The sequence below is a fragment of the Rhizobium sp. 05N430 genome, from assembly GCF_056396985.1.
Genome location: NZ_JBFTMO010000015.1, coordinates 57,672 through 114,523 on the forward strand (window position 1 = coordinate 57,672; position 56,852 = coordinate 114,523).

At 58.5% G+C, this 56,852-nt stretch carries 53 protein-coding genes and 3 pseudogenes (1 of these 56 only partly in view); 29 read left to right on the plus strand and 27 right to left on the minus strand.

Annotated features, from left to right (window positions below):
- Positions 1 to 1,200: the 3' portion of a mandelate racemase/muconate lactonizing enzyme family protein gene (locus AC1DJO_RS24125; protein WP_112446056.1), read on the plus strand. 162 nt of this gene lie to the left of the window's left edge; only the last 1,200 of its 1,362 coding nucleotides appear in the window; its start codon lies beyond the left edge, outside the window; it ends in the stop codon at positions 1,198 to 1,200.
- Positions 1,201 to 1,217: 17 nt separating this feature from the next.
- On the plus strand, positions 1,218 to 2,417 hold the full coding sequence (locus AC1DJO_RS24130; RefSeq protein WP_112386826.1) for a mandelate racemase/muconate lactonizing enzyme family protein: 1,200 nt from the start codon (positions 1,218 to 1,220) through the stop codon (positions 2,415 to 2,417).
- A 694-nt stretch (positions 2,418 to 3,111) separates the two neighbouring features.
- Here the strand turns inward: AC1DJO_RS24130 and AC1DJO_RS24135 are convergent.
- The 5 genes from AC1DJO_RS24135 to AC1DJO_RS24155 all read right to left on the minus strand — a co-directional run bounded on the left by AC1DJO_RS24135 (position 3,112) and on the right by AC1DJO_RS24155 (position 7,646).
- Positions 3,112 to 4,296, minus strand: coding sequence for a low temperature requirement protein A (locus tag AC1DJO_RS24135; RefSeq protein ID WP_310300502.1), 1,185 nt, complete (start codon positions 4,294 to 4,296; stop codon positions 3,112 to 3,114).
- A gap of 120 nt (positions 4,297 to 4,416) precedes the next feature.
- Positions 4,417 to 5,721: a PQQ-dependent sugar dehydrogenase gene (locus tag AC1DJO_RS24140; protein WP_442208358.1), complete on the minus strand. Its 1,305-nt coding sequence runs from the start codon at positions 5,719 to 5,721 to the stop codon at positions 4,417 to 4,419.
- A gap of 34 nt (positions 5,722 to 5,755) precedes the next feature.
- A complete protein-coding gene (locus AC1DJO_RS24145) occupies positions 5,756 to 6,193 on the minus strand; it encodes a DUF2231 domain-containing protein (protein WP_112386829.1) in 438 nt (145 codons plus the stop codon).
- A 421-nt stretch (positions 6,194 to 6,614) separates the two neighbouring features.
- Positions 6,615 to 6,842: a DUF6894 family protein gene (locus AC1DJO_RS24150; RefSeq protein ID WP_112386830.1), complete on the minus strand. Its 228-nt coding sequence runs from the start codon at positions 6,840 to 6,842 to the stop codon at positions 6,615 to 6,617.
- 78 nt (positions 6,843 to 6,920) lie between these two features.
- Entirely contained in the window at positions 6,921 to 7,646 is a 726-nt protein-coding gene (locus AC1DJO_RS24155; protein WP_442208316.1) for a Crp/Fnr family transcriptional regulator, read from the minus strand.
- A gap of 1,181 nt (positions 7,647 to 8,827) precedes the next feature.
- On the opposite strand from AC1DJO_RS24155, the gene AC1DJO_RS24160 reads away from it, so the two are divergent.
- On the plus strand, positions 8,828 to 9,121 hold the full coding sequence (locus AC1DJO_RS24160) for a DUF982 domain-containing protein (protein ID WP_112386831.1): 294 nt from the start codon (positions 8,828 to 8,830) through the stop codon (positions 9,119 to 9,121).
- Between the two features lie 197 nt (positions 9,122 to 9,318).
- Here the strand turns inward: AC1DJO_RS24160 and AC1DJO_RS24165 are convergent, their stop codons facing one another.
- From AC1DJO_RS24165 to AC1DJO_RS24180, 4 genes are all read right to left on the minus strand, one after another.
- Positions 9,319 to 9,651 (minus strand): sunset domain-containing protein, encoded by a 333-nt coding sequence (locus AC1DJO_RS24165; protein WP_442208315.1) that lies wholly within the window; start codon positions 9,649 to 9,651, stop codon positions 9,319 to 9,321.
- A gap of 959 nt (positions 9,652 to 10,610) precedes the next feature.
- Positions 10,611 to 10,967 carry a hypothetical protein gene (locus AC1DJO_RS24170; RefSeq protein ID WP_112386834.1) on the minus strand — a complete coding sequence of 119 codons (357 nt, stop codon included), beginning with the start codon at positions 10,965 to 10,967 and terminating at the stop codon, positions 10,611 to 10,613.
- A 727-nt stretch (positions 10,968 to 11,694) separates the two neighbouring features.
- A complete protein-coding gene (locus AC1DJO_RS24175) occupies positions 11,695 to 11,883 on the minus strand; it encodes a hypothetical protein (RefSeq protein ID WP_112386836.1) in 189 nt (62 codons plus the stop codon).
- Between the two features lie 175 nt (positions 11,884 to 12,058).
- Positions 12,059 to 12,241: a hypothetical protein gene (locus AC1DJO_RS24180; protein WP_112446054.1), complete on the minus strand. Its 183-nt coding sequence runs from the start codon at positions 12,239 to 12,241 to the stop codon at positions 12,059 to 12,061.
- Between the two features lie 846 nt (positions 12,242 to 13,087).
- Between AC1DJO_RS24180 and AC1DJO_RS24185 the strand changes: the two genes are divergently transcribed.
- The 8 genes and pseudogenes from AC1DJO_RS24185 (at position 13,088) to AC1DJO_RS24220 (ending at position 20,504) form a co-directional block, all read left to right on the plus strand.
- The gene (locus AC1DJO_RS24185) at positions 13,088 to 13,621 is read left to right on the plus strand and encodes a 2Fe-2S iron-sulfur cluster-binding protein (protein ID WP_112540862.1); all 534 of its coding nucleotides are present in this window, start codon (positions 13,088 to 13,090) and stop codon (positions 13,619 to 13,621) included.
- Complete coding sequence (locus AC1DJO_RS24190) at positions 13,618 to 14,607, plus strand: FAD binding domain-containing protein (RefSeq protein ID WP_112386838.1); 990 nt, start codon at positions 13,618 to 13,620, stop codon at positions 14,605 to 14,607. Before AC1DJO_RS24185 ends, AC1DJO_RS24190 begins: the two co-directional genes overlap by 4 nt.
- On the plus strand, positions 14,604 to 16,889 hold the full coding sequence (locus AC1DJO_RS24195) for a xanthine dehydrogenase family protein molybdopterin-binding subunit (RefSeq protein ID WP_112386839.1): 2,286 nt from the start codon (positions 14,604 to 14,606) through the stop codon (positions 16,887 to 16,889). Before AC1DJO_RS24190 ends, AC1DJO_RS24195 begins: the two co-directional genes overlap by 4 nt.
- Positions 16,890 to 17,450: 561 nt before the next feature.
- Positions 17,451 to 17,786, plus strand: a complete 336-nt coding sequence (locus AC1DJO_RS24200) for a hypothetical protein (RefSeq protein WP_112386840.1) — start codon at positions 17,451 to 17,453, stop codon at positions 17,784 to 17,786.
- A 747-nt stretch (positions 17,787 to 18,533) separates the two neighbouring features.
- A complete protein-coding gene (locus AC1DJO_RS24205; RefSeq protein WP_112386841.1) occupies positions 18,534 to 18,716 on the plus strand; it encodes a hypothetical protein in 183 nt (60 codons plus the stop codon).
- A complete protein-coding gene (locus AC1DJO_RS24210; RefSeq protein WP_112386842.1) occupies positions 18,713 to 18,940 on the plus strand; it encodes a hypothetical protein in 228 nt (75 codons plus the stop codon). Before AC1DJO_RS24205 ends, AC1DJO_RS24210 begins: the two co-directional genes overlap by 4 nt.
- A gap of 80 nt (positions 18,941 to 19,020) precedes the next feature.
- Positions 19,021 to 19,659, plus strand: a complete 639-nt coding sequence (locus AC1DJO_RS24215) for a glutathione S-transferase family protein (protein WP_112540863.1) — start codon at positions 19,021 to 19,023, stop codon at positions 19,657 to 19,659.
- A 147-nt stretch (positions 19,660 to 19,806) separates the two neighbouring features.
- Positions 19,807 to 20,504 (plus strand): annotated as a pseudogene (locus AC1DJO_RS24220) (SDR family NAD(P)-dependent oxidoreductase).
- A 31-nt stretch (positions 20,505 to 20,535) separates the two neighbouring features.
- Here the strand turns inward: AC1DJO_RS24220 and AC1DJO_RS24225 are convergent.
- Entirely contained in the window at positions 20,536 to 20,985 is a 450-nt protein-coding gene (locus AC1DJO_RS24225) for a hypothetical protein (RefSeq protein ID WP_112386844.1), read from the minus strand.
- Positions 20,986 to 21,175: 190 nt separating this feature from the next.
- Positions 21,176 to 21,379, minus strand: a complete 204-nt coding sequence (locus tag AC1DJO_RS24230; protein WP_112386845.1) for a cold-shock protein — start codon at positions 21,377 to 21,379, stop codon at positions 21,176 to 21,178.
- Between the two features lie 352 nt (positions 21,380 to 21,731).
- Between AC1DJO_RS24230 and AC1DJO_RS24235 the strand changes: the two genes are divergently transcribed.
- Positions 21,732 to 21,995, plus strand: coding sequence for a hypothetical protein (locus AC1DJO_RS24235; RefSeq protein WP_112446052.1), 264 nt, complete (start codon positions 21,732 to 21,734; stop codon positions 21,993 to 21,995).
- Positions 21,996 to 22,462: 467 nt separating this feature from the next.
- A complete protein-coding gene (locus AC1DJO_RS24240; protein WP_112386847.1) occupies positions 22,463 to 23,215 on the plus strand; it encodes a sulfite exporter TauE/SafE family protein in 753 nt (250 codons plus the stop codon).
- Between the two features lie 20 nt (positions 23,216 to 23,235).
- Here AC1DJO_RS24240 and AC1DJO_RS24245 read toward each other — a convergent pair whose 3' ends face one another.
- From AC1DJO_RS24245 to AC1DJO_RS24255, 3 genes are all read right to left on the minus strand, one after another.
- Positions 23,236 to 23,859, minus strand: coding sequence for a hypothetical protein (locus AC1DJO_RS24245; RefSeq protein WP_112386894.1), 624 nt, complete (start codon positions 23,857 to 23,859; stop codon positions 23,236 to 23,238).
- A gap of 550 nt (positions 23,860 to 24,409) precedes the next feature.
- Positions 24,410 to 24,637, minus strand: coding sequence for a DUF6894 family protein (locus AC1DJO_RS24250; RefSeq protein ID WP_112386848.1), 228 nt, complete (start codon positions 24,635 to 24,637; stop codon positions 24,410 to 24,412).
- Between the two features lie 532 nt (positions 24,638 to 25,169).
- Positions 25,170 to 25,523: a response regulator gene (locus tag AC1DJO_RS24255; RefSeq protein WP_477831657.1), complete on the minus strand. Its 354-nt coding sequence runs from the start codon at positions 25,521 to 25,523 to the stop codon at positions 25,170 to 25,172.
- A gap of 527 nt (positions 25,524 to 26,050) precedes the next feature.
- Between AC1DJO_RS24255 and AC1DJO_RS24260 the strand changes: the two genes are divergently transcribed.
- On the plus strand, positions 26,051 to 26,218 hold the full coding sequence (locus AC1DJO_RS24260; protein ID WP_310300447.1) for a hypothetical protein: 168 nt from the start codon (positions 26,051 to 26,053) through the stop codon (positions 26,216 to 26,218).
- Positions 26,219 to 26,277: 59 nt separating this feature from the next.
- On the opposite strand, the gene katE is transcribed toward AC1DJO_RS24260, so the two are convergent.
- From katE to AC1DJO_RS24290, 6 genes are all read right to left on the minus strand, one after another.
- Positions 26,278 to 28,428: a catalase gene (katE, locus tag AC1DJO_RS24265; protein WP_112386850.1), complete on the minus strand. Its 2,151-nt coding sequence runs from the start codon at positions 28,426 to 28,428 to the stop codon at positions 26,278 to 26,280.
- 87 nt (positions 28,429 to 28,515) lie between these two features.
- Entirely contained in the window at positions 28,516 to 29,019 is a 504-nt protein-coding gene (locus AC1DJO_RS24270) for a YciE/YciF ferroxidase family protein (protein ID WP_112386851.1), read from the minus strand.
- 663 nt (positions 29,020 to 29,682) lie between these two features.
- Entirely contained in the window at positions 29,683 to 30,558 is an 876-nt protein-coding gene (locus AC1DJO_RS24275) for an alpha/beta fold hydrolase (RefSeq protein WP_112386852.1), read from the minus strand.
- A 16-nt stretch (positions 30,559 to 30,574) separates the two neighbouring features.
- Entirely contained in the window at positions 30,575 to 31,843 is a 1,269-nt protein-coding gene (locus AC1DJO_RS24280; protein ID WP_112540866.1) for a cation:proton antiporter domain-containing protein, read from the minus strand.
- Positions 31,840 to 34,233 (minus strand): FdhF/YdeP family oxidoreductase, encoded by a 2,394-nt coding sequence (locus AC1DJO_RS24285; protein ID WP_112540867.1) that lies wholly within the window; start codon positions 34,231 to 34,233, stop codon positions 31,840 to 31,842. Before AC1DJO_RS24285 ends, AC1DJO_RS24280 begins: the two co-directional genes overlap by 4 nt.
- Before the next feature lie 77 nt (positions 34,234 to 34,310).
- Entirely contained in the window at positions 34,311 to 35,387 is a 1,077-nt protein-coding gene (locus AC1DJO_RS24290; RefSeq protein ID WP_112386855.1) for a catalase family protein, read from the minus strand.
- A 373-nt stretch (positions 35,388 to 35,760) separates the two neighbouring features.
- Between AC1DJO_RS24290 and AC1DJO_RS24295 the strand changes: the two genes are divergently transcribed.
- The 6 genes from AC1DJO_RS24295 (at position 35,761) to AC1DJO_RS24320 (ending at position 41,207) form a co-directional block, all read left to right on the plus strand.
- The gene (locus AC1DJO_RS24295; protein ID WP_112386856.1) at positions 35,761 to 36,810 is read left to right on the plus strand and encodes an alpha/beta hydrolase; all 1,050 of its coding nucleotides are present in this window, start codon (positions 35,761 to 35,763) and stop codon (positions 36,808 to 36,810) included.
- 11 nt (positions 36,811 to 36,821) lie between these two features.
- Positions 36,822 to 37,349, plus strand: a complete 528-nt coding sequence (locus AC1DJO_RS24300) for a DUF4142 domain-containing protein (RefSeq protein WP_112386857.1) — start codon at positions 36,822 to 36,824, stop codon at positions 37,347 to 37,349.
- Positions 37,350 to 37,516: 167 nt separating this feature from the next.
- Positions 37,517 to 38,392, plus strand: a complete 876-nt coding sequence (locus AC1DJO_RS24305; RefSeq protein WP_477973256.1) for an SDR family oxidoreductase — start codon at positions 37,517 to 37,519, stop codon at positions 38,390 to 38,392.
- Positions 38,393 to 38,435: 43 nt separating this feature from the next.
- Positions 38,436 to 39,599, plus strand: a complete 1,164-nt coding sequence (locus AC1DJO_RS24310) for a zinc-dependent alcohol dehydrogenase (RefSeq protein ID WP_112386859.1) — start codon at positions 38,436 to 38,438, stop codon at positions 39,597 to 39,599.
- Positions 39,600 to 40,572: 973 nt separating this feature from the next.
- Entirely contained in the window at positions 40,573 to 40,695 is a 123-nt protein-coding gene (locus AC1DJO_RS24315) for a hypothetical protein (RefSeq protein ID WP_477831659.1), read from the plus strand.
- 62 nt (positions 40,696 to 40,757) lie between these two features.
- Entirely contained in the window at positions 40,758 to 41,207 is a 450-nt protein-coding gene (locus AC1DJO_RS24320; RefSeq protein ID WP_477831660.1) for a hypothetical protein, read from the plus strand.
- 57 nt (positions 41,208 to 41,264) lie between these two features.
- Here AC1DJO_RS24320 and AC1DJO_RS24325 read toward each other — a convergent pair whose 3' ends face one another.
- From AC1DJO_RS24325 to AC1DJO_RS24355, 7 genes and pseudogenes are all read right to left on the minus strand, one after another.
- Positions 41,265 to 42,056: an SDR family NAD(P)-dependent oxidoreductase gene (locus tag AC1DJO_RS24325; protein WP_112386861.1), complete on the minus strand. Its 792-nt coding sequence runs from the start codon at positions 42,054 to 42,056 to the stop codon at positions 41,265 to 41,267.
- 28 nt (positions 42,057 to 42,084) lie between these two features.
- Positions 42,085 to 42,556, minus strand: a pseudogene (locus AC1DJO_RS24330) (SDR family oxidoreductase); the annotation flags it as partial.
- 293 nt (positions 42,557 to 42,849) lie between these two features.
- Complete coding sequence (locus tag AC1DJO_RS24335; protein ID WP_112386862.1) at positions 42,850 to 43,260, minus strand: hypothetical protein; 411 nt, start codon at positions 43,258 to 43,260, stop codon at positions 42,850 to 42,852.
- Positions 43,261 to 43,267: 7 nt separating this feature from the next.
- Positions 43,268 to 44,155: a TIGR02587 family membrane protein gene (locus tag AC1DJO_RS24340; protein WP_112540868.1), complete on the minus strand. Its 888-nt coding sequence runs from the start codon at positions 44,153 to 44,155 to the stop codon at positions 43,268 to 43,270.
- On the minus strand, positions 44,152 to 45,015 hold the full coding sequence (locus AC1DJO_RS24345) for an SDR family oxidoreductase (protein WP_477831661.1): 864 nt from the start codon (positions 45,013 to 45,015) through the stop codon (positions 44,152 to 44,154). The genes AC1DJO_RS24340 and AC1DJO_RS24345 overlap by 4 nt, the downstream gene beginning before the upstream one ends.
- A gap of 153 nt (positions 45,016 to 45,168) precedes the next feature.
- Positions 45,169 to 46,263, minus strand: coding sequence for a nucleotidyltransferase family protein (locus tag AC1DJO_RS24350; RefSeq protein WP_112386865.1), 1,095 nt, complete (start codon positions 46,261 to 46,263; stop codon positions 45,169 to 45,171).
- A gap of 222 nt (positions 46,264 to 46,485) precedes the next feature.
- Positions 46,486 to 46,995 (minus strand): annotated as a pseudogene (locus AC1DJO_RS24355) (SDR family NAD(P)-dependent oxidoreductase); the annotation flags it as partial.
- A gap of 569 nt (positions 46,996 to 47,564) precedes the next feature.
- On the opposite strand from AC1DJO_RS24355, the gene AC1DJO_RS24360 reads away from it, so the two are divergent.
- The 9 genes from AC1DJO_RS24360 to AC1DJO_RS24400 all read left to right on the plus strand — a co-directional run bounded on the left by AC1DJO_RS24360 (position 47,565) and on the right by AC1DJO_RS24400 (position 56,839).
- Positions 47,565 to 47,798, plus strand: a complete 234-nt coding sequence (locus tag AC1DJO_RS24360; RefSeq protein WP_112386867.1) for a BrnA antitoxin family protein — start codon at positions 47,565 to 47,567, stop codon at positions 47,796 to 47,798.
- The gene (locus AC1DJO_RS24365) at positions 47,734 to 48,150 is read left to right on the plus strand and encodes a helix-turn-helix domain-containing protein (protein WP_112446046.1); all 417 of its coding nucleotides are present in this window, start codon (positions 47,734 to 47,736) and stop codon (positions 48,148 to 48,150) included. The genes AC1DJO_RS24360 and AC1DJO_RS24365 overlap by 65 nt, the downstream gene beginning before the upstream one ends.
- A gap of 333 nt (positions 48,151 to 48,483) precedes the next feature.
- Positions 48,484 to 49,962 (plus strand): sugar ABC transporter ATP-binding protein, encoded by a 1,479-nt coding sequence (locus AC1DJO_RS24370; RefSeq protein ID WP_477973259.1) that lies wholly within the window; start codon positions 48,484 to 48,486, stop codon positions 49,960 to 49,962.
- Positions 49,963 to 50,016: 54 nt separating this feature from the next.
- A complete protein-coding gene (locus AC1DJO_RS24375) occupies positions 50,017 to 51,021 on the plus strand; it encodes an ABC transporter permease (RefSeq protein WP_112386870.1) in 1,005 nt (334 codons plus the stop codon).
- 84 nt (positions 51,022 to 51,105) lie between these two features.
- Complete coding sequence (locus tag AC1DJO_RS24380) at positions 51,106 to 52,092, plus strand: substrate-binding domain-containing protein (protein ID WP_112386871.1); 987 nt, start codon at positions 51,106 to 51,108, stop codon at positions 52,090 to 52,092.
- A gap of 62 nt (positions 52,093 to 52,154) precedes the next feature.
- A complete protein-coding gene (locus AC1DJO_RS24385; protein WP_112386872.1) occupies positions 52,155 to 52,928 on the plus strand; it encodes an SDR family oxidoreductase in 774 nt (257 codons plus the stop codon).
- A gap of 33 nt (positions 52,929 to 52,961) precedes the next feature.
- Positions 52,962 to 53,954: a dihydroxyacetone kinase subunit DhaK gene (locus AC1DJO_RS24390; RefSeq protein WP_112386873.1), complete on the plus strand. Its 993-nt coding sequence runs from the start codon at positions 52,962 to 52,964 to the stop codon at positions 53,952 to 53,954.
- An 11-nt stretch (positions 53,955 to 53,965) separates the two neighbouring features.
- Positions 53,966 to 54,613, plus strand: coding sequence for a dihydroxyacetone kinase subunit DhaL (dhaL, locus tag AC1DJO_RS24395; RefSeq protein WP_112386874.1), 648 nt, complete (start codon positions 53,966 to 53,968; stop codon positions 54,611 to 54,613).
- 201 nt (positions 54,614 to 54,814) lie between these two features.
- Positions 54,815 to 56,839, plus strand: a complete 2,025-nt coding sequence (locus AC1DJO_RS24400) for a bifunctional sugar-binding transcriptional regulator/dihydroxyacetone kinase subunit DhaK (protein ID WP_112386895.1) — start codon at positions 54,815 to 54,817, stop codon at positions 56,837 to 56,839.
- Positions 56,840 to 56,852: the final 13 nt, after the last annotated feature.

The following is a 56,852-nucleotide window of genomic DNA, read 5'->3' on the forward strand; positions in this document are numbered from 1 at the left end:
GGCGAGGTTAGAGACGGGGCTAGCGCGACCTACGCTCTTATGCTGAAAAGCCGCTTGCTGGGGGAGAACCCCTGCGACATCGATCGCCTGTTCCGGCGTATCAAGCAGTTTGGTGGACACGGGCGCCAGGGCGGTGGCGTGTCGGCGGTTGAAATTGCTTTGTGGGATCTTGCCGGCAAGGCCTATGGCGTTCCGGTCTACCAGATGCTTGGCGGACGATTTCGCGAGCAGGTGCGCGTCTATTGCGATACCGACGCCACCGTGCCGAGCGGCACGGAGACCGGAAAGCGCCTGAAGCAGCGCATGGAACTCGGTTTCACGTTCCTGAAGATGGATCTCGGGCTGATGCAGATTGCTGATGTGCCAGGAGCTGTCGTGTTTCCCGCAGGATCGCTCGAGGGATACCGCAAAAGCCCGGTGCGTGGGCCGCTGAAAACCATGGATGAGCGCCGTCTGCGCAATGCCGCCTACGATCTGCACAACGTTCAGCACCCGTTCACCGGCCTCCACTTTACAGACAAGGGCCTTGACCTGCTTGAGAAGTACATCGCCGAAGTTCGTGAAGTCATCGGCATGAATATCCCGCTGGCAATCGACCATATTGGCCATATTTCGATGCAGAACGGCATTCGCCTCGCCAGGCGGATCGAGAAATATGTCCCGGCCTGGCTCGAAGACGTGATCCCCTGGCAATATGCGCAGCAATATCGTCAGCTGCAGGATTCGACCACCGTCCCGATCTGTACCGGCGAGGACATCTACCTGAAGGAGGGGTTCAAGCCGCTTCTCGACGGCGGCGGCGTCTCCGTTATCCATCCGGATCTGCTGACCAGTGGGGGGATACTGGAAACCAAGAAAATCGGCGACATGGCACAGGAATACGGTGTCGCGATGGCAATCCACATGGCGGAGAGCCCCATCGCCGCGATGGCGGCTGCCCATGTTGCGACCGCGACCGAGAATTTCATGGCGCTCGAATATCATTCGGCCGATGTCGACTGGTGGGACGACATCGTCACCGGCCTCCCAAAGCCTCTCGTCAAAGATGGCTTCATCACCGTACCGGACAAGCCGGGCCTGGGGATAGACGACGTCGTCGATGAAGTCATCTCACGTCATCTGCAGCCGGGCGTTGCCGGGATTTGGGAGCCTACCGACCGCTGGGACAACGAGTATTCCTGGGATCGTACCTGGAGCTGAAGCGAGGAGGAACGAAGATGAAGATCACCGATCTGCGCTGCGCCGTTATCGGCAAACATCCTATCGTCCGTGTCGTGACGGATGAGGGCCTCTATGGGCTTGGCGAAGTCGAATTCACGAAGTCCTACCTAAAACCGTTTGTGCTGCATTTCCGCGATGCGCTGATTGGCGAAGACCCGACCGACGTCGAAAGAGTGATGCTGAAAATCCGCCAACGCGGGTCTTTCAAGCCATATGGGGCTGCGGTCAGCGCAATAGAGCATGCGTTGTGGGATATTGCCGGCAAGGCGGCGAGCGTCCCCGTTTACAAGCTGCTCGGTGGCAAGGTACGCGACAAGGTGCGCGTCTACAATGGCTCTATCCGCCAGAAGCGCACCGGCGATCGGCCGGAGGATTACGCTGCCGACGTCAAATGGATGATGGAGCAGCCGCAGAACTTCTTTATGGTGAAGCAAGGGATCTCGTTCCATTCGAATATGAAAGACAGCATCGAGGGCTTCCACTACGGCGTAACGCAGAAGAAGGCTGGCTATCACGGCGCAATGGATCAGGGCGTAATCAGCGAGCGCGGCTTCAACCACATGCTCGACTGCGTGATCGCGATGAAGGAGGTGCTGGGCGATAAGGTCAGTCTAGCGCTCGACTGCGGGCCGGGCTGGATGCTGCCGGATGCGATTAAGTTCGCGCGAGCGGTGGAGAAGTACAATTTGATGTGGCTCGAGGATATGTTGACCGGGGACTATGTTCCCTGGGTCAATCCCCAGGCCTATCGCGAACTGACCACCTCCACCTCGACACCGATCCATACCGGTGAGCAAATTTACCTGCGGCACAATTTCAAGGAATTGATCGAGACGCAGGCAGTGCGCGTCATCGGGCCGGATCCAGCTGACATTGGCGGCATTGCCGAACTCAAATGGGTTGCCGAGCATGCGTACATGCACTCGATCCTGATGGCGCCGCATGGCACTGCCAACGGCCTTTTGGGCCTAGGAGCGCTGATCAATGTCTGCGCCACCTTGCCGGCAAATTATGTCGCATTCGAATATCCAAGCGCCTCCGACGCCTGGTGGGAGGATCTGGTCATTGGCCTGCCGCCGAAGATCGTAAAGGACAGCATGGTGGACGTGTTAGAGGCTCCGGGCCTGGGCGTCGATATAGATGCTGAGCGTGCTAAGAAATATCTTATGGAAGAGGATGCGGATTTTTTCGCCTGAACGTCCTCGCCTGACGTGGAAGCTCCTTTCGTAGCAAAGAGATCGCCATCGCGGAGAACTTCAAACGAAGTGCGGGCGCAAGTTGGCGTCCACGCCATTGACTGCGATCGACCCGTGCGAAGGTTGGACATCGCACGTGCTGGGCCGATAACCAAGTCTTTTCAGCAGCGCGTTTTGATCGATGATCTCCGCGTTCAGCTCTGGCTGTCCTTGAGTGCCCGACTTGCTGTGGTCCCCGATATGTCTTGCGAGAGCGCGTAAGGTCGCTCTAGGCTGCTGTTGCATCATTTGTTGATTTTGCTGCCCACGTCTGATGGTCAAAGTGTCAATTCAAACCTGGAAAGCCAAAAACGCAATCAAACAACTGTCACAAGCCGCACTATAGTGCGCTATTTCGTGCCCTGAAGGGCGACTTAAAGGCCTGCAGAAGATGACCTTAGCTTGCGGGACATACAGTTAGTTCTGAGCGCAGAACCACTTTTGCGGGATTTAAAATGCAAGGTTGAACAAGATCCTGCCCCATTGCAAGGTGCCGCAATTTCATCGCGCCATTGTGGCAGCCATTGCCCTACCGACGCTCGGGAGCCTGCCCACCGGAAGTCACCAAGCCCGCGGACAAGCGATCGCGGCTTCCGCTCTAACGCCACGGATCTCTTTGCTCATCGCACGGGTGTTGCGCAGCGCGAGGCGGTTTTTATGCCGATTGCGCAGATGGCCGGCGAAGCGCAGCATACTCCCAAGCGCCTGTGGCGAGCAGTGCCGCCGTGGCGGCGATGTTCATACCGTAGAGCGGCAGCAGCGGCGTAGCGATTGCGATTGCCAGAAGTCCAACGAGGCCTGCGGCATGCGAAAACGGTATCCGCTCCGCCGCGGCCAGTTTTAGCCAAATGTTTCCACATAGGAACAGGAATGGCCCCCCGGCGATTGCTGCAGTGGCCCTCAGGTCAGCTTGCTCGTGAGGGTGCGAGAGCGCAAAGTCTTCGCCAACCGCTGTCAATATGATGCCGGCGACGATCGGCAGATGACCGTAGGTGAAAAGATTGTGCGCCACAGCTTCCGGCTTGGATGTCACCTCGGCCTTTTCCGCGGCCTCTTCTTGGCCCTGGTGAAAATAAATCCACCACATGGCGACTGTGGTTAGAAAGGCCCCACAAAATACCAAAAAAGTTAAATCTGTGCCCATGTGTTCGGCAGCGTTACGCCCGGTTGTCAAAATGGTCTCGCCGAGGCAGATAATGACGAACAAAGCGCAGCGCTCAGCAAGGTGCTCACCGTTCAGGTGCAGCGTTTCCTTTTCGGATCCTCCCAGGCCTGGAAAGCGAAACCGCAACAATGGCGCACTATATTCCAGCCCCAGAGCAATGCTCCAGATGGACAGCCGCCATTCGAATGAAGCCAGCCCGCCTCCGATCCAGAGCGTTCCGGCAGCGCATGCCCAAACGGTGATGCGAAGGAAGGTGGAAGCCGACTTGGGATCATGACGGCGAAATGCGAACCATGCAAAAAGTGACCTTCCGATCTGCATGCCAACGTAAATGACGGCAAATGGCAGAGGATGGTCACCGAAAGCTTCAGGAAGGGCGATAGCCAAGAGAATACCCGCAAACATGAGCGCGAACAAAAGTAAGCGGACAGGCTCGCTGTCGGTATTTAGAAGGTTTGTGACCCAGGTCGTATTGATCCAAAGCCACCAGATCGCCAGGATGAGCAGTAGGGCTTCTCCTGCGGTCGCTGAGGTGAAATCCTCCGCAAGAGTGTGGGACAACTGGATCAGCCCGAATACAAAGACGAGATCGAAAAACAGCTCTGGGAAGCTTGCTTTCGACTTTTCCGCGTCCTTGTCACGGAGCCAGGCCCGGCCAGATTTTCTCGCCTTCATTGAGATGTCCATCGACCAGGGTTAGCGTTGCCAGCGGCCCTCATTGTTATGTGGTTCTCCTTTGGTCGCAGCGAAACGCCAATGTGGGCAACTCTTGCCCTCGCAAACCAGTGACGCGCTTCAAGGCTTGGCCGTCACTCGCCACACCTTGTTTCCGACATCGTCGGCAATGAGTAAAGCGCCGGTTTTATCGAGCGTCACGCCGACCGGCCGGCCTTGCGCCTGTTCCTGATCGTTCAAGAACCCGGACACCACATCCTTCGGCGCGCCACTGGGCCTTCCCTCTGAAAATGGCACGAATATCACCTTGTAGCCGTTGAACGCATTGCGGTTCCAGCTGCCATGCTCGCCGACAAAGGCGCCGCTTCGATATTCTTCAGGCAAGCTCGTGCCGTTAGAAAACGCCATGCCGAGTGGGGCGACGTGGGAACTGAGCGCATAATCGGGGACAATCGCTTTGGCGACGAGGTCAGGCCGTTGCGGCATGACGCGCGGATCGACGTGCTGGCCGTAGTAACTGTAGGGCCAGCCATAAAAGCCGCCCTCTCTGACGGAAGTCATGTAATCAGGCACCAAGTTTGGTCCGAGCTCGTCACGCTCGTTGACCACCGTCCAGAGAGCCTTTGTCTGCGGTTCGATGCTCAGCCCATTTGGATTGCGCAAACCGCTTGCGAAAACGCGGTGCATTCCCGTCTGCCGATCGATTTCCCAGATCGCTGCCCGGTCTTTCTCCGCCTGGATGCCGTTTTCCGTAATGTTACTGTTTGAGCCGACACCCACGTAAAGCAGCGAACCGTCCGCGCTCGCCGTCATGCTTTTTGTCCAGTGATGGTCGATTGGCCCTCCAGGAAGATCTGTTAGTACCGTGCCAGGCTCGGTAATTTTTGTCTCGCCCGGCGTATAGGCATAGCGCACAACCGCGTCGGTATTGGCGACATATAGATCGTTTCCGACAAGAACTACGCCGAAGGGCGAGTTCAAATGATCGAGGAAAACGTCTTGAATTTCGGCCGTCCCATCGCCATCGGCGTCTCTCAGCAGCGTGATGCGGTTGCTTTTGCCGCTGCTTCCGGTTCCTCCAGTCGCGAACGACTGAACTATACCCATGATCAAGTCTTTTGGACGCTTCGCTGACACCTCGGGAGGCGCCACTGACTCCACCGCCAATATATCACCGTTGGGCAACGTATACACTGAGCGCGGATGCTGTAATCCGGAGGCAAGCGCCTTTACTTCAAGACCGCTCGCGACAGTCGGCACTTTGCCGTCCTTCCATCCTACGACCTTGGCTATATGCATTGGCGGAATCAGATATTGGGATTGATCGGGAAGCTTTGGATCTGGCCCGATCTCTGCGTTTGGATCGGGCTCATTGTCGCTGCAGGCGGAAACCAAAAGGGCAGTCGAGGCGAAAAGTGTTGCCATAACAAAAAGGCGGGAACGTTGGCGCGCCATCATATCAATATCCTCTGGCGAACCGCCGCTCGGTGATGGAGCCGCAAATCGAAACCACCACGATGAGCACAAACGCCACGATCGACAAAGCTAGACCGAGGGGAACGACCGACGTCCAGGCATCGCGGCTATGGATCAGCGCGTTTACAAATGAAATAGCGAAAATCGCGATGCCACCAAGAACGTAGAGCGCTGAGGCGAGCCCGGCGAAGCGAAACCGACCACGCGCGAGATCAACAAGACCGGCAAGGAGGGCAACACCGCCGGTGACCAGCCCGGCTGCCAGAAGCCATGCAGAGAAATTCGCCCAGGTCATTTCTGCCGTCTGCCAATACGCAGTGTCAGTGAACAACGCACCAATGAAGCACGCCGCTGAAAAATGAAGCGGGATTGAGCGAAGGGATGGTTTGTAGATGGGGATGGAGGCTTCTACGGGGATCATGGGTCTATCCTGAGGAACGTCTTCGCGTTCTTCACAAACCACCACCGGTCGCAATTGTTCCCGCCCGTCATCGAACCGAGAAGCCAGCACGCAAGTTAGCTACGGCCACATAGACACGCTGTTTCGCGTGGGGGATGTTACAGCCCGGATCTCACAGGACGCAAACCAAGCCAGACATTTCTTTATCAGGCAAAATTTATAGTTCACTGGCCGCAGCGCGTGCTGCGAGAAGTCATTTTTCAAGGTGCAATAAGATCTTGGCGATCGGCCGCAATTTGCTACTATCCGATGATAGGTTCCACGGAGCAATGTGCCGGGGCCTCATCACCGCGCAAACGCACTGCCATTGAACGGGAAGCCGCTCTGTGGCCTCGCGAGGTCGATTTAAGAACTGATCCATCCGGTGTTTAAGCGGTACCGATCAATGCAGAACATCTTTGAAGTCAATGCGGGCAACAATGTCACCTGACTCATTCGTCAATTCAAACACCTGGTCTCGAAGGGCGGCACCGGTCCTCAAGCGCTCGGCAATCATTTCCCGCGCATTTGCTTTTGCCTCATCGATCGCGGCTTCAAGCGAACCGAGGTCACTACCTTCCGGATCTGCAATAAATGTTTCGCCATCTCGAATATTAAAAAAATAGCGCATGTTCTGCTCCGCGGGTCAGTGTCTTTTCTTGGAAATATCTCTTTTCCGAATGATGTGCGCTTCAGATTGTTCCGAGTATTATTCGGTTTCCCTATGCGCGCGGCCGATCAGCCTTTCGAATTCCTGTTCAGGGATACCATAGGATCCAGCAGCGAATTCCTCCAAGCCTTTCCGATCGAGGACAATGATCAAGCCACGATTTGAGCGGATCAGCCGCTCGCCCTCAAGCACGTGCAACGCCGTCGTCACACTTGGGCGACGTGTCCCAAGCATGAAAGCGATATATTCGTGCGTGATATCGAGTTCGTCTGAGCGGAGACGGTCGTGACACATCAAGATCCACCTCGCTAGGCGCTGCTCGATCCTATAGCGGGCATTTGCGAGCGCCGTATAGGCGACCTGTGTTGCGAACACATGCATGTACTTGATGAACGGGATCTGCAGTGAGGAACTCCTTGCCGTCAACTCCCGCATTACTTTGATTGGAACACGGTAACCCAGGCCAGCAACATGCATCTCAATCAAGTAGGGGACGATGTCATCGCCGATGATCGTCGAAGTTGGAACAAAACCTTCCGATCCGAACATCCCTGCCTCCGCCGACCTGTCATTCGGTGAAACGGTCATCACCGCGCCGATGCCCGACTCCGGAAAGTAAAGATACTCAAGTCTGCTGCGCGGCCGGGCGATCTCGAAATGTGCAGGCAGCTTAACCTTCTCAAGATACGGTTGCAGAAGCGTGAAGTCCGCGGGCATCAATGCGGCGAGCATCCGGTTGCCGACTTCGTCCTGGCGAAAGGTCAATTCAAACTCCTCAAGGCGTTATCGACGAACGAACGCGGCTTAATGTTAGCAAGACGCATTGTCTCAAAAAGCCACCGCTTCTTCCGCCAGTGACCCGGAAAACGGCCCGTTGACCTTTAAGAGCGCGATGGCGCAACCAGCGAGGTCCGACTGTCTTTTCCGGCGGCGATCGATACGGGTTGCATCTGACGTGCTTCGCAATCAACGAACATCCTAATATTTCCACTGTTCTGCTTGAACACAGCAGATATTCAACGAGTAAACAGCAGGCTGCGACAAATGTTCCAGTTTCGCGGCGTTGCAATCTCCGCCCAACGCGAAGAAGGTGGACTATCGGCAAATTTCGATCATCGTAATTTCCTTATGCCAGCGTCACGATAATACCCTTGACACGCCGGGGGACATCGCTGCGGTTAAAGTATGCCCTTGATCCGGTGTTCAGAGATCCATCCGGCTTCCTCCGCGCAGTCCATCAGCGGCTTCAGGATCGACAGCGTTTTGTTGCCAAAACGATGTCCCTTTTACTCTGTCGTGCGATTGTGTACCGCCTATCGCAGATGCAGTCACCCGGCCAGCAGTCGCAGCGGAAGTAGCCGCGACCGTTACAAGCCAAGCATTTCGAAAGACGATCAGCGTGCTCCCCATTGATTGCAGGAAGTGCCGAACGCTCCAGCGCTAGCAAGGAAGGCATCGTACTGCAGGCCGCCGCGGGATGTCTTACTCAAGAACTGCCGCGATCTTTTCGGCCGCCGACACTAGGATCTGGTGACAATGTGGAGGCGAGGGCCGGATAGCTGAGATTGGCATATCCAAACACGCTCGCCATACCTTGGCGGATTACCTGAAAGACGCCTTAGAGGATTTGGCTGTGCATCGGGGCTTTCATCCGGGGTGTTGTCCCGGTGAACATTCTACAGTGCGTAGTGGATATTGTGGTGATTTGCACGAAGCGACCACCAAATCAGGCCGCCTTCGGGTTGTCTTTTTCGTTTCAGAGATCGGGCCGCCTTCCGTTGCAAAAATACGGTCTTGCGAAGATGAGCCTGATGGCCAAACTCGCTTGTGACCAGCGAGAACGCTGCGGCCCACCACCCATTAGGTGCGTTAAAACAGGTCTTGATTTTCCGCCGCCTTCTCCTAAATCTTGCGCCGTCAAACACGCAACGAGGAAGGAGATGGCCATGGCGAACACCTCGTTTGACGCTCCGTTGTTCCTGAGGAAGCGGCATTATATTCAGGAACTCGCTAGCCTCGAAGATGTCTTTGACTTCCTCGACGAATGGGCGGAAGAGCAAAGAGATGCCACCTATGAGGTTATTGAAAAGGCTTGCCGCATGGCGGCCCAAGGTATCTTTCCTTTGCCAGCGTTCAGGGAAAACCTTCGTCGGTTCCTGATAAAGCACCACATGCTCGCAAACATTGAAGAGGTGCCCGTTGTTGCCAAGCGCCAGAGCGATCGGAACATCGGCTCGTAGGCGCCTTCATAGACACAGCGCAAATTCCACGCCCGCCGCCCTTTCATTCCGGTGGCGGCTTTTCACATCAGGAGATGCCTAGCTTCGTCATAGGATATGGACGCAACGATAGCGGCCTCATCGCAGCGTGGACGGCGCACTAGGCTTTATGTAGTGGACATGGCGGTGATTTGCGCGAAGGGATCCTAGGTTTGCGTCTAACTGCGCGCGCGTCTCCAGCCCGCCGCGCGCGCCTCGGCCTCTGAGCAGAACCACCGTTCTCCATACTGGGGATAAATCTTGGTCTCTTCGTAATATTCCTGGCCTGGCACATGGTAAATGTGTTCTCGGCTTTGGATGCTGATGTTGCCCTTGATGTTGCAAGCACCACTGAGCGCTGATGTGGGGGTGAGAAGATTGACCGCATCGACGGCACCGTAACCAATCACGCCTGCGCCGATGACAGCCAGATAGAACGCCTTCATCGAGAAGAGCGGTGGCGCCTGCTTCACTCGGTATCGTGGGGCCGGAAATGAGCGGTGTGTCGGCATTCCAGAAGGATGCCGTGACCATGCGGGAACGCAAGGAAAAGTTGAGCTCCGGGTAAACTGAAGGTTGGCAATATCATTAAAAAGCCAAGCTTCGGGCGGCATAATCACAGAAGTGCTACGGCGCTAGATGGTAGCTCTCGGGCCGGTCAAGCACATTGCCGCGATGGTGCACCAACCGACCTACTAGGCGGTTCGCTTTCGTCTAGGCTTAACGGGCTTGACGGGCTCAAGCAGGACCGTAGCGGCTCTCTCCGCGTCGCGGGCTAAGCGCAACTCCCGCAGCTGCGATGTCTTCTTATCGCGAGCGGCATCCTGTGCAGCGATGATCGACATGGATTCCGTATGGGTGGCTTGTGCTTTGGTCGCTGGCTTGTTCATCACCTATAAGTAGTGCGCAAAATGAATCTTTCAATGGTTGGTAGGGACTAGGCGGGCGCGGGAAGCCTCACTGAGGCCATAAGGAAACGTTTCCGCCACGCCTCGTGAGCGAGGGGCGCTTACTATACGCTTCGGGGCCACCCATCAGACCCAAATGAGAGACCAGCGTCGAAAACAATTCCGAGCGCTCCCGTTAAGCCGCCCCTTTTAGCTTCGGCCTTGAAGATCGAGAAAAAGGCCCGCTCTAAGGCGGGGCGGGTGTGCGTATTGGAGTGTGTTGAGGCGATTACAACGCAGACGTCAGAGAACACACCTGCGTTTACAGGCCAGGGATAGTGAACGGCGTCAACCTTCGCACTGCCACCATTGGGGATCTCAAAGCAATGAACCAGATGCTTGTGATGCTTGTCGCGGTGGGAAGACGCTCGGCGCGATCTGACGCTGCCTTCGTTCATGACAACTAAGAGCCCGATCAAGCAGCCATCCGATGTTCGGTGGAGCTAGAATGATGGTAGAACTAGATGCCGTGAGGCGACACTCGCCATTCGATGAGACGGACCACACTGACGCTATCCCTTGACCTACTGGATCTTCTCTGTACCCGATGGCGATGTGACCTGGGTTGGCCCGCCCCCACTGCCGCTAGGCGACGGCGATCGGTCTGTTTTTTCCGGCGGACGTGCACTGCCATCGGCCGCGTTATTATCGAATGTGCCTGCTCCGGATGGCTGTGTGTTTATAGGATCGTTCGATGTCGAGGCCGTTGGTTTGGCATCCGTGTCAATGCTTTCGCCCCATATACCGAGGCCAGCCCAGGCGATCAGCGCAAGCACAAGACCACTGATCAGCACGATCAGGACTGGCCTGCCGCGGTTTCCCTGCCTTGCTTGCGTGGCGGTTTCCGTCACATCTCTTTGGTCGCCATCGTTTCTCGTCATTCTGAAATCCTTCGAGCGAGCTGGAATTTCGCGGCCACCACATCGGAAGGCGCTATGTCCTAAGCTAGTCGTTGCCTGAAGGTTCCCGATATCGCACCAATGCTGTACGGGTTTCCGCTAGATCGGTGGGATTTCCTCCGGCGACATTATGGACCGCCCTGAATATCTAAACCGTGGGGATGGTCGGCCCGGCCGTCGAAGGTTGATCTATCCAGTGAGTCCGCGACCGGCATCGTGCGTCATACGTCGACGTAAATTGTCTTGAGTTCAAATTTTGAACGGCTAGCGTCAACGATCGCTGATGGACGGCAGGTGTACTTCAACTTGGTGCCGATCTATTTCGCTAAGCGTTAATATCTTTTCCTTCCAGAACGCCTCCGCCTCCGGAGTGTCCTTGTCCCAGGAACGGACACTAACTATGTTGTCGTCGATATTCGCAAGTCTGCGTCCGCCTAAGCGCACATATTCCTCTGCAAGTTTCCGTGATGTGCTTGTCATTAACTTTCTCCTTCACAAGGAAACACACGTGCGCATCAACAGTTCCTGCTCCGACCTATAATTGCATACCGACCACCTATCATAGCAAAGATCATGCCGGCATCGATCGGCTGTCCGAGACGCTGGACTGCGGGGTGTCTTACTCGTCGCCTGCACTCATCTTCCAATATTGATCGAAGCCGCGAAATGTTTCGCTGCCCCAACCGTTACCGAGAAGAAGTCGAGACTGTCAGCCGGAAGACGATCGGCCCGCAGCCTCACGCTGAGCTTTCAGCCGTTCGGTTTTCTCGCGGCGCGCGTCGATTTCCGCCCCGATGGTCGCCATCGCCAGATCGTTCGTGGTATCGAAGCGATCGCGGCGTTCCTGTGCCGTTAAGGTGTTCCGGCGTCGGATGTGTTCTGGATCTTGTTTGGACATGCCATCGAGCTAGGCCGCCGTCAGAAAGCGGCAAGCCGCGGGTCGGCAAGCGTCCTATACCGTACAGTTGATTAATCGGTAGTGGATAGCCGTAAGATAGTTGCCGGTCGGCGTCTAAGGGCCACGTCAACAGGCCGAGGCGAGTACGACCAGCGGCATAAGTTCGTATGCTAGTTCACCCACTACCCGGTGACACGCTCTCATCCCCCTTATCGGGTAACGAACCTGCTCCAGGCGTCTTGGTTTCATCCTGAAGATGCGGTTTGTCATGGGGTCCGGCTGGCGGATTATCCACCCCATTGACCGGCTTCTTTCCAGTCTCCTCTATTGCCTGCTGGGCCTTCGTGTCCTTATTCATCTCGCAATCCCTTTCATCGGCCTGATTAAATCCCTGGTCGCTTGGATAGTTCCGCGCTTAGCCCGTGCGCGATCGCCACGCATTCCGCTTCGGCGTAATTTCGGATGCCGGGATTCATAGCAACCGTGAACGCGAACTTTATGATTTTAATCAGCCGATCAGCAATTTTAACAGTGAGCGCGCAACATTCTCTGGCGGCGGGAACGCTGTGCAGGAAATGCGACACCGCCGTTCACCCGTGTTCAGGCCTCCGCCCTTCAATGTCCTCCTTGCCCCGAGGTCTGGCGCGCTGGCCACACCTCGTAGGGGCCACGCTCGCAGAGTTCCAACGTCTTGGCATCGACGGCTTGGCCCGCTAGGTGCAACCGTGCCCAGTCGCTAATCCACTCGATTTTGGGACGAACGTGTTGTCTTTCGGGCAGGTCGGTGTTCGTCTTACGCTAAAGCCGTCGGCGCACCATGCCCTGGCGGCCTTGACTATTGCCTTGCTCTGAGCCTTCGTCAGGCCATGATCTGCCGTAATCTTATCGTTGTTATTTTCTCCCCATAGATCCCCCTTCAAATTCCTGCCGTCCGTCTTTCCCGCTGTCATTGACGTGCTGCGGCACGATCAGGCTCAAGCTTCAGATTTCCACAGTTTGTGAGATCAGCAGCGCGGAGCTAATCGAAACAAGGCTGTTGAGGTCTGTTCTCCTCCCTCGAGGATGGAATTGCTTTACCTAGGATTTTTTTGAGGCTGCGGCTGAAATTGAACGAAGATTGGCTGATGGCGTTTGAAACGGGCAGCGTTCCCCCTAGCTTGTACCAGCGGGGGTCGACCGAATCCGGCACAAGGGAGATGAGCCTATGCATTTCATTGTCAACGGAGAACAGATCGATGTCGAGGCAGACATCCGGACGTCGCTCCTCGATCTGCTCAGAAACTGCCTCGGACGTACAGGCACGAAAAAGGGATGCGACCAGGGCGCCTGCGGCGCATGCACCGTGCTTGTTGAAGGCGAGCGCATTAACTCCTGCCTTGCCTTGGCGGTGCAGTATCAGGGCCGCAAGATCGTCACTGTCGAGGGGTTGGCTCAAGACGGACATCTCAATCCGCTGCAGCAGGCATTCGTCGATCATGACGGGTTTCAATGCGGCTATTGCACTCCCGGTCAGCTCTGTTCCGCCATCGGCATGGCAAGCGAGATTGAGCGGGGCATGCCGAGTGCCGTTACAAAGGATCTGACGTCGCCGCGCATCGCTCTCGATCAGACGGAAATTCGTGAGCGGATGAGTGGCAACCTCTGTCGATGCGGCGCCTACAACGGGATCGTCGAGGCGATTTCCGAGACCCTTTCCGCCGGCAATCACCCTACAATCGGAGAGGGGGCCCGCGCATGAACATCTTCACCTACGAGCAGCCTGGCAATACTGCGAGCGCCATTGCGCTCGCCAAGACGAACGGTCGGGCAAAGTACCTCGGCGGCGGCACGAACCTCATTGATCTCATGCGCGAAACCGTCGAGCAACCTGATGTGCTGATCGACGTGACCGGGCTTGATGACCGGATCGAGATGCGTGCTGACGGCAGTCTCTTCGTCGGGGCGGCGGCCAAAAACTCGGCGCTCGCGGCCAACGCGCACGTTCGCGACAGATATCCGTTCTTGGCGCGCTCGATCCTTTCCGGCGCCAGCGCCCAAATCCGCAATATGGCGACCGTCGGGGGCAACATTCTGCAGCGGACGCGCTGCCGGTATTTCTACGACAACGCGGCAAGCTGCAACAAGCGCGTCCCGGGTGCCGGCTGCGATGCGCGCGATGGCTTCAATCGCTATCATGCGATACTGGGCGCTTCGCCTGCCTGCGTGGCGACCCATCCGTCCGACATGTGTGTCGCGCTTGCTGCACTGGATGCGACCGTTCATCTCGGCGGACCTCTCGGTACACGAATGCTGCCTCTGGAGTCGCTGCATCGGCTGCCAGGTGACCACCCTGAGGTGGAAACCGAACTGCTTCCGGGCGAATTGATTACGGCAGTCGAAATACCGCCGCTCGGTTTTGGTCGACGTTCGACCTACAGAAAGGTTCGGGACCGGGCAAGTTACGCCTTCGCGCTGGTTTCCGTTGCTGCCGCCCTCGATGTCGATAACGCCGGTGTCGTGCGCGATGTGCGTCTTGCTCTCGGGGGCGTTGCTCACAAGCCCTGGCGCGCCGCCATCGCCGAGGCGAGCCTGAAAGGTAATCCGGCCGGATCCGACGCTTTTCGCCGCGCCGCGGAAGCCGAACTCGCCGCAGCGGTCGGGCTCAGGGACAACGGTTTCAAGATCGAACTGGCGAAGCGCCTGATCACCGTCGTGCTTGAAGAATTGATGGGAGAGGAAAAATGAGCGCTGGTCAGGATACAAAACCGCAGAAGCCCGGATACTGGCAACCCGCCGTTACCCGCGATCCGCTCCTTCGAAAACACGGCGCCCTTGGCCAACCCGTATCGCGTATCGATGGACCGCTGAAGGTGCAGGGCGCGGCACGCTTTGCTGCCGAGTTTCCCTATGACAATATCTGCTACGCGGCCCTGGCTTTCAGCACGGTGGCCCGCGCACGCATATCGCAGCTCCATGTCGGCGATGCGGAAAAAGCGCCCGGCGTCATCCTGGTCATGACCTATCGCAATGCACCGCGCATGAAAGCGCCGTCATTGATGATGTCGTCACCCAATGCGGCTGGCGCCAGCGACCTGCCGGTAATGCAGACTGACGAGATCCACTGGAACGGCCAGCCGATTGCGTTAGTTCTGGCCGAAACGCAAGAAGCGGCAGATTATGCCGCTTCGCTGATCGACGCCGACTATGATCTCTTACCGGCCGTGACATCCTTCGCCGAGGCCAAGGCAAATCCGCGTCAGCTCGAAACCCTCCTTGGCCAGCCGCCCGTTCTTGAGATCGGCGATGCCGAGAGCGCATTGCGAGCCGCCGCAGTCCAGGTCGACAACCTCTATCGGACGCCGCGTCACAATCATAACGCCATCGAGCTTCATGCGGCAACAGTGGCCTGGAGCGGCGATAACCTCCGTGTCCATGACGCCAGCCAGCTTATCGACCTCACGACCGGCCAGCTTGCAGAGATCTTCGGGATCGATCCGGCAAACGTCCATCTTACTTCGCCCTTCGTCGGTGGCGGATTCGGGGGCAAATGCCTTTGGGATCATCAGATCCTCGCCTGCGCGGCTGCAAAGCTCGCCAGCCGCCCGGTGCGTATTATGCTATCGCGCGAAGGTGTTTTCCGTGTCGTGGGCGGACGCACGGTGACTGAGCAGCGCGTCGCCCTCGGGGCCGACGAAACGGGGAAGCTTGGCGCTCTCATCCACACTGGCATCGTCGCCATGACACCGCACAATTCCTGCCCGGAACAATTTACCTTTCCGGCACGCCACCTTTATGCTGCGGGAAGCTTCCGGCTTGCCCAGGAGGTGGCGGATATGGACATGCTCGCCAATACCTTCATGCGAGCGCCCGGCGAATCCGTTGGAACCTTCGCCCTCGAATGTGCACTGGATGAGCTCGCCGACAAATTGGGGATCGACCCAATCGAGTTGCGGCGGAGGATTGAGCCAGAAACTGACCCGACGAGCGGGAAGCCGTTCTCCTCGCGCATGTTGGTCGAAGCTTACGAGCGGGGCGCCGAGAGGTTCGGCTGGCGCCACCGTAACCGGAAACCGGGACAGGTGCGCGATGGCGAGTGGCTTATCGGCTTGGGATGCGCGACTGCGACCTACCCGTATCACCGCTTTCCAGGGGGGGCAGCGCGCATCAAACTGACAGAAGATGGTTCCGTTGCGGTCTCGACAGCCGTTCACGACATGGGCATGGGCACCGCGACCGCCCAGGCTCAACACATCTCGGCGCGTCTGGGCGTGCCACTCGACAAGGTGAGCTTCGAATACGGAGACAGCCATCTTCCGCGCGGCGTCATCGCGGGAGGCTCGACGCAGACGGCATCGATAGGAGGCGCGATCATTGCCGCCTCCGAAGTGTTCATCGAGGAGCTGCTTAAACTCGCCGGCAACGACTCTCCCCTTGCAGGCCTGTCGTTTGCAGACGTGGAAGCACGCAATTCCGGCCTTGGTCACGTGCAGGATCAGAGCCGCTTTGAAACCTATCAGTCGATCCTGCTCCGGGCGGGACGCACAGAGCTTGTCTGTCAGGCCGAAGCACCGCCGCCTGCCGAAATGGAAGCCTTTTCCATGCATTCCTATGGGGCGCAGTTCTGTGAGGTCGGTGTCAATCAGATTACCGGCGAGACCAGGGTCCGGCGGTTTCTGGGCTCGTTCGACGCTGGCCATATACTCAATGGCAAGATGGCGACCAGCCAGTTCAAGGGCGGCATCATCATGGGAATAGGGCTTGCCCTGACGGAGGAGACTAATTTTGACGAGCGTACAGGTCGCATTGTGAATGCTTCGCTGGCTGAATACCATGTTCCAGTGCAAATGGACGTTCCTCAGATCGACGTCATTTACCTCGACGAGGCCGACCCTCAAGCACCAATGGGAGCGCGCGGTATAGGCGAGATCGGAATAACTGGGGTAGGGGCGGCCATCGCCAATGCTGTCTATAACGCGACGGGCAAGAGGATCCGTGACCTGCCGATCACATTAGACAAGCTCCTCTGAACGAATGTTTCCTAGGCGGCGAAGTGCCCATCGCCGATCGGGCAGGCTGCCGCTAACGGCTCCCTTGTTTTACCCAGTTGGGTTGCAGATTGGTGTTTCGGCGAGCGGCGTGAAACGAATTAGCGAGTGATAGTAAAGATTGGATCAGTTGGCAGCTGACGAGCTTCTCCCGTTCGATCACGGGGTGATTTACTGCGCCATCTACTGGAAGCGATTGCTGCATCCGCGCCGCCGCAGCAATCGTTGCTGTTGTCGGCGACCTTGACAAGCCCGGCGCCTGAACGCTCCAGATCTTGTCTGAATGACCTCGCAGACCGGGCTCTTACCGCATTGGTATTATACGTCCGCGAGCCGCTTCCCGCGCCGGCCATGCTTCGTTCAACCCCGACGTTTACAGGCCACGGCGCGCAACCGTTGCCAGCAGTTAACACGTTGAGGCGCGCATCGGCGGACAAAAAAATGACAGGAAATGCCTTGGCCCGTCATTGCAGACGAAGACCTCCGTAAGAAGGCATCTTTTGGAGATCCTGTGCGTTGTTATTGGAACGACAGGAGGATCCTATGGCAGGAACACATACACGGACGAATGCGCGCGTCGTCAAGTCTGAGCTCGATCGCTACGCGCTCGAAATGGAGGAAGCTCGCGCAGAATCTGAAATATCGGGCACGGAGCATATTGCGGAAGCCAAAACTGCAGCGGAAAAGGAGCTCGCATGGCTGAAAAGTGAAGCGACGAACCTTCGCTCACGTTTGGCGATCATCCAAGGCCGAAGCACAAGCAGCAGCGCAAGCGGCCCGAGGGCCTCCTATCGCGTGCTGAAAACGATTTCGGTATTTGCGCTCACTATGATCGTTTCCACGCTTTTACAGCACTCACGATCCGGTGGCCGCGGATAGGCAGAGAGCTCTCATGATGCTCGCCGGTCCAAGCGAAATGCTAAAGGCCGCAGGAGAGGCGGTTTTAAGGGCCTCCTCCGATTTGTATGCGGCGGTTGTAGCGATAGGCCGGTGTCACTTCTGCGCAGGGACGTCTCATCAATATCGCCGTTATTCTTGCTCATGGGGCGAGGGGCCATCGCCCTCGACCCAGTAGTGCATAGCAGGCAAAAGTCTATCTTTCTCAGATGATTGGATAGATCCTAAAGTGTCATGGTCGACATTTTTCTTCTCTGCCTATAATTGTGCGAAAGAAGCGCCCAGCGCGGCCGAAGGTTCCCGAACCTCGCCTGTCGGTAAGGTTCCCAATGCGGTGCGGGAATTAGCACCTTGCAAAAGGAAATCAATGGCAACTCAACCTACAAAGTTCGCAGCTGCGGACATGACGCTCGCCGGCCATCGGCTCGCAAAGCTCGACGATAGCGAGATCAGGACGCGGTTAAGCAGCGGTACGACGTCGAGATCCATCTGTCTTCATCGCGGGTGTAGCCATGGGCGCATAACGCCGCTGCAGCACCCTTATCGCGATGTCGCCACCGTTAAACGTCAGGTAACCATTGACCCGGCCTCAAACGTGAAATGAATCAGGTGCTGGAGATCGGATTGGCAAAGCTTTAGAAAAGTGGTGAAGCTGCCCCCCTTAAGGTAATCAAGAGAAATGAATCTGGCAGGTAAAGCGGGCATAACGGCCCTTTTTAGGAGGATATGATGGCCACGAATGACACCAATGCTACACCCGAGCAACGACGCCCGCGCGATGTAAAGCCGGTTCGCAAGAAGCCCCACATTGCCGACAAGGAATCACTGGCGCCTGCCACGGTGCAGCCTGCAGGCAGCGAGGACGAGAGCGAACGTCCAAGCATTGATCCGGTTACCGGCGTTGCACTATGACCGAGAATGCCGACCTCCAGCTCGAGGTGGAAGCTCTCGCCGTGGCCGCGGAAGCCGAGCCTGAAACGACCGTAGATCTTAGGTCGCTTGCTGTTCAGCTCTGGGCAAATTTCGATGAGTTTTCCGTTGAAGAACTGCAGGACATTTTGCGCCAAGCGTGGCGTATTCGCGGCTTGCCGTTTAACGACAACGCGGGCGGCGATGGCGCCATGCTGTTAAGCTAATCGGTCTTGCACTGATCCGTACACCTGTACTGTTCGTAACAGCGCGAGACCGCATATGGACGCGGCCCGCCGGAGGTTCAATGATCATTTTACATCATCTCAATAACAGCCGATCTCAACGTGTGATCTGGCTGTTGGAGGAGCTCGGCCTCGAATACGACGTCCGTCACTACAGGCGCAATGCCGACATGAGTGCGCCGGATGAACTGAAGCGCGTTCATCCGCTCGGAAAGTCGCCCGTGATTGAAGATGCCGGCCACGGGGACACACAACCCATACTGACCGAGACCGCGGCGATCTGCGAATACCTGGTCGCAAAAGCTGACGGCCAGATGGGCCCGCCGGAAGGCCCCTCCGGCCTGCTTCGCTACCGCATGTTTCTCCACTATGCCGAGGGTTCTGTCATGCCGGTGCTGTTTGCGCTCCTTGCAGTGTCCCGTGTACCGCTTCTGGGAAAGGTCGCCTTCAAAAGGCTTCGCCTTATGCTCGACGTGCACCTCGACTATATCGAAACTGAGCTCTCGACGCGCCCCTGGTTCGCTGGCGAGAGCATTTCGGCCGCCGACGTCATGATGAGCTTTCCTCTTGAGGCTGCAGCCAAGAATGCCCGCCTGAGCGGTTCCCGGCCTGCAATCGCCGAGTGGCTCAAACGCATTCATGCTCGCCCGGCCTATATCCGGGCGCTCGAAAAGGGCGGGCCTTACAGGTTTGCACAGTGATCGAAGATGTTATCTCGGACAACTGTCGCAAGCTGCACGGGAACAAGGATCGTCAGCGGCGCATTGTCGGTCGACGAGGCTGACGAAAGGCATATCGTCGAACTAAGGTCGCCATCGCACACCTGTCTCTATAGGTGGGGTCTGAAGATCATTGCCAGGCCTGTCGCTTTGGTTACAGGCGCCGCATCTGGAATAGGATTGGCGACGGCGTTCAGGATGGCGACCGACTTCGATCTCGCACTGGTCGATTCCGATAGTTAGGGAACCGGTCCGCTCGAAATTTTCCAGTGACCGTTGCCTCACTTTCTGTGCGGATATCGTCGTCGGACGAAGAGATTGGAGGTGCTCGCGCGGCCCTTTTGGCCAGGGTCGGCCGCCTGGATGCCATTGTCGACAACGCCAGCATTAATGGGGTGTGGGCCCCAATTGACGATCTGATGCCGAACGAGTGGGACAGGATCGTTCGCGTCAACCTGCGCGGCACGTACCTCACGCTGGCGTTCGCACTTTCACCTCACCCGGTGCGATTGCTTTACAGCGCGACAAAAGGCGCCCAGGTCGCGATGGCTCAGCAGCTGGCACTCGAACTTGGCCGTCATTCAATCCGATCAACGTTCTTTGTCCGGGCGCGATCGCTACCGAAATACAGCCTCGACGCATATCAGGCATCGCGAGGATGTGGAGGTCCCCGTCGTGTGTCCGGAAGGTAGCGTTGCTCTCACGAAAGGCGAGCCAGGAACAGCGCTGATGCAGCTGACGCTATCCATTTTCTGCTGACCGCTAGCGCGAGGAACATAACCGGCCCGCCGCTATTTATCGACGGAGGTCAGGGACTTCTCCGGTAAAGACGGCTACGGCGGTTTTAGCCGTTCGGCCTTAGTCGTCCTGCGTTGGCCGTATCGTATCGACCGAAATCTTGCCATCGACCAAGCCACGCTCAAGATCAGTGCGTCCGTGGTCGATCTCGGTCACCGAATAAAGCTTGTCGTCGCGAAATGAGCTGGCATTCGTCGTGGTCACGCCCTCGGCCGGAGCTGAGTCGATCTCCATGAAGTCGAGCTCGCGGCTGGTCGCAACGATACGGGCGTCTCCTGAGCTGCGCGCAGCAACAACAACAGTCCCATGCCCAGGCGAATTGACCCATCTGGGATCGGTCGGCGCCGCGATTGGCTCCAGCCTGTAAAGATTCAGGGTTTCGCCACCAAAGTCGGCACCGGCCGCAGCCGCATCATCAATCTGAGCTTTGCTCTCGACAGACCTTCCGAAGCGGACCTGACTGGTCGCATTGTTGGGATCTTCTCCGCCTGCTCTCGATACATTCGACATTAATGATCTCCATCGTGCTGGTGTGTCAGTCGTAACGACGGGAGGTCCTAACGGTTCCGTGCTGATGCGCGGTTTCACCGGGCGATGGATGATCGGTCAGTCTGGAGGGGAGATTATCGTCGCTTGTTACTGCGATTCGGTGCCCGCAGCAGCCGAAACACCCCGGCCACAGAGGCCGGGGCGCAAAAGCTTAGGCAGGTCTGACATTCTCAGCCTTGGATTTTCCAGTCTTGCGATCCTGGCCAACGTCATAGCTGACCTTGTCGCCGTCGCGCAGTGATCCCTGACCACCGAGCGCGCTGACATGAACGAAGACATCAGGTCCGCCGGCATCGGGGGTGATGAAGCCGAAACCTTTTTCCTGATTGAAGAATTTCACTGTGCCAGTTGCCATGTTTATCCTCGTGAGAATTGCGGCCTTAACTACCGCTGCCCACCTTAAGCAGCTGCCAACCAGTCCGCAACCTTCCTGTCGCACTCGGCGGGCAGGACCTTCAAATTGATCCCCAGCGGGAACGCTGTCATCAGGAAGAGGCCTGCTCCCAGTGAGTTTTTGTCCGTCACATGTTTTCTTGCCTGAGGATCTGTCCACTGATGCGGAGGGCTCAGTCTTCATCCACGTTCCTGGGCGCCAATTGCGAACGCAATGGTTTGACTGGGAACATATGCAGCCCCTGGAACTGTTGGGCGATCCGCCGCGTTTTTCGAAAAGGGCACGGTATGCTTCATTAGTTTCGGAGACTGAAATGGATGATGAACTCATATTTTCGCGGCGTGACTGGCTCGCTACTGTCAGCGGCGTCTTGACACATAAGGCCACCGGATCAAACGTTGAAGGCGCACCCTGCAATATGCTCCTCGGCAATGCTATCCATCATCTCGCTGGCCTCGAAACTTTGAAATGCGACGAGCACGAGGCTTCGGTCGCACTGGCAGGTATCGTACTCAATTGCAAGGACTGCCGCCGTCTCGCTGCGAAGTTCGGCGAAGCATTGAGAGTAGCCGAATAGGGAAACCTCCGTTTGCTCGCGTTCAACCATTTCGGCTCAGCCGGCAGTGATACACGGTGCAGCTACATTGCCCGCGAGGGCGTCGTCACACGCGGCCAGGACGGCATCGTCTCTGGCTCACGAAAGCACTGGAACAGGGCCGGGACCTCTCCTCGCTGTCCGGAACGGACCAGAGCGGTCTCGTCATGTCGGTTTGGTGGTAGCCAGGGGCAACACGTTGACGCGCATGCCGCGATTGCCAGCCGCTCAACTCTCAAACGCTGGGGCACAGCCGACGATCTGGTGGGTCCAATCTTGTTTTGTGCTCGCCGGCTGCGGCCTTGTCACGGGTGTGACGTTGCCCGTCGATGGCGGTTATAGCGTCGGCTAGCGCTCTCCAGCCAATAACACCCACGCGGCCTCGCTTCGACGCGCTGACAATGTTAGATCGTCAGTGATGCGGTCATATGCGAACCCTGGCAGTCCCAATGAATGATATGTTGCTCCTGTTGCTCGCAGGGATGCTGGCAGGCAGCATGAACGCCTTGGCGGGCGGCGGGTCCTTCGTGTCCCTGCCGGCGTTGATCTCCGTCGGCGTGCCGTCTGTCGCGGCCAACGCGACGAGCACATTTTCTCTTTTCCCGGGTGGGTTGGCGAGCTCCTGGGTGTATCGCGATGGTTTCGGTAAAGTCTGCGGCGTGCCGGTTTTGCCGATTTCGCTTGCAACCGTCCTTGGCGGACTCTGCGGCAGCATGCTGCTGTTATTGACGCCTTCCCGTGTCTTCGACGCCATACTGCCATGGCTGCTTCTGATTGCTACGGGCATGCTTGTCTTCGGTCGGCGCATCAGTGCGGCCTTCCGGAGCCGCGCTTCAGCCCGAACCGCGACCATCGTCCCAATCCAATTCCTTCTTGGCGTCTATGGCGGCTATTTTGGTGGAGCGGTCGGCCTGATGATGCTGGCCACCTGGAGCATTTTCGGCGGAGGCGAGATCAAGGAACTAAACCCGATGCGGATGTTGATGGTGACTGCTGCAAACGCAGTGGCTGTCATTGTTTTCGTCGCAGCTGGGGCGATTGCCTGGTTCCAATGCCTTCCCATGTTGACGGGCGCGCTTCTCGGCGGCTGGGCAGGTGCGCATGTTGGCTTGAAATTGCCAGCCTCCGCGGTCCGTGCCCTCACGATTGCGCTCGCGGTGGCGACAACGGCGCTGTTTTTTGCCCGGGCCTATTTTTCTTAGAAGCTGGCGTATAGCCAAACCTATTTCAAGAAACCGTCGCGTCCGAACTCGTCCCAGCCATCCAATTTTGAAGCGTCGGCGTCAGCCATGGTCCGGACCTTAGCGGGCTTACTCTTTTTGAGCGATCGCGTCAGCTTCGCCTGATATGCGGCGCGCCGCCGGTTTTCGGCTTTGGCAATCGCGTCTTCATCGCGCCATTCGTCCACCACACCCCGGTCCAGAATGTCCTCGACCACCTTGGGATCGAACACGTGGAAGGTGATCCGGCGTGCCCTGCCATTCAGCCGGACGGTTCGCGTACCTGCGCTCGGCAGGCGGCCGTCCGCCAGCCAGCGATGGCGTTCGCTGGTTGTGATCGTCAGGATGTCCTGGATCTCGCGCGGGATCACCGGCAATCGCTCAATGCCATCGAGTAGATTGGCGACGATCGCCGATATCGCATGAAACTCGGCCTTCTGGCTGGCAGGCATCACCAGAGTGATTTCGCCTCCATCAAGGTCAAGCGACTTCTTCGCCGGCGCTGGCACCCTGGCGCGAAGCTCCATGAGAATGCCTTTCGCACGAACCGTCGATCCCATCGTCGCTGCCGGCACGAGTCGCCATGTCTTCAGGAGTTCGACATCATTCTTCTGTTCTTTCCGCATGGTGATGAAATGGGTTGCCGCGCGCTCTTCGTCAACGAGGCGAGTGTCGCTCAACCTGCCAAAGCCACAATTCTGTCGCGCGGGTCATCGCGAAGGATCGAACTGCCAGGTCAATCCTCCATGCACCGTGGAAAATTACAGTCGGCACAGCGCGATCGCCTTAGAAACAGCACGCCGGCGGATCAGGAATTGCATCTACGCAGGCACCCTGCACCAACGACGCGTCATCCGTTGAATGACTGACGCATGATATGGGCGGAGCCACGAAACTCGGGGCAGCCGGGACTGGGTTCGCGAGTGCTTGGCGGCCGGCGCGCGACCCCTGCGGCGCCGGAGCGATTTTCGATCTGCGGAAGTCTTGGAGCATGGGTTAAGAGGCTGTGACCAGTCGTTGTGAACCCTGTGGCTCGGTGGTCGCGACCGACACTTTACGGACTTCAGATGGCATGCGCACGGAACCGCAGGATCAATAAAGCGGATCCGCCCCACAGCCAGTGACCGGTGGGCCGACCTTGATCAGCCCATCCGATCGAAGCTGAGTTTCAGGTTCTCACTTTATGACCGACAAAAAGGGTACTGTCGCGATGAGGGTGCCGCCTTCGTCGCGGACCTCAAATGTCTTTCCGTCGATAGGTTCGCCGCTTAAAACAAGCTCGGCAACCATCTCCCTTGCAGCCTTGACGGCTTCATTGCGGGCTTCCCCACCGCCCGGTAAGTCGATGCCTTCCACGTCTTCGATATAGACTGCATCTTCGTGGATATGGAAAAAGTAGCGCATTTGCTTAGAACCAAGAGAAACCGCATGCGTTCCAAAAATAACAGCAACTTGTGGCCTTGATACGGTTAAGCCGGTGTTCGGCCCCTTTTAACAATATTACAGGTCGGCGGTCGTGAGGAGACGGTCGGCGATCATGCATTCGAGCGGGCAGTTGTATGCTGAGCACGTCCCCTCCGGCGAGCTCCAGACTTCGCACCACTTCGTTCGTCCGGTACCGTCTCACGACGATAGACGGTTTCGCGCAACGTGTGCGGAACCAACTTGTTTGATCAAGGTTTTTATGGCGACACGGAAACCTCGTTCCCAATCGGGGCCACGATCGAAACCCCTCACGATAGCCTGTCGAGACTCAGCCCTCGGTTCCCTCCCTCTCGAACCGAGGGCATTTCTTTTAAAGGAATCGCGAAGTGCCAAGCCTATAGCTAACGATTGCTCTCTCCTTCGCATGCACCCGCACCAACATCCGAGCGGCTCTTTTGAACAGGCTTGCCGCCGGTATCGCGACGACATCTGTTGACGGGTGGGACGGCGTTTAGACCTGGCCAGGCCGATCTTTCAAGGCGCGGGCAACCGCAGCCACAAGGAGCTCGGGTTCGCACGGTTTCGAAAGTTGTTCCCCCTCGGCAAAGGCCGGTTCGATCTCCGGTAGGGACTCCGCCTCGCCAGAATAGACGATGAACGGTGTGCCTCTCTCAACAAGGATTCTGACAACCTCTGCGCACAGCCCGTCCGACAGCCGTGGATCAACGATCGCGGTCGATGGAGTGTTGTCGTTCAGCCATTTCTTCGCATCTGCACATGTGGAAAAGGTCACGTGATCGTGGCCATACTCGCCAAGCAGCATTTCAATGTCGAGCGCGATGAAGGGCTGGTCCTCGAGCAGCATTATTGTAGCCATGATTTTCCCTCTTGGGCAGTCTCAATCGCTACCCGAAAGCCGCCGATTTGTCACTCGTGCGGCTCGTTGCGTGCGATGCCGTACATTTGACGACCGTCTGCAACATTCTGAGAGCCGCGCGCTTTCCAACTGGCCGCCTGTGGTCACCCAAAGCGCCACCGAAACTTTGGAAAGCTCGTCTCCATTGTTGTCTCCTGCGGCTGCGACGATGACAGGTCCTATCATTGCTGAATGATCCGGGCAGGATACCTTTGAAAACAGCGCAAGGCGAGGCTGCAGCCGTCCGCCCGATATTCGACCTATCACCGACCTGTTCGGCAGCGGTCTGGCGCAGGTCGCAACGCTACTTGGAAAATAAAAGGCCCATTATTCGATCCGCCTGCTCCGCCCGACCTCAAGGTCCGGGTTGGTTGATACGAAGGAAATCACGCTTTTTGAAAACCATTCGGAACACGATCGGAAAGTGGGAGTTAAGCTTTCGAGATCATGAGGATCTCTTAAGGAGGAAAATGATAATGGCATCCACTGGCACCGACACTTCGCATTCCAAGAGCGGGTCCAAATCGAGCTCGGGTAAGAGCGCATCATCGACGACGAAAAGCGCAAGCTCGTCTGGCAAACAGGGCGGCTCGCATGAGCAGCACGTCAAAGCCGGCGCACAGAGCCACAAGAACTCGAAGTGACATCAAACCCTTTATCCGAGAAGATTAACGGGCGCGGAACACTCCGCGCCCGAACTGAATCAGGCGATTGGCGGCGATGCCTTGCCGAGCTTCACTGAAGGCTCGCGGCCCCAAACACGCAGCTTGCCGAGTTTCTCAACAAACGCTTCTATGTCCTTGCTATCTGATAACTGAATCGTTCCCTCGTCAAGCTGACCGGAAATTCCAGCTTTTTCAAGGAGCGGCATGGCAGATTGGTCGTAGCCGATGTACTTGCAGTGCTGGAAGGCGTCTGCGACGAAGTCGCGGGCGGCCGCTTCTTTGACAAGGTCGTCGATTGCCTGATGCGACGTTAAAAGCACGACTGCATCGAAAAGTACCGACGGCCCCCCGTCGATCATATGGTTCGCCTCTATGGAGCTCCCGTCGTCGGCCGTGACGCCGCCCACCTTTGGAGCGATCAACTCGATGACGGCTTTTTGGGCTGCGACTGCCTTCGTCAACGCTTTCAGCAGCTTCGCATCGACGCCGTCGGCAATCATAATTCCGAGTTTGCGCCCTTCGAACCGCATCGGTCCGCGTTCGACGATGCTCAGCGCAGGGGAAGCTTCAAGATCCTGCCTTGTCGGCATGGCGGCATCCGCCGGTTTCGGCATCGATTGAAAGCCAAGCTTCTGCGCGACCGTCGTCGCCAGCGTCTCGTCGATGTTCAAAAGGTGCGACACCATTCTCTCACGGATCGCCAACGATTCGACCTTGCTCAGTTCGAATGTCAACGCCGACGCAATATGGCGCTGTTCCGCCCCAGTCTGGCTGATGAAGAATTGCCGGGCCTGGCTATAGTGGTCCGCAAAGCTCTCAGGACGTAGCCGCGCCTTCTGACCCTGTTCGTCAGCAGGAAAGTGCCGATATCCGCGGGACGGCGATTCACGGGGGCCTTCCCCATGCGAGTTCGGTTGGTAGTTCGCCCTGCCGACGGGATTGCGCATCGCCATGTGGCCGTCCTGCTGAAAGTTGTGCATGGGACATTTCGGCGCATTAATTGGCAGATGTGTAAAGTTTGGACCGCCCAGACGCTTCAACTGAGTGTCGAGGTAGGAGAAGTTCCGGCCTTGCAGCAGCGGGTCGTTGCTGAAGTCGATGCCCGGTGGCACGTTCTGCGTCATGAACGCGACCTGCTCGGTCTCGGCGAAAAAGTTGTCCGGCATCCGGTCGAGAACCATCCGCCCGATCGGCCTAACCGGCAGGATTTCCTCAGGAATGATCTTCGTCGGGTCAAGCACATCGAAATCGAAGTTGTCCGCGAAGTCCTGATCGAAGAGCTGAACCGCGAGTTCCCATTCCGGGAAGTTGCCAGACTGGATTGCATTCCAAAGATCGCGTCGATGGAAGTCCGGGTCAGCGCCGTTGATCTTGACAGCCTCGTTCCACGCAACGGACTGCAGGCCGAGCTTCGGCTTCCAATGAAACTTGACGAAGGTCGATTTGTCCTCGGCGTTGACGAACCTGAAGGTATGGACGCCGAACCCCTCCATGAAGCGGAGCGACCGGGGGATGGTTCGGTCCGACATGATCCACATGACCATGTTCATACTTTCGGGCGTCAAACTGATGAAATCCCAAAAATTGTCGTGCGCGGTTTGGGCCTGGGGGAAGGCGCGGTCCGGCTCCTGCTTGGCGGCATGGATGAGGTCTGGGAACTTGATCGCATCCTGGATGAAGAAGACCGGGATGTTATTGCCGACTAGGTCCCAATTGCCCTCCTTCGTATACATCTTCACCGCAAAGCCCCGAACGTCGCGCGCAAGATCAGCGGATCCTTTGTTGCCGGCGACTGTTGAAAATCGCACGAAGACGGGCGTCTTTTCGCCAGCACGCTGGAATACGTCCGCGCGTGTGACGTCCGCCAAGGATTCGTACGTCTCGAAGAAGCCGTGGGCGCCGTAGCCCCGAGCGTGTACAACACGCTCGGGGATCCGTTCGTGGTCGAAGTGGAAAATCTTCTCGCGGAAATGGAAGTCGTCAACGAGAAGCGGCCCGCGTGGACCGACGCGTAGTGAATTCTGATCGTCGGCGACGGGCGCGCCCTGCGACGTGGTTAGGATGTCCTGGCCATCCTCGGCAAACTGGTGAAGTTCGCCTCCAGTGCCTCGATGAAGCTGCTGGTCGTGGATCTTGACGACTTCGTCAGACGAAGGAAGGGATGTGGGTTTCGCTGGGCGTTTGGCCATGTTAGTGTCCCCTTGAACTTGATCTTAATTCGGATAACTGCGAAAAGGCCGCCCTCCGGGCGGCCTTTTGCTTGACAGGTCGCGATCTTATGCGGCCTTGGTTTTACCGGCGGCGTTGGCCTGCTTTTCGGCTAGCTGTGTCAGCTTCTGGTCGGTGGCTTCTTCCTCGGAAAGCGTGGCTTCGAGGAGTGGAACGGCGTCCGTCAAGCCCAGCTGTTTCGCCCAGGCAATGAGCGTGCCGTAACGCGCGATCTCATAATGCTCGACCGCCTGCGCCGACGAGATAAGTCCGGCGTCGAGAGCAGGAGAGCCCTTGAACTCCTCCATGATCTCCTCACCCTCGGCAAGAATGCCTTGGATCGCTTCGCAGGTCTTGCCGCGGGCCGGCTTGCCGAGAATTTCGAATACTTGTTCGAGCCGCTCGATCTGGCCCTGTGTCTCGTCACGATGCTGCAGAAATCCAGCCTTGCCTTCTTCCGATTGCGCGGCGCGGGCCATCTTCGGCAGAGCCTTCAAAACCTGCTTTTCTGCAAAATAGATATCCTTGAGCGTGTCGAGAAATAGGTCGTCGAGTGTCTTGGTCGTTGCCATGATATTCTCCGTTGTTTTACTCGCTCTCAGCCGATCTCGTTTGCGTTCTGATCCTAGGTGAGAGACGCGAAGCTAACCTCCGCGCAGCTGGTTTGTTCCCCGTCCAATATCGGACAAAGAAGGAGCGGCCGTGAGCAGTCGCCAAATTTGATGGAGTCTTGTTGCGCAGTCTGTAGCCGTCATCGCTCAGTCCAACGATGATGTGTTGAGCGTACGAGCTTTCAACTTGCGGTCCGGAGGCGAGCCGGATGCGCTACACGGAAGACGGCGGAACGACCCCAAGCGTGGGTGCTAGAAATCCGACGTCTTGGGTGCGAAGATCAGCTGCGTCCGCGACTATAGACCGGACCTCATCATGTCCCACCCCGCTTTCACCGCCTACTCAATGAGTTCAGCACGCTTCTCCGTGGCGGATGCTCTCGACGTCTCGAAGCGCTGAGGGCTGTAAAGCGAGATAGAACTCTTCGTCATCGACTGCTGGCGGACCTGCGAAACGCTCTCGCCTTCAGTTCGACCGTTTCGTGTCTAGCTCTCTCAAAGTCATTGCGACGAGCCCCCACAAACATGGATGCGATGAGGGCAGTTAGCAAACATATGATTTCTCCAATTGCCCCAATGAGCGCGTGAAGCAAAGTTCCGCAAGCGACCACGCAGCAGGCGGCGCTAACCTTCCAGAAAGACCACGAGTTCTCGCGCGACCGTTTCCGGATCCTCGCGCTGCGGAAAGTGTCCGACGTTCTGAAGGAGAATGCGCTGGAAAGGTCCTGAGAATTTCTGGTGGACGGCTTCCGACATCACAGCTGGGGTGACACCATCTTCTTTGCCCTGAATGAAGATCGCCGGAAGCGACAGGGACTCTGTCTCCTTCACTCTCTGCTCGAGCCACAGGCTGCGCGGATCGGGTTCTGCCTCTTCCCAGCGAACCCGATAGCTGTGAAGCGTGATCGCCACCCAGTCTAAGTTCTCGAACGATTTCGCGACTGCCCCGAAAGTCGCCTCGTCGAACCAGCCTTGGGGCGCCCAGTTTTCCCACTGGATGCGGGCGAACCCCTTAGGATCTTTGGCGATAGCTTCGGCCCCTCGCTTCGTCGCCATGAACCATTGATACCAGTAGAGCTGGGACTGCCGGAACGGCGGCGTCCGCAGACCGCCCATGCGCGGCGTCGACGAAAGCTGGGCAATCCTCTCGACACGGTCGGGCCAGCCGATCGCCAGGCATTCGGCGATATGCGATCCCCAGTCGTGCCCGACCACCGAGAACCGCTCGATGCCGAGCCCGTCCATCAGTGCAATCGCATCCATGGCGAGGATGCCGCCGTTCGCGGTCCTGAGCGCGCTGTCGCTGCGGAAGGTCGTGGGGCCGAAGCCGCGCAGATACGGAATGACAAACCTTAGATTTCGATCCTTCAAGCGCTCTGCGACACCGTTCCATGTTGTGGGGTCGTCCGGCCAACCATGAAGAAGGAGTACAGGTTTTCCGTGCTGTGCTCCCGTCTCGAAGAAGGTGATATCGAGGTCTTGCGTTCGAACGTGCGGCATAGCTTCGCTCCTGGTGCTAACTGGAGATCGTTGTCGATTTCGAAGGATCTAGGCCGCGGCGGCGATCAATCCAGCGCATGACCGGAGTTACCGTCGCGCCATGCATGACGACTGACAGAAGGATGATGACGAACACTGTCGCCCAGACCGTCTCCACGTTTTCGAACTTCGCCTTGCCGGACGCGTAGGCGAGATAATAGATCGAACCAAGGCCTCGGATGCCGAAGACGGAAACGATCAACTTGTCCGCCCATGGCAGCCGGCAGCCGATCAAGCTCACCCATGCAGCGACCGGTCTGACGACGGCGAGCACGAGAACTGCGACCACGACAATACGCCAGTCGGTATGCGACAGAAGCGAACCCTCAGCGAGTATCGAGCCGAAGCACACAAGCAGCACCATCATCAGCAATCGCTCGATCTGCTCGCCGAAATCGTGCAGATGCCCGTGATACTCGCTCTTGCGCTCGACGCTGCGAAGGGTCAGGGCGGCCACAAAGACTCCCACGAACCCATAACCATGTACGATTTCGGTCGCGCCATAGGCGATACAGGTGAAGCCCAATGCCGCCAGCCCGTCCCCCGTTCTTGCAATGCGGCCAGCCTCCGGCATCCGGAAGGTCAGATAACCGAGAAGACTCCCGACCACCCATCCCATTGCCACACCGGCAGCTAGTTTCCAGACGACATCAAAGGCAAACCAATGCGGGAGCCACCCGAACCCGCCGCCCGGCTGCTCACCGGCGATGGCGATTGCGGCCATGACGAAAGGAAAGCTGAGGCCGTCGTTAAGACCGGCCTCAGATGTTAGCGAGAAGCGGATGGAATCCTCCTCGCCGGTCTGCGGCGGCCCCACCTGTACGTCGGAGGCGAGAACGGGATCGGTCGGGGCGAGGGCGGCACCGAGAAGAATGGAGGAAGCCAAACCCAGGCCAAGTACGCTCCAGCCGACAAGAGCGATCGCTCCGATCGAGAGCGGCATCGCGATACCGAGAAGCCGCCACGTCGCCGACCACCGAAGCAGGCCCAGCGGTCGATCAATCTTGAGGCCGGCACCCATCAGAGCGACGATCAGCACGAATTCCGTGAGGTGCTCGGCCCATTTTATATTTTCGAGAGGGTTAATCGCGGGACGAGGCGTAAAGGGCGACCAGGCCAGCAGCATGCCGATGGCGAGGCAGCAGATCGGCAGTGACAACGGCAGCCGGCTCAAGGCCATTGGTAGCCAGACGGTCAACAGCACGACGGCGCCGAAAATCAGGAAAGTGACGACATAAGCATTCAATCAACGCTTCCCTCTCGTTGAAAAGCTTCCCTCTTGAGCTCCCGGTCACCAGACACAAATACTGGCCGCTCCATCGTAGTCTCGATTTCCCGAGACCCGAAAGCGTTACGGTGCCCCGACACGATCCGGACGGGAATAGCTTTCGATGCCGGGGTCTTGGACAGTTCGTCATGGTGATCGATCGCGTTGAGCACGTTGCTCTCGGGGTAATATGAGGCGATCGTTCCGATCGGTAGGGCATGCGCCCGCACTTCGAGGCCGGCCAACTCCCGATGTTTGCCGTCTGAAAAATCGCTCACCAGCGTGACCCGCTGCCCTTCGAAGAGGCCTGCCGACGCTATGTCTGCCTTGCACATGAGGACGACATCGCGGGTGCCCTCAATGCCGCGGAACCGATCAGAGTAACCGTAGATCGTCGTGTTAAACTGGTCGTTTGACCGGAGCGTTACGAGCCGGAAGCGACCTTCGGCGGGCGCGAATGACAGCGCGTTCAATCGATCCGGTTTCGTGAAGACGGCCTTTTGCTCCGGTGTGTTCCAAACTCGTTCATGGGCGTCGTTTCCACGATAGAAGCCGCCCGCCTGAAACATGCGGGCATTATAGTCCCTGAAGTCTTCTGGATATGTCTTCTCGATAAGGTCACGAACGAGGCTGTAGTCCGCTATCCAGTCGTCCCAGCGCAGCCTTGGACCGGGTTCGAGCGTCGCCTTGGCGATGCCGGCGACAATGGCAAGCTCGCTTCGCAGGCATTTTGACGCCGGTGTGCGCTTGCCCGTACTGCCGCTGATATGGGAAAAGCTGTCCTCGGTGGTGACAGATTGGTTTCCCGATACTTGCCTGTCGATTTCAGTACGAGACAGGCAGGGGAGAATATAGGCTGTCTTCGCCGGGAAGAGATGGCTGCGATTGAGCTTCGTGGAAACCATGACCGTCAGTTCCTGAGCGGCCCATACCCGTTCCATTTCCAACTGGTCGGGAACGGCGCGAACGAGGTTTCCCCCAAGACTGACGAAGGCCTTGACGGTGCCACCCATGAGGCCCTTCACTGCGTCGACGATCGTCATTCCGTCCTTCATCGGGGGATCGAAATCGAACAGCTCCTTGAGCTTGTCCATCGGGATCAGCTTGGTTTTTTCGGCGATGCCGACAGTGCGCTGGCCCTGGACGTTCGAATGGCCGCGCACCGGACAACAGCCGGCGCCTTCACGGCCAATGTTTCCGCGAAGCAGCAGAAGGTTCACGACCATCGCAACGTTCAAGGCGCCCTGCGCATGCTGGGTAAGACCCATCCCGTAGACGCCAATTACGCTTTTAGCGCCGATATAGACGTCGCCGGCATCGCGCAGCGCGACCTCGGTAAGCCCGCTCTCGCGTTCGATGTCTGGCCACGGTGTTTCCCGCACCATTTCGACGAACTGATCGAAGCCCGTCGTGTGCTCCTCGATGAATTCGAAGTCGACAATACGCGGCTTGTGGTCCGCTACAGCGAGGTCATCGGCTTCGATAATATGCTTGCAAACGCCGAGGATGGCGGCGATGTCGCCGCCCGCCTTGACCTGATGATACTGATCGGAGATCTGCGTCTCGTTTCCTGTCAGCATGTCGATGGGGTTCTGCGGGTTGACGAAGGAGATCAGGCCCTGTTCCAGAACCGGATTGAACGTGACGATTCGGGCGCCTCGCCGTTTTGCGTCCTGGAGCGGATGCAAGAAGCGCGGACTGTTTGATCCTGGATTCTGCCCGAAGAAGAAAAACGCATCGGCCTTCTCGAGATCTTCCCAGACGACGGTACCCACAGGAGATCCGATAACCTTGTTCAGGCCGACGGATGTCGTCTCATGGCACATGTTGGAACTCTGCGGCAGATTGTTGTTGCCATATAAACGGGCAAGCAGCGCGTAGAGATAAGAAGCCTCCAGCCCGGCATGGCCGGACGAGTAGAATACGACACTCTCCTTCTCCAGCCGGTTGAGAATGGTCGCGATGCCTACGAAGGCTTCATCCCATGTCACTTCGACATAGCGGTCGGTGCCGGCATCGTAGCGAAGGGGATGCGTCAAGCGACCCGTCATCTCCAGATCGTGATCTTTCCACTGCCGAAGCTCGCCAACCGTGTGGTCGTTCCAGAAATCGGGCGTGCAGCGATGCGACGTCAGCTCCCATAGTGTCGCCTTCGCTCCGTTTTCGCAAAACTCGAAGGGATGATAGTTGACGGGCTTCGGCCAGGCGCAGGAGACGCACATGAAACCGCCCGGCTTGTTCTGGCGTGCAAGGGTCTCAAGCGCGGCGGGCGTGGGCGAGCTTTCGCCATAGGTACTGGCTATACCTTTCAGCGAGCCCCAGCCACCGGACGGACCTTCTGAGTTGGGGTTTGGAATGTTGTCGGCCATGAAGCTTATCCTTGGTGCGTCTCAATGCGAAAAGGCACCGCCTGAAAAGCGGCGCCGGCCGACGGCGGGATGCACGATCAGGAGGCAGGTTCGTGGATTGGGCACCTGTTGAAGCCCGCGCGGAACTTCGCCGAATGCTCATAGGTCGCCTTGCGGGCCCGGTTGATGTTTCCAAGCGGCTCGTGTGCAGCAAGGCCCGTCCAGACACTGAACCTCATTTCTTCGTCGACCTTCTGCACATTGGTTTTAGACCAGCTGTCCTGCGGCACTGCATATATGGTCGCTACCGCCACGAATGGGGCTTCGTCCTCGTCCCACTGAACCGTCGGATCCTCGACGGGTTGCTTTTCAAGATCGCGACAGAGCTGGACACAAAACTCCCACTCTCCGGACAGATGCCGCATCTCTCCTTGTACCGTCTCGCGAATAGCATCCGGCTGGTCTTTCGTGTCGATCTCCTTGCCGGTCAATTCGGTCAGGTCCTTCGAGACCGGGCGAATGCTGAACTTGGCGATATAGTCCCCATAGCGGAACGGTGTCACGCTATAGTAGGTCTCGCCAAGAGGATCGACGTCGGGCGCCCCACCCATCGATTGCACTGTCGGGCTCGAGAGGCCCGCGGCCTGCAAAGTCGCATTCACGCCCTGCAATACGTTGGACAGGACCTCCTTCGTGCCTTCCATGCGGTCTGTCGTCTTGGCGAGTATTTTCAGACTGCTGAGGAACTTCTTTGCATTCTTTGCCTGGAAGACCGGCCCGTTGACCATGACGAAGTCCTGGGTCGCTCCCTCCGCATCTGGCAGTCGTGCGCCTGTAACCTCGACGACCTTCAGAGCAAGTCCGCGCGGCAGCGAGATGTCATCTGGGAGGATGTCGCCGGCATTCGTTGAGATGCGCATGTAGGTCTTGTAGGCACCAGGGTTCGCAAACAGGCCCTGCGCTAGCTCCGGCGGCAGGCCCCCCTTGACCGTCATCGTGCCTTCAAGGATGCCATGAGCCTTCGCATGCACAGACCGCACGGCATGTCCGTAATCCGCGGCGGTCTTGTTCAAAATGATATCGAACGTCTCGTTGAGCTCCGAGACGGTTTGCTGCTCGTCGCCGTCAAAGGTTTGGACCTCTGGCGTATAAAGGATTGGCGGGTTGAAAGGCATGGGAACTCCTTGCGGGCGCGAGAGTGCTAAAGTTCGGGAACGGCGAGATGTTCCACCAATGCCTGACATCCTTTGAAAAACGTCGTCCGCTCGATGGCGCGCTGTTTCCGGATACGTCCCCTTCGGCAGGTGGAAAGAAATCTGGAGAAGCAGAGCTTTTGACGGTCGACGGAGACGGACGGCGAGCGTCTCGCGGACTTCTCCTGAACTCCGCGGCGAGGTGGCATGGTCTCCCGGTCTTGGGGATAGATCGCGGGCGTATGAAGGTGGACGGACCCGGTTCATCATGGACCACCCGATCCTTTATTCAGGCTGAAGGGAACAATGGGCTTTCGCCGAGGTTGGGTGACGTCTTTTAATCGGAAACCAATCAATGACCCCTCGTACCGCCCGAAAGACGGCGCTGCTTTTTGGCACGCTGCTGGCAACCGCCGCCCCCGTATTTGCGCAGGATGCTCCGAAGCCTGCGCCGGAGATGCAGGCCGTGCTAGATAAGCTGGCTGCCCTCGGCTCAAAGCCGTTTTCGACCTTAACCGTGCCGGAAGCTCGTATGCAGGCGAGCCCGGCCGACGCCGCCCGCGCCGTCCAGTGGGACAAGCGCGTACCATCCAATCCCGAAGCGCAGGTGACCACCAAGGATATCGCGATACCGTCGGAGCAAGGCGGCTTGGCCGCGCGCGTCTATATTCCAGGCGGGGAAGGGCCGTTTCCGGTTGTGGTTTACTATCACGGGGGCGGCTGGGTCGTCGCCGACGTCAATGTCTATGACGGCGCGCCACGTGCGCTTTCGCTCGGCGCCCACGCGATCGTCGTATCGGTCGAATATCGCCATGCACCGGAATACAAGTTTCCGGCAGCCCATAAAGACGCTTGGACCGCCTACAAATGGGTTGTCGAGAACATTCATGAACTGAATGGTAACGCCGACAAGATCGCAGTCGCTGGCGAAAGCGCTGGCGGCAATCTTGCCGCCAACGTTGCGCTGATGGCGAAGGAGATGAAGACCAAGAACCCGGTCCACCAACTTCTGGTCTATCCGGTGGCGGGCAACGACATGGACACGCCCTCCTACAAGGAAAACGCCAACGCCAAGCCGCTCGGCAAGGCCGACATGGAGTGGTTCGTCAAGAACACCGTCACGTCGATGGACGACGCCAGGGATCCCCGCATCAATCTCAACGGACGCTCGGACCTTGCCGGCGTCGCGCCGGCGACCGTGATCCTGGCGCAGATCGATCCGCTGCGGTCCGACGGCGAAACCTATGCCGCAAAGCTCAAGGACGCTGGCGTCTCGGTCGACATCAAGACGTTCGATGGCGTCACCCACGAGTTCTTCGGCATGGCCAAGGTGGTGCCGCAGGCAAAGCAGGCCATGGACATGGCCGTTGCCGATCTGACCGCCGCATTTGACAAGGCCAAGTAAGGAAAGCCGACATGAAAAAGATGATTTCTGCCTCGCTCGTTGCGTTCTCCCTGCTGATCTCCACCGCGAGTTTCGCTGCCATGCCAAAAAGCGCCGACACCGTCGCTGCTCCGATGAACGTCGACAAGGGCTCCTTCGTGAAGGTCGTCACGAGTGCCAATGCCTTCGAGATCGAATCCAGCAAGCTCGCCGAGGAAAAGGCGAGGGATGGCGACGTCAAAGACTTCGCCAAGCAGATGATCGCAGATCATACAAAAGCGGCCGAAGGTCTGAAGAAAGCCGCCAAGCTCGGTGACGAGCCGCCGGTGCTCGCGCCGAAACACCAGGCCATGCTTGACACCCTAAAGGGTGCCTCGGGCGAGGATTTCCAGGCGCTTTACATAGAGATGCAGGCGTCCGCGCACATGGATGCGGTGACACTCTTCGCGACCTACGCGAAGGGCGGGGACGATGCTGCCGTCAAGCAATTTGCGGCAGAGACGCTGCCTAAGCTCGAGATGCACAAGATGCACGTAATGAAGCTCGTGGCCGCGCACTGAACGTTCCCAGACCGCGGGCGGCAATCCATTGTCTGTGGTCTGCATGGGAAAACAATGAAGAGCATTCTCCATTTGACGCGCCGGTCAGTTCTGCGGCGACGACCGCTACTTTTGCCGCCGCCGCGCTCCCGGCGCAATCGCAAGCCCGATCGAAGGAATCAACATCCATGGAAGACCCGACCACGAAATATCCTAAGCCGCCTTTCCAGCGCCAGTCGCAGCCTTTTCCGGGCCTTGCCGGCAAGATGGACCCAAAACCGGATCACGGCGAGACAAGTTATAAAGGCTCGGGTAGGCTCGCCGGGCGCAAGGCGTTGATCACCGGCGGCGATTCCGGAATGGGCCGGGCGGCTGCGATTGCTTATGCCCGCGAAGGCGCGGATGTTGCCATCAACTATCTTCCTGACGAAGAGTTCGACGCCAAGGAAGTTATCGCGCTCATTGAAAAAGAAGGACGAAAGGGCGTGGCATTGCCTGGCGACCTTCGCGATCAGGCTTTCTGCGAGAAGCTTATCGAGGATGCGGTGAAGGGGCTGGGCGGTCTTGATATCTTCGTCAGCAACGCGGGACGCCAGCAGCAGGCGGGAATGTTGTCGGAGATCACTTCCGATGCCTTCGACGCGACGATCAAGACCAACATCTACGCGATGTTCTGGCTGTCGAAGGCCGCACTCAAGCATTTGCAGCCTGGTTCGGCCATCATTATCACGACGTCTGAGCAGGCATACGACCCCTCCGAGGACTTGGTCGACTACGCGATGACTAAGGCTGCCGGCATGAACTTCACAAAGTCGATGGCCAAGCAGCTCGGGCCGAAGGGCATCCGGGTCAACGGCGTGGCGCCGGGACCGATCTGGACACCGCTGCAAGTGGCCGGCGGCGCGACGATGGAAAAACTGGAACAGTTCGGCGGCAAGACGCCGATGGGTCGTCCAGGCCAGCCGGCCGAACTCGCCTCGATTTACGTTCAGCTTGCCGATCCCTCGGCCAGTTACGCAACAGGGCAGGTGTATGGCGCGGCCGGCGGTGGCGGCCAGCCCTAAATCCTAAACGATGATCCAAGAAAAACGCGCAGAGGAGAACGACATGAAGGCTTTAACCTGGCACGGTAGCGGAGACATCCGTTGTGAAGAAGTCGACGATCCGATTATCCAGAACGAGCGCGATGCGATCATCAAGGTGACGAGCTGCGCCATCTGCGGCTCCGACCTGCACCTGTACGGCGGTTTCGTTCCAGGCATGCATGCAGGCGACGTTATGGGCCACGAGACGATGGGCGAGGTCGTCGAGGTCGGTCGCGGCAATTCCAAACTCAAGGTTGGCGACCGCGTCGTCGTTCCCTTCACGATTTCCTGCGGCGAGTGCTCGATGTGCCAACGCAGCCTGTTTTCGTTGTGCCAGCGGTCGAATCCGTCCGGCGCTAAACAGGCCGAGCAGATCGGTTATCCGACTGCAGGGCTTTTCGGCTATTCCGACATGTACGGCCGGTTCCCCGGCGGGCAGGCGCAATATCTGCGCGTGCCCTTTGCCGATGTCGGCCCTATCAAGGTGCCAGACGGTTTAAGTGATGAGCAGGTTCTCTTCCTCTCCGATATCTTCCCGACCGGCTACATGGCGGCGGAAAATTGCGACATTCAACCGGGGCAGACTGTCGCCGTTTTCGGATGCGGTCCCGTCGGCCTCTTTGCAATCAAATCGGCGTTCCTCCTGGGCGCCGAACGCGTCATTGCGGTCGACACCGTGCCCGAGCGTCTGGCGCTGGCGCGTCAGGCGGGTGCCGAAACGCTCGATTACACGGACGACGACCTTCAGCAAAAAATCGTCGAGATAACGGGTGGGCAGGGGCCGGACGCCGTGATCGAGGCAGTCGGGCTGGAGAGCCAGGGCGCCGGTGGAATGATGGAGAGCCTGCAGACCAAACTGACATCAACGGAGCGGCCTTACGCCTTGAGCCAAGCGATCCTCGCGTGTCGTCCAGGCGGCACCGTGTCGCTCCCGGGTGTCTTCGTAGGACCGGCCGTGCCCGCACCGCTCGGCGCACTCGTTGCTAAGGGCCTGACACTGAAGACCGGCCAGACCCATGTGCAACGCTATCTCGAACCGCTAATGAAGCTGATCATCGACGGAAAAATCGACCCGTCCTTCCTGATTACGCATCGCATCGGTCTTGAAGAGGGGCCGGATGCCTACAAAACCTTTCGTGATAAGCAAGACGGCTGCGTTAAGATTGTCATTCGGCCAAACGGTTAAACTGCCGATCTTTCCCACTCCACTGTTGGAGGCCATCGTTCGTCGGCGCGTACGCCCTGTTTGTCGAGCTTCGTCAGCATAGCTGGCGCTCTGAGCGCGCTCCTTCCCTGCGCTTCGGAAAGCGGTTTTTTGCCTGCTCCGTGTATGGTTTCCCTCGTTTGCACGGTTAACCGCGCTGCGCGAGTTCGAAGGCGAATACGCTGACGAGGAGAACGTACAGGGCATCAGGCTTAACCGTGTTTCGGYCGCGCGAGCTGCCTCTCGAGAAAGTCGGCGTCGTCCTTGCGTTCCTGGTCGCCGTCCCAAGTACGCGCAGATCCGTGGGGCCTGCTCTTCCATCACCACTACAGGTGGAGCAGAGCGGTCAGGAAGGCCGTGGCCGCTCTGGAGAGCGAAAATTTTTCGGCCGGTGTTGGGATAGCGTTAAATCTTCTATTTGGATGTCGCCGGTCGCAGTGGAAGATGTGTGGCTCTGGCGATTTCGAACTTCCGCTCTTTCTTCTTGTCTCGACCGCGCTCCCACCGTCCGGCTACGGCGAAATCTCGTCGTCGGACTGCAGCTCGTCGGTGTTCAAGCAACGGCTTCAGTCCGTGATTGTTTCACTCCCGGTTGGCCGTCTGCGGGGCGGGGATACGACTCTTGGGATCTGCGCGGCCAGTCTTCGAATCGGCCTCGGTCAAGCCGTCTCCGGCTACGCGGCTGGTGCCCATGTTCACGGGCGGAGCCCGGCGGTCGTCTATGCTTGAGTGAGGAATTGCTTCGTCCTGCCTGTCTTTGTTCAAGGTCCTCGGGAGAAGCTCGTCGGAATTGGGGATCGATTTCGTGATCATTGCAGATCTCCTTCTGAATTCTGAAGGGAGAACTCCGGCACCAAGACCAAGTTCCTCGATCAGACAGGCAAAGGCGACACGGCGCGCGGGGTGTTGGAACCAGCGAGCCTTACGACGGTTCTATTGGTATAGGAGATTCCTGATGAAGGTCGTTCTGATCGCCACTTCGATCATCGTGCTCATGCTGGCAGTCCTTGCCGCCAATTTGCTGCCTTCCCGCCACGAGGCTTCCTATCCCAGGCCGTACGACATCACGCGAGGATAGATTATGCAAGCCACTCGGCATTTCGCCGCGGCCAATCCTAGACCTTTGCCAGGGAGTCCTGAATGTTCCAGACAACCTCTAACCTCAAGACGCTGCGCGAGGCCCTTTCAGACCATATGGAGCTTTCCGAATATTTCCTGGGAATGCATGCCTTCTACAATGGCGAGGTCGTCTTTGCCCGAGATGTTGTCCAGGTGAACATGGAGTTTTCTCCGTTCCCAGTTGACTTCGAAAACCTTTGGGACTGGCTGCGGGAGCAGATTAGGGGTTCTCCCGCGCAGGAAACCTTCGCCTATGAGACAACCTTCGGTATCGAGGACGAAGACGACCCCGTCATGGAGAAACTCATCGAAATGACCCAAAGGTCGGCGAACACGATCTGGATGATCGATCTTGCGCACCAGGAGACGCCGGAGGCCGGCCGCCGGTTCGTCATAGTCACCGCGCCCGACGAAAAGCGAGCACAGGATTTTCGCGACGAGTTCCACGGTAGGGACGTGGCGATTTCATGACGAGAGGAAGCCTGTGCTGTTCGCAGAGGCCCTGGTTGGCTTCGGCTTGTCTGATCTTCAGAGCGTGTCGATAAGGCCGCCGTCCACGCGCACCGAAGCCCCAGTCGTGGCTGATGCCAATGGCGAGGACAGATACGTCACGATATTTGCGATCTCCTCGACGCTGGCCGCGCGCTGAATGAGGGAGCTGCTCCGGTGCTGCTTGACGAAGTCAGCAGCGACTTCCTCAATCGACTTTCCGGTCTTTTCGCGCTCAGCGGCAAGCATTGCTTCGACGCCTTCTGAAAGAGTTGGACCAGGGAGAACCGAGTTTACGGTAACTCCAGTGCCTGCCATTCGTTTGGCAAGCCCGCGCGCGACAGCGATGTCGGCCGTCTTGCTGACGCCGTAGTGGATCATTTCCACCGGAATGTTGAAGCCGGATTCCGATGCGATGAAGACGACGCGGCCCCAGTTTGCTTCTTGCATGCCGGGTAGATAGGCGCGGGACAGTCGGACAGCAGACATGACGTTCACCTGCCAGTGACGGTCCCAGACCTCGTCCGTGGTGTCGAAGAAATCGCTTGGCTGGAAGATGCCGGCATTGTTGACGAGGATGTCGACCAGCGGCACCTTTACCACGAGTTTTGCGCACCCTTCGGCGGTGGCGAGATCAGCCGCCACCCCCGTGACAATGCCCTTGGCGCCTTCGCTTCTCAGCCGTCCTGCCGCTTTCTCGGTCTTGTCTTCGGACCTGCCGTTGACAACCACGTCCGCGCCGGCTCTGGCGAGCTGACGGGCGACGGCGTAGCCTATGCCCTCCGTGGACCCCGTCACCAGGGCGGTCTTGCCTTTGAGATCGATTAGCATGTTCTGCTCCTGTGAAGTTGGATGCCGGTTAAAGATTGCTCATGCCGCCGTCGATGACGAGCTCGCTGCCGACGATATAGGAGGCTTCGTCGGATGCGAAGAAGACCACGGTCTTTGCAACCTCCGACACGTCTCCGAAAAGACCGACCGGGATCTGCTTCTGCACGCCTTCGGCCATTGTCTTCATTTCCGCTTCCGACATGCCGAGCTTTGCGTAAAGCGGTGTCGCGATAGGGCCGGGCCTGACGGCGTTAAGCCGAATGCCGCGGCCGACCAGCTCGCCCGACAGCGTCTTTGCCAACATCAGAAGCGCGCCCTTGGTTAGCGAGTAAACGCTCGAGTTCGGCATGCCGATATGGGCGTTGATCGAAGTATTTAACACGACCGAGGTCGCCTTTCGAGAAGATCGGCAGAAGCGCCTGGATCAGGAAGTAAGGACCCTTTACGTTCGTTGCGAACGACTTGTCGAAGTCTGCTTCCGACCAGCTTTCGACCGGACCGGGGGGCCAGTCGATCCCTTCGTGCCACGTCTTTAGAGCGTTGATCGACCTGATCGTGCGGGGGCGCTATCCTTTTAGATTACCCACCGCTTGTGGTTGGCGCAACGGCGTAGCGCTGGCAAGCAAGATTGATTCGTAAAGGCGTTGGCGCGACCAGCTGATGCCGGCATCCGTGAGTGATATCGATCGGTTCGATTATCGCACGCGTCAATGCCCCGAACCCCGCAAACATCAGTCCCGCGTTCAGCCCTGGGACTCAACTGAAAGCAATCGAACTCGCCGCGTGACCAGCTTTACGGCTCGTTGTAGGCCGAGGCTTTGACAACCACCGTCTTTCCGGCAGGGTTATTCTCGAAAATCAAACCGCCCCTCGTTTTAGACCGGCCTGGAACATAGGCGAGTACGGTTTCGACACTCTCGATGATGGCTTTTCCGTCCTGTAGTTCACCTCGTACCGTCACGTCGGCGGCGGTTGCGCTCGCCTTGTTGCTCATTTCGAACAAAACCTGATAGCCGGTGCTGCGTTGTTCCGTCCGGACGACAGCCGCCTCAAGGTCAGGAGAGCTGTCACTATCCATCAGCGCGTCCTTGCCGATCCAGGTAATGAGCAAGATCACGAGGGCTGCCGAGACGAGGCCGGTCAACCATTCAATCCAATGCGGTTCGGCATTTTCGATGTTTGAAGATCTCGATATCTTGGTCATGCCTGCCTCATAAAATCAGCCGCGCAGCAGACGCGCCAATAGCGCCCGGGAAACTCAAGATCACAGTTGTCATCAACGCCTGAGTCGTAGAAGTGTCGTCGATCCGGTGAAACGTCCACAGACAAAAGCCGCTGATAGCGAGAGCGATGACATAGCCTGGCAGGGTGAAGCGGACAAAGGCGTGCCACCCAGGCGTCCCCTCGGCAAGGTCATGGCTTCCGTGGAACGACAGGGTGTAGACGAAGCCATGCATTATCGCCAGAGACGCCACCATGATAGCCAATGCGTGCCAGGGCGACATTTTGTAGGAGAGGAGGATCATTTCCTCGGTCGGCGCCACGTTAAGCGCGAGGAAAAGGGCGCCGACAGCCATCAAGAACAGTTCGCCTGCATAGCTCGTCTCCCGGCTATCCACCGGGTCATCTCCGTCACCGTGATCATCAATCTCATCGGACTGCCCGCCAAGCTGGCTGCGCCCCAGCATTGCTCCGATGCTCGACGGCACTGCCTGGATGGCAATCATGCCGATGACCTCGTGCGCAGACTGGTCATTCCGGAGGATGCCCATTGCGGACAAGATAAGAGCACTGCAGACGATGCCAAGGCCGTAGGCGATGCTCGCGTCTCGGACCGCTTCGCTCCAGGTAGACGTTGTCTCGAAGCCAATGCGGTCAGACAGAAAGATGAGCAGCGGGATATTGATGACGAGGAGAAGCAGGAGTCTCGTGCGGTCCATGTAGAACCCGAGTTCCCACATCTCCATAGTCATCAGCATCGGCAGGGCAAAAAGCAGTGCGCCTGCAAAACCGCGCGCTATTCCAGCGGCGAACTCTAGACTGTCGAATTTCGGCTGGGTTTTGCCCCTGAGCTTTTCTGACGACGGTGCCGCGCTCAAATCATGATCTCGCCGCCCGTGACCGGAATAATGGCGCCGGTCATATAGCTACCCTCAGCCGAGGCCAGCAACACATATGCCCCGGCGAGTTCGGCCGGTTGACCAGCGCGGCCAATCAGCGTCTTTTTGCCGAAATCTTTGGTCTTATCCGGCGGCATAGTCGAAGGGATAAGTGGCGTCCAGATCGGGCCGGGGGCGACCGCGTTTACGCGTATGCCTTTTCCCGCCAACATTTCGGCAAGGCCCGCGGTGAAGTTCGAAACCGCGCCTTTGGTGGAGGCATAGGCCAGAAGATGGGAGGAGGGTTGGCGCGATTGGATGGACGTGGTGTTGATGATGCTGGCGCCAGGCTTCATGTGAGGCACGGCAGCCTTGGCGAGGAAGAAAGGGGCATATGTGTTCGTGCGAAAAGTCTCGTCCCATTCTTCCTCGGTGATGTCGCCGATTGCAGCGTAGGTGCGCTGGAAGGCTGCGTTGTTGACAAGAATATCGATTCCTCCGAACTCCCTGACGGTTCGTTCGACGAGAGCAATGCAGTGACTTTCTGAGGTGATGTCGCCGGCAACGGCCAAGGCACGGCTACCAGCTTCTTCGACCCATCTCGCCGTTTCCACGGCATCTTCGTCTTCGCTGAGATATGAGATCAGGACATCGGCGCCTTCACGCGCAAAGGCGATCGCCACGGCACGACCGATGCCGGAATCTGCGCCCGTAATCAGCGCTACCTTTCCCTTGAGCCTGCCGTTGCCTTTGTAGCTCTCCTCGCCGTGATCCGGCGCGGGCTTCATCAATCTTGTCAGCCCAGGCGGCGGTTGCTGCTGCTCAGGTTGCGGCGGTATTGGGCGATTGGTTTCCGGCATGGTTGTGTCCTCTCCTTTAGGTGAGAGAACGGACCGGATAGGGCTTGGTTCCACAATCCAGCGAGAGGTATCAGCGGAGTTTGGGCTCGCGCAGCCATTGTCGACCAACGGCGACATGCGTGCGTTCGACCGGGCCTTCGATGCGATCGTATGTCACGGGGAGGGACTATCACCACTCATGACGCCTTCGAGCTGCTGCGGGCCGAGCGCGGCTCTTAAAGCGGCGACGCCGTTTTCAGGTAGCCTGAGAAAGCCTTTGGAGATGCCTTCTTTCCAGGCTGCGCCGCGATCCCACGCCTCTTGCCAGGCATCTGCAACAACGTCGCCCTGTCGCGTTTCAACGAGTGCCTCAAACAGCAGGGCCGCCTGAGACAGGTCCTTGAAGGCCTTTGCTCGCCCCAGCGCATCTCCGAGCCTCCGCGAAGCGACGATGAGCTTATGGACAGCAAAACGCTCCGGAGCAGGAACCAGCACATTCACACCCTCTCGATGCAGGAGAACGGTGCGCACCGGTTCGTAGATGAGGTAGTCGAGAAACCTTAGATTTTCTGCGGAAGCGCCGCCAAGAGCGGGCATCGGCGAGGGCTTGCCCGTGTGTTCGGCTGATCCGCGATTGCCGGTGAGAAATTCCACCCGGTATCCCCTCGCATTCTGGAAGGCGATCTTGGCCTTGTCCCCCTGGTGGGGAACCGGGCGAAAGCCGCTATCGATTGACCGGAGGATTTCCAGGACGGGAGGCAGGCTGTCGCCCACCTCCGCCGAAATCGCGAAGTCCTGTGCAAAGTCAGCATCGCCGGTCTGCACGGCCGAGGATGGTAAGCGAACGCCGAGAATGCCTGCATAGGCGCTGAAAGCGACGGACCCTATCAGAACTGCGCGCAGGCGGAATAACCCTGCATTTGCAAGCGCCTGCGTGACATCTCCGGCAAACGGATCGGGGCCTGGAAGACCAGCGCGGCGCAATGTGCTTACCATTCGCCTCCGGTCACGAATCGAACCCTTTAGTTCCATGTGGGCATTCACTCGGGCGGTGATCGCTTCATCGTGGTGCGGGCCGACATAGCTTCGCTTGTCTTTGCCGCCAGGAGTGGGCAGGTCGAAGTACCAGTAATTGCGATCCTTGACCGGTACGGTCACGAACCGGCCCTCCAAGGGAAAGTCTGCCTGGAATTGGGCATCGAGCGAGCGCTCGACGAGCTCTGCGAACATTGTCCGGTAGCTAATATCGACTTGTTTGATTTTCGACATGGCCGTTCCTGCTTGTAGCTTAGCACCGAACCGGCGTTATAATTTTCTGACAAAAACATTATAGCGCCGATACGAGAAGTCAACGGAGGGGGTTATAATGATTCGGCAGGAACATTATAACTTGCCCGCGTACAACCTGCGATGGCGTGCACAAGACGCGCGTTGTGACTGTGCGCCTTGTTACATTTGGATATGCCTCGCCCGGACAAGCTCAGGCTGGATTCATGGCGCGAAGATGCTGTCGAACGTCCCGACACGCTCGGCCCAGCGGCGGGCTTGATCCCGCTCCAGGAGCTCGCCACGCGGGTGCTGTCCGTTTTCAAGCATGGACATGACCTCGCAGATGTAAGAGGCGAGCGGCATGGCGCGCGGATCGGCTGCTTGAGAAAGGCCGGTCAACTCCGTCCGCACATAGGGCGGGGAAAGTTCGAGAACCTCGATCGGCAACTTCCGCAGCTGATGACGCAACGACGTCAGCCATGAATGCAGGAAGGACTTGCTGGCGCAGCAGGTGGCAAAATCTGCCCGCGGCAGGAAGGCGAGAGCAGAGCTGGTTGCCATGATGGTGGCATTCCGCTGGGCCTTCAGAACAGGCAGGAAAGCCGCAACAGTGCTAATCACGCCGACAATGTTAGTCTGGATCATGTCCACCGACGATGAGACATTCCATGTGTCGGACGTCATGTCTTCGGTCCGCGAGATTCCGGCATTGGCGATCACCACATTGAGCGTGGGGAAGCGTTCAGCTTACAATTGCTCCAGAGGGATGTTTCGTCGCGCGACTGGCGGATGAGCGGCGCTCGTATCCTATTAACTACCCGACTTCCAATCAACAGGAGTATGAATGTTCGAACTTTCGCGACGGCGATATTGTCTGCACGCGACCGCCTGTTTCAGTGACCACTCCCGACGCGAGCGCGCCGCTATCCGGTCGAAAGCGCCGGACAATCATTGATCGGCAATCGCATCTCGCACTCGAGAGCGTCCATGCCATAAGCCTGCGCAAAATCCGCGCAGAAACTGGCGTCCTTGGCCAGCAGACGGCTCCTCAGGATGCACGGAGCGGCTGTTCCCGTCTTCTTCGACGAGTTGTCTCGTTTTCTGCTGCGGGGCCGCCTACAATCTCTCCGGTTTTCTTCCCTGCCCGCACGGAAAACACGGCGGAACCCAACCGATCCATGCTACATCCGTCCTATCGTGCGCTTCGCGACTGCGCCTAGACGTATCGTCTGATATTTCATGCTCATGACCGAGTGTCTCGGTGAGCGAGCCCTTCTACGCAACAAATTTAAAGGAAATCCATGAACCGCACACCCCGCAGGCCGGCCAATCCGCTCGATGCTGCTGAAGCCCTGTTTAAGCCCGCCACCAAGGCCCCGGCTGCACCTGTAGAACGGCAGGCAATCCCCTCCACCCGGGAACCGGTATCGATCAGGATCGACACCGACGTGCTCGCCTTCTTCCAGGAAGATGGCCCCGGCTGGCAGGACCGCATCAACGCGGCGCTGCGCGAGACCATGGAAGCCAGCCGATGACATCGGTTTCCGGTATGATGGGCCTACCGTCCGTGTCAGGGTGACAATAGACGGCTGGACGGCGCCAGCAGCCCTGACCTATGCACGGATCAGGCGCGTCGAATGCGCTTCTGTTGGCGAGTCTCCGTTGCGATACGTGCACGGCTGGAGGCTGGCTGTCGCTTCCAACCTGTTGCGTAAATCGAACCTGCGCATCGGCAATATCGGCTGCCACGTCGGCTACGATTCCGGGGCCGCCTTCAGCCGGGCGTTCAAGACCCTGTGCGGCCTGTCGCCACGGCAGGCGCGTTCCACGCCGGCCCAGAGTTCTATCGCGCGCAGTTTGGAGAGCGGGCGCCCCCGAAAAGGCTGAAGGCGGCTGTTCTGATCTTTGTATTCACCGATCGATGTTTGATCTCAGTCAGACGACGCTAGCTTCTCCGCAAGCGTATGTGATTGCACTCATCATGTAGTCGGCAGCCGTGAAATTACGGCAACTCGTCAGCAAATGCGGTTCTCTCAGCCGGCCTTACCTGAAAGGGGAGGACGCCGCCTCCGCTCGTCTTCAAGGGATATGCACAAGGTAAATTGCTTGATTGACATTTGTCTAAATGTATTTGACACTTGTAAAAATCGCTCCATTGGAGATGGAGCGTGATGCATGATTGGTCCATCGTGAGATGGCCCGATCGCGGGAGGAACTTGGGTGGAACATCTTCTGGAAGTCGAAGGGCTGGCAAAGTCCTTCAATGGCGTCGCGGCGCTTCGCGACGGCCGGTTTCAGCTCAAGGCTGGATCCGTGCATGCGCTATGCGGTGGCAATGGCGCCGGAAAATCCACCTTCCTCAAGATTTTGATGGGTATCCACAAGCGCGACGCGGGATCTATCCGGCGACGGGGTGTGGACGTGGAATTCTCCGGTCCGGCGGCGGCTTTGGCATCAGGCATCGCGATCATTGAGCAGGAGCTCAGTCCGGTGCCGCACATGACGGTCGCCGAAAACATCTATCTCGGCCGTGAGCCGTCAGGACGTTTCGGCGGCATCGACTTCAAGACCATCAACCAGAATGCGCAGCGGCTGCTGGAGCAACTCGAGTTCAACATCCGCCCGACGCAGTTCATGATGAATCTCTCTGTTGCGCAGATGCAGCTGGTCGAAATCGCCAAGGCGTTGAGCCATGACGCTGAAGTGATCTTCATGGACGAGCCGACCTCAGCGATCGGCGAAAAGGAAGCACAGCAACTCTTCAAGACGATCGAACGGTTGAAGGCCGCGGGCAAGGGCGTGGTCTACGTCTCGCACCGTCTGTCGGAGATTTTCCAGATCGCCGACGCCTACACCGTGTTCCGTGACGGTTCGTATATCGGTGCGGGTGACCTTGCCGATATTGATCGCGCGGGACTGATCCGGATGATCGTCGGCCGTGAACTCGGCGAGGAATATATCAAGACCAACACGCCCACCGATGTCACGGGGTTCGAGGTCGTAGGGTTGACGGCGAGCGGCAAGGTCGAGGACGTATCGTTCTCCGTGAAGAAGGGCGAGATTTTCGGCATCTATGGGCTGATGGGGTCCGGCAGATCGGAGATCTTCAACTGCCTCTTCGGTCTCGACCGGATGGATAGGGGCGAGATCAGGCTCGATGGCAAGGCGATCACCGTCAGCAAGCCTGTCGAGGCCATGGAGCAAGGGCTTGCCCTCGTCACCGAGGATCGCAAGCTGACAGGGCTCAATCTCGTCGATAGCGTCAGGGGCAACATCGCGCTTGCCAGCCTGCCGGAGTTCAGCCCGGCTTTCGTCATGCGCCGCGGCCGCGAGCAGGCGGCCAGCCAGCAGATGATCGAGCGTTTCGGCATCAAGACTGCACGCGACACCATGGCGGTCTCGGGACTATCAGGCGGCAACCAGCAGAAGGTCGTGCTGGGCAAGTGGTTCCTGCGCAACCCGAAGGTGCTTCTGCTCGACGAACCGACGCGCGGCGTCGATGTCGGCGCCAAGCGCGAAATCTACCGGATCATCTGCGAATTCGCAGCCACGGGAGGCACGGTGGTGATGATTTCATCGGAGATAGACGAGGTGCTCGGCATGTCCGACCGCATTCTCGTGATGCGCAACGGCCGCTCGGCGGGCGTCTACCCGCGGGTGGAAACCGACGCGCAAGCGCTGGTGCATCTGTCGACGTAACAGGTGCGCCGCGAATTTCTCAATACGGATCGGCATGGGAAGAGGTTAGAAACAGTGTCCCTTACAGATAACAAACCAACGACGGGCTGGTTCAACTCGGATCGCCGCAGGCTGCTCATCCAGGAATATGGCATCTTCCTCGCCTTCCTGCTCTTGTCCGTGATCCTGTCGGTGTCGAACGAGTATTTCCTGACGGCCGGCAACATCTCGAACGTGCTGCTGCAGACATCCATCAACGGCGTGCTGGCGATCGGCATGACCTTCGTCATCCTGACGCGTGGTATCGATCTGTCGGTCGGTTCGGTGGTGGCGCTTGCCGGCATCATCAGCGCCAGCTTCGTCACGACGTCGGCAACGGCCGGCATTGCGGGTGCCCCGTACCCTGCCATCGTCGCATTGATTGCCGGTATCGCGGTCGGTCTGGCCTGTGGCGCTGTCGTCGGCTTCATCGTCTCGCGCTTTGCCGTCCCGGCCTTCGTCGCCACGCTCGGCATGTTGTCGGCAGCACGCGGCATGACGCTGATCTATGGTGGCGGCAAGCCTGTCCCGGCGCTGATCCCCGAGTTCCGCTGGATAGGTACCGGAAACATTCTCGGCGTGCCGATGCCGGTGGTAATCCTGGCCGTCGTCTTCATCGTGTCCTGGTGGGTTCTGACTCGCACACGCTTTGGCCGCTACATCTACGCGGTCGGCGGCAATCCGCATGCGGCGATTACCTCCGGGATCAACGTCACCCGCATCCGTTTCACGGTCTACTGCATCTCGGGCTCGCTCGCCGGTCTCGCCGGAATGATGCTCTCGGCCCGCACGGGATCTGCGCTGCCGCAAGCCGGTATCGCCTACGAGCTCGATGCCATCGCGGCCGTCGTCATTGGCGGCACCAGCCTCTCGGGCGGTGTTGGCCGGGTGACGGGAACGCTGATCGGGGCGCTGATCATCGGCGTCATGAACAACGGTCTCGATCTGCTCGGTATCCAATCCTACTACCAGCAGGTGCTCAAGGGCGCGCTTATCGTCGGCGCCGTCATGCTGGATCAGAAGCGAAATCAAGGTCTCTGACCTCATCATTCGGATCGCATCCGCGGTCCGTCGACCAACCGCGCGTCATAACGGCGACCGGATATCTCTATGGAGGAGAAAAACATGAAGAAACTGATGCTCGCCCTCGTCGCCAGCGCTGCGATCCTTGCCGCGCCAGCGATGGCGCAGGACAAGAAGCTGAAGATCGGTGCAACGACCTACGGCCTCAATGCCGAATTCATGCAGATCTGGTCGGCCGCGCTGAAGCAGCATCCGGCGGTCAAGAGCGGCCAGGTTGAGCTGACGGTATTCGACGGCCGCTATGATGCGCTGGTCCAGCAGGAACAGTTCAACACCATGATCACCCAGAAGTTCGACGCGATCATCTTTGTGCCGATGGACGTCGAGGCGGGTGCCGCAGCTGTTCAGGCCGCCCACGATGCCGGCATCCCGGTTGTCGGGTCCAACGCCCGCGTCAACTCCGATCTCCTGACCTCCTACGTCGGATCGAACGACGTCGAGGCCGGTGAACTGGAAGCCAAGGCCGTTCTCGACAAGATGGGTTGCAAGGGTAACCTCGTCATCCTCGAGGGCCCGATCGGCCAGTCCGGTCAGATCCAGCGCCTCGAAGGCAACGAGAAGGCGCTGAAGGCGTGCCCTGACGTCAAGGTTCTCGAAAAGCAGACAGCCAATTGGTCGCGTGCGGAAGCCCAGACCCTGATGGAGAACTGGCTGACATCGCATCCTGGCCAGATCAACGGCGTCATCGGCCAGAACGACGAAATGGCGCTCGGCGCTATTGAAGCGATCAAGGCCGCCAACCTGAAGGTCGAAGACTTCGCGATCGCTGGCGTCGATGGCGTTACCGATGCGATCAATGCCGTCAAGCGTGGCGAGATGGCATCGATCCTGCAGGACGCCAACGCACAGGCACAGGGTGCTCTCGACGTGGCCATCAAGGCTGCGAACAAGGACGCCAAGCCGGAATCGGCGATCTGGACCCAGTATCCTGACATGAAGTGGGAAGAGGGCGCATCCAAGGACTACCTCGTCCCGTGGACGCCGGTCACCAAGGAAAATGCCGACAAGCTGCTCGAATCCCGCAAGTAAAAAATGCACCGCCGGGGCGGCGTCGCGCCGCCCCGGCATCCACATCGCAAAGGCTTGAAGAGATGACAGACACTTCTCCCCAGATTGACCTCAATTTCCCCCTGACCGGCAAGATCGCTGTCGTCACGGGTGCCGCGTCCGGGATCGGCTCGGCGATATCCGATGCATTGACTGCAAAGGGCGCCACGGTCGCTGTCCTGGATGTCAATGCCGATATCGCAAGCGCCAAGGCGGCTTCGCTTGGTCATGGGGCTAAATTCTTCGTCTGTGACGTCTCGCAGCCTGATTCCGTCAATCGCGCCATATCCGACGTGGTCGCCGCTTTCGGCCAGATAGACATTGCCGTCAACAGCGCCGGCGTCGTGTTCCTGGCGCCTGCAGAAGACCTGTCGCTCGACTATTGGGACAAGACGATCAACATCAATCTCAAGGGCAGCTTTCTTGTCACGCAGGCTGCCGGCCGCGCCATGATCGCCGCCGGTAAAGGCGGCAAGATCATCAATCTTGCGTCGCAGGCTGGCACCGTGGCCATTGAAGAGCACGTGGCTTATTGCGCCTCGAAATTCGGCGTCATCGGTATGTCGAAGACCTTTGCCGCCGAATGGGGCAAGTACGGCATAACCGTCAACACTATCTCGCCAACTGTGGTCCTGACCGAACTCGGCAAGAAGGCCTGGGCGGGCGAAAAGGGGGAGGCCGCCAAGAAGCGGATCCCCACCGGCCGCTTCGCTTATCCCGAGGAAATCGCTGCCGCTGCTGTCTTTCTGGTTTCGGATGGCGCGAACATGATCAACGGCGCCGATCTTCTGATCGACGGCGGCTACACCATTCTCTGAGCCGGAGCGCCAGGACATTTTTAAGGAGATCCCATGCAGCGGTTCGTCAACAATCCCGATCTCGTCGTCGAGGATACAGTCAAGGGCTTCATCAAGGCCCACTCCGATATCGTGCGGCTTGCCGAAAACCCGCGTGTTGTCGTCGCCAAGAACGCGCCTGTGAAAGGCAAGGTTGGCGTGATCACGGGTGGCGGTTCTGGCCACGAGCCCGGGTTCATGGGCTACACTGGCAAGAACATGCTGGACGCCGTCGCCGTGGGCGAGCTGTTCTCGTCGCCGACCGCCAAGAGCTTCCACGATGCAATTCGCGAAGCCAATGGCGGCGCGGGCGTCGTCTGCCTCTATGGAAACTATGCTGGCGACAATATGAACGTGAAGATGGCGACCAAACTTGCCGCCAAGGGCGGCATCGAGGTCGCGACCGTCGTTGCCAATGACGACGTCTGCTCGGCACCGCTGTCGGAACGCGAAAAGCGCCGGGGCGTTGCGGGCGAGATCTTCATGTGGAAGATCGGCAGTGCCAAGGCCACCAAGGGCGGCAGTCTCGAAGAGGTTCGCGCCGCGGCGCAGAAGGCGATCGACAATTGCCGCTCGATCGGCGTCGGTCTCGGTCCTTGCACCCTGCCGGCCGTCGGTCATCCGAATTTCCAGATCGAGCCGGGTACGATGGAAGTCGGCATCGGCCACCACGGCGAGCCTGGCGTGCGCGTCGAGCCGCTCAAGACTGCGGTCGAGGTGGCCAAGGAGATGTGCAAGATCGTGCTCGACGATCACAATCTTCCGGAAGGCACCGAGGTTGCTGTTCTTGTCTCTGGCCTGGGCGCCACGCCGCTCAATGAACTCTACATTCTCAACGACACGATCGAGAGCGAGATCAGCGGCCGAGGTCTCGTTGTCTACAAAACCTATGTCGGCAATTACTTCACGTCGCTTGAGATGGTCGGCGCGACGCTGACGGTCTTTGCGCTCGATGACGAGACGAAGCCGCTGCTCGACCTCGAAACGTCCTGCACAATCTTGCTCTAGGGAACGGTGACATGCAAAGTTTCAAGAATCCCTCGGCGGGCGCCATCGTTCTTTCAGTGGCCGGCCGTATCGTTGAAAACCGGGCCTATCTCAGCGAGATCGATGGCAAAATTGGCGACGGCGACCATGGGGTCAACATGGCCAAGGGGTTCGGCATGGCGGCCGAGCGTCTGAAAGGGCAGGACTCATCGCTCAGTGGCGCGTTCGAGACGCTGGGCACGTTGCTGATGACCGAAATCGGCGGCTCAATGGGCCCGCTCTATGGCGTCATGTTCACCGAATTCGGTGAGACGATCGAGGGCAGGGATATCGTCGATGCCAAGCTGTTCAGCCAGATGCTGCATGCTGGCCTGGATGGCATTCAGTCGATCGGCTCGGCCAAAGTCGGGGACAAGACGCTGATTGATGCCTTTGTCCCGGCGGTCAATGCTTTCGACGAGGCGACAGCATCCGGAAAGTCTTTCGCCGATGCGCTCGCGGCTTTGGCGGAAGCAGCCGAAAAGGGGCGCGATTCGACGATCGATCTGGTCGCCAAGATCGGCCGCGCCAGCCGCCTGGGCGAACGCTCTCGCGGTGTTCTGGATGCGGGCGCGACCTCCTGTGCCCTCATTCTCAGTGAAATTTCAATCGGTGTTGCCAGCCGGCTTGAGGGCGGCTGATCAGACGGCTTGTCTCCCAAGACAGCGCGGCCTCGCCCCATGGCGGCGGGCCGCGCGCCGCGCGGTTGCAATGCGTTGGTATTGGCGGCATCTTCCCGGCAGATCTAAGCGGGAGTTCATTCCAGAGTGGCAGCGGTTAAGACCCAGCAGGCGCGAAAAGCAGGCGCAGGCAAGAACGACCTCGCACAGGCGCCGGACGCCATGCCGTTGCGCTACGGCGACGACCCCTATGTCTGGGCATGCTGGCTCTACTACGAAGACGGATTAACTCAAGGCGATATCGCCGAGGTGATGGGCATATCCCGCGCAACGGTGAACAGCTATCTCGCCGACGCACGTGATCGCGGCATCGTCAACATTGCTATCGAACCGGCACGGCTTGCATCTCTCACCGTTGCGCAAGCGCTCAAGCGGCATTTTGGCCTTGCCGACTGCCTCGTCGTTCCGAGCGAGGACACCGCCAGGCCGCTGATCGACAGGATCGGCGTTGCCGGCGGCCAAGCGCTACATCGATTGATCAAATCGGGCGATACCGTCGCAGTGTCGTGGGGCCGCACGGTGCTGGCGATCAGCGAGCGCGCCGAGGTTCCAGGATTGCAGGATGTCACCGTTGTGCAGGCAACGGGCGGCACGCGCGCAAGCTTCGCCTATACGCCTGAACTCTGCGCCGCGGCGCTGGCCACCGCCGTCAACGGCAAGCTGATCAACATCTCCGCACCCGCCATCGTCTCGGCGAACGCCGTGCGTGAGTCGTTTATGCAAGAGCCGCTGATCGAGAGCCAATTCGGTGCTCTTGCCGGTGCCAACAAGGCGCTTTTTGGCATTTCGTCGCTGCGCCCCAATTCCACCATTCATACCAGCGGCTTCTTCGAATCTGTTCCACTGCAGGACTATCTAGCCAAGGGCGCCGTCGGCGTGGTGGCCGGACGTTTCATCGATGGGCAGGGCCGCGCGATCGCAGGGCCGCTCGACGACAGAACGATCGGCATTTCCCTTGAGATGCTGAAGAACATCGATCTCCGCATTGCCGCCGCCGGCGGCTTCGACAAGGTGCCGTCCATTCTTGCGGCGTTGCGCGGCGGCTATGTCAACGTGCTGATTACCGACGCGGCGACCGGCCGCGGCATTCTCAACGCCGATGGCGTGACCGATATCGATCAGCGATCGCCCCAGCGCCTGCGGCCGGAAAGCCAGACGCCTCTACCGCCGGCCGCGCGAACGCGCGTGAAGAAATTTCTCAACGATCCCGACAATGTCGTCGAAGAGATGCTGGATGGCGTGGTACGCGCCCATCGCAAGTATCTGTCGCCGATCGAAAAATCGCACCGCGCGCTGGTTGCGCGCGACGGACCAAGACCGGGCAAGGTGGGGCTGGTCATCGGTGGTGGATCCGGACATGAGCCGGGATTCCTCGGCTATGTCGGCAAAGGTTTGGCGGACGCTGTCGCGATCGGCAACATCTTCTCGTCACCGCCTCCCATACCCATCCTGCATTGCGCGAAAGCTGCATCCGGCGGCGCCGGCGTTCTTTTCGTTTATGGCAACTACGCCGGCGATGTGATGAATTTCGAAATGGCGGCGGAGATGGCAGAGGCTGCGGGAATTCCCGTGCGAACGGTTCTTACCACCGACGACATCACCTCTTCGCCGATCGAAGACCGGGATGGGCGGCGCGGCGTGGCGGGCAATTTTTTCACCTTCAAGATAGCTGGTGCGGCCTGCGATCGCGGTCTGCCGCTCAATGCCTGCGAAGCCGTGACCCGCAAGGCGAATTTACAGACCTATACGGTCGGCGTGGCGCTTGAGCCCTGCTCCATGCCGCAGACGCAACGGCCCAATTTCGAGATCGGCGCCGAAGATATCGAGTTCGGCATGGGCATCCATGGGGAGCCGGGCGTCATTCGCGAAAAGATGATCAGCGCCGATGAGATCGTCGACAGGGTGATGGATCGGATATTCCTGGAGATGAGGGCGGCCAAAGGCAGCCGCGTCGCCGTGCTCGTCAACTCGTTTGGCGGGACGCCGATGATGGAGCTCTATATCCTGTTCAGACGTGTCGAGCAGCGGTTGAGTGCCAAGGGCATTGCGATCGAAGCCAATTGGGTCGGGCACTACTGTACGTCTCTCGACATGGTCGGGGCGTCCATCTCGATCATGGAGCTGGATCAGGAACTGACGGAACTCTTGCACCATCCCTGCGACACCGCGGTGCTGAAGATAACGTAAGATCGGCATGCAC

Coding starts and splice junctions, on each gene's coding strand:
- AC1DJO_RS24385 (WP_112386872.1), top strand. CDS start 52,155: ATGACAGACACTTCTCCCCAGATTGACCTCAATTTCCCCCTGACCGGC.
- AC1DJO_RS24250 (WP_112386848.1), bottom strand. CDS start 24,637: ATGCGCTACTTTTTCCATATCCACGAAGATGCAGTCTATATCGAAGAC.
- AC1DJO_RS24260 (WP_310300447.1), top strand. CDS start 26,051: ATGGCATCCACTGGCACCGACACTTCGCATTCCAAGAGCGGGTCCAAA.
- AC1DJO_RS24230 (WP_112386845.1), bottom strand. CDS start 21,379: ATGGCAACTGGCACAGTGAAATTCTTCAATCAGGAAAAAGGTTTCGGC.
- AC1DJO_RS24160 (WP_112386831.1), top strand. CDS start 8,828: ATGGCGAACACCTCGTTTGACGCTCCGTTGTTCCTGAGGAAGCGGCAT.
- dhaL (WP_112386874.1), top strand. CDS start 53,966: ATGCAAAGTTTCAAGAATCCCTCGGCGGGCGCCATCGTTCTTTCAGTG.
- AC1DJO_RS24240 (WP_112386847.1), top strand. CDS start 22,463: ATGAATGATATGTTGCTCCTGTTGCTCGCAGGGATGCTGGCAGGCAGC.
- AC1DJO_RS24380 (WP_112386871.1), top strand. CDS start 51,106: ATGAAGAAACTGATGCTCGCCCTCGTCGCCAGCGCTGCGATCCTTGCC.
- AC1DJO_RS24275 (WP_112386852.1), bottom strand. CDS start 30,558: ATGCCGCACGTTCGAACGCAAGACCTCGATATCACCTTCTTCGAGACG.
- AC1DJO_RS24185 (WP_112540862.1), top strand. CDS start 13,088: ATGCATTTCATTGTCAACGGAGAACAGATCGATGTCGAGGCAGACATC.
- AC1DJO_RS24310 (WP_112386859.1), top strand. CDS start 38,436: ATGAAGGCTTTAACCTGGCACGGTAGCGGAGACATCCGTTGTGAAGAA.
- AC1DJO_RS24210 (WP_112386842.1), top strand. CDS start 18,713: ATGACCGAGAATGCCGACCTCCAGCTCGAGGTGGAAGCTCTCGCCGTG.
- AC1DJO_RS24205 (WP_112386841.1), top strand. CDS start 18,534: ATGGCCACGAATGACACCAATGCTACACCCGAGCAACGACGCCCGCGC.
- AC1DJO_RS24175 (WP_112386836.1), bottom strand. CDS start 11,883: ATGTCCAAACAAGATCCAGAACACATCCGACGCCGGAACACCTTAACG.
- AC1DJO_RS24390 (WP_112386873.1), top strand. CDS start 52,962: ATGCAGCGGTTCGTCAACAATCCCGATCTCGTCGTCGAGGATACAGTC.
- AC1DJO_RS24170 (WP_112386834.1), bottom strand. CDS start 10,967: ATGACGAGAAACGATGGCGACCAAAGAGATGTGACGGAAACCGCCACG.
- AC1DJO_RS24365 (WP_112446046.1), top strand. CDS start 47,734: ATGGCCCCGGCTGGCAGGACCGCATCAACGCGGCGCTGCGCGAGACCA.
- AC1DJO_RS24255 (WP_477831657.1), bottom strand. CDS start 25,523: ATGCTGCTCGAGGACCAGCCCTTCATCGCGCTCGACATTGAAATGCTG.
- AC1DJO_RS24180 (WP_112446054.1), bottom strand. CDS start 12,241: ATGAATAAGGACACGAAGGCCCAGCAGGCAATAGAGGAGACTGGAAAG.
- AC1DJO_RS24290 (WP_112386855.1), bottom strand. CDS start 35,387: ATGCCTTTCAACCCGCCAATCCTTTATACGCCAGAGGTCCAAACCTTT.
- AC1DJO_RS24225 (WP_112386844.1), bottom strand. CDS start 20,985: ATGTCGAATGTATCGAGAGCAGGCGGAGAAGATCCCAACAATGCGACC.
- AC1DJO_RS24325 (WP_112386861.1), bottom strand. CDS start 42,056: ATGCTAATCGATCTCAAAGGCAAGACCGCCCTGGTGACGGGGTCCACG.
- AC1DJO_RS24320 (WP_477831660.1), top strand. CDS start 40,758: ATGTTCCAGACAACCTCTAACCTCAAGACGCTGCGCGAGGCCCTTTCA.
- AC1DJO_RS24145 (WP_112386829.1), bottom strand. CDS start 6,193: ATGATCCCCGTAGAAGCCTCCATCCCCATCTACAAACCATCCCTTCGC.
- AC1DJO_RS24285 (WP_112540867.1), bottom strand. CDS start 34,233: ATGGCCGACAACATTCCAAACCCCAACTCAGAAGGTCCGTCCGGTGGC.
- AC1DJO_RS24245 (WP_112386894.1), bottom strand. CDS start 23,859: ATGCGGAAAGAACAGAAGAATGATGTCGAACTCCTGAAGACATGGCGA.
- AC1DJO_RS24335 (WP_112386862.1), bottom strand. CDS start 43,260: ATGACCAAGATATCGAGATCTTCAAACATCGAAAATGCCGAACCGCAT.
- AC1DJO_RS24400 (WP_112386895.1), top strand. CDS start 54,815: ATGCCGTTGCGCTACGGCGACGACCCCTATGTCTGGGCATGCTGGCTC.
- AC1DJO_RS24270 (WP_112386851.1), bottom strand. CDS start 29,019: ATGGCAACGACCAAGACACTCGACGACCTATTTCTCGACACGCTCAAG.
- AC1DJO_RS24215 (WP_112540863.1), top strand. CDS start 19,021: ATGATCATTTTACATCATCTCAATAACAGCCGATCTCAACGTGTGATC.
- AC1DJO_RS24140 (WP_442208358.1), bottom strand. CDS start 5,721: ATGGCAACACTTTTCGCCTCGACTGCCCTTTTGGTTTCCGCCTGCAGC.
- AC1DJO_RS24200 (WP_112386840.1), top strand. CDS start 17,451: ATGGCAGGAACACATACACGGACGAATGCGCGCGTCGTCAAGTCTGAG.
- AC1DJO_RS24360 (WP_112386867.1), top strand. CDS start 47,565: ATGAACCGCACACCCCGCAGGCCGGCCAATCCGCTCGATGCTGCTGAA.
- AC1DJO_RS24305 (WP_477973256.1), top strand. CDS start 37,517: ATGGAAGACCCGACCACGAAATATCCTAAGCCGCCTTTCCAGCGCCAG.
- AC1DJO_RS24345 (WP_477831661.1), bottom strand. CDS start 45,015: ATGCCGGAAACCAATCGCCCAATACCGCCGCAACCTGAGCAGCAGCAA.
- AC1DJO_RS24195 (WP_112386839.1), top strand. CDS start 14,604: ATGAGCGCTGGTCAGGATACAAAACCGCAGAAGCCCGGATACTGGCAA.
- AC1DJO_RS24150 (WP_112386830.1), bottom strand. CDS start 6,842: ATGCGCTATTTTTTTAATATTCGAGATGGCGAAACATTTATTGCAGAT.
- katE (WP_112386850.1), bottom strand. CDS start 28,428: ATGGCCAAACGCCCAGCGAAACCCACATCCCTTCCTTCGTCTGACGAA.
- AC1DJO_RS24135 (WP_310300502.1), bottom strand. CDS start 4,296: ATGAAGGCGAGAAAATCTGGCCGGGCCTGGCTCCGTGACAAGGACGCG.
- AC1DJO_RS24295 (WP_112386856.1), top strand. CDS start 35,761: ATGACCCCTCGTACCGCCCGAAAGACGGCGCTGCTTTTTGGCACGCTG.
- AC1DJO_RS24300 (WP_112386857.1), top strand. CDS start 36,822: ATGAAAAAGATGATTTCTGCCTCGCTCGTTGCGTTCTCCCTGCTGATC.
- AC1DJO_RS24165 (WP_442208315.1), bottom strand. CDS start 9,651: ATGCCGACACACCGCTCATTTCCGGCCCCACGATACCGAGTGAAGCAG.
- AC1DJO_RS24190 (WP_112386838.1), top strand. CDS start 13,618: ATGAACATCTTCACCTACGAGCAGCCTGGCAATACTGCGAGCGCCATT.
- AC1DJO_RS24350 (WP_112386865.1), bottom strand. CDS start 46,263: ATGTCGAAAATCAAACAAGTCGATATTAGCTACCGGACAATGTTCGCA.
- AC1DJO_RS24235 (WP_112446052.1), top strand. CDS start 21,732: ATGGATGATGAACTCATATTTTCGCGGCGTGACTGGCTCGCTACTGTC.
- AC1DJO_RS24315 (WP_477831659.1), top strand. CDS start 40,573: ATGAAGGTCGTTCTGATCGCCACTTCGATCATCGTGCTCATGCTGGCA.
- AC1DJO_RS24130 (WP_112386826.1), top strand. CDS start 1,218: ATGAAGATCACCGATCTGCGCTGCGCCGTTATCGGCAAACATCCTATC.